The organism is Gemmiger formicilis (genome assembly GCF_024462815.1).
In the GTDB taxonomy this organism is placed as follows: Bacteria; Bacillota; Clostridia; order Oscillospirales; family Ruminococcaceae; genus Gemmiger.
Genome location: NZ_JANGCG010000001.1, coordinates 229402 through 286811 on the forward strand (window position 1 = coordinate 229402; position 57410 = coordinate 286811).

The window sequence follows — 57410 nt, forward strand, 5'->3', positions numbered from 1 at the left end:
CCATAATCAGGTTTGCGCTCTTGCGGCCTACGCCGGGCAGTGCCAGCAGCGCATTAAAATCATCGGGCACACGGCAGTCATATTGGTCACGCAGGGTGCGCATACAGGCAGAAATGTCCCGCGCCTTGCTGTGGCCCAACCCGCACGGCCTTACGATGGCCTCAATCTCCTCTGGCTCTGCCGCGGCCAGCTCCCTGACACCGGGGTATCTGGCAAACAAATCCTGCACCACCACGTTCACACGGGCATCGGTGCACTGGGCGGCCAGCCGTACCGAAACCAGCAGCTGCCATGCGTGGTCATAGTCCAGCGTGCAGTCCGAGGCCGGATATTCCGCCTTGAGCCGTTCTATGCAGATTTTTGCAAGTTCCTTTTTTGTCACCGCTTTGTCTCCGTTTCTAATCTTTTCACTTGATTCTACCACGTACGTGCTTTATAATCAAGAGTAGACAAGAGATGTTTTTTGTACATTACCACAAATCTATTTATAAAAGGAAACAAGACATGGAGCCATTGGCACAGCGTCTGCGCCCCCGCACTCTGGATGAGGTCTGCGGCCAGCAGCATTTACTCGGCAAGAATCAGGTTTTCCGCCGCACCGTCGAAAGCGGCAAAATTCCCAATATGATTTTCTATGGCCCCTCCGGCGTGGGCAAAACCACCGTGGCCAGCATCATTGCAGCGGGCAGCGGTATGCAGCTACACAAGCTTAACGGCACCACGGCCTCCACCAGTGATATCAAGTCGGTGCTGGCGGATATCGGCACACTTGGCGCGGCAGGCGGTATCCTTTTGTATCTGGACGAGATTCAATACTTTAACAAGCGCCAGCAGCAAAGCCTTCTGGAATGTGTGGAGCAGGGAACCGTCACCCTCATTGCTTCCACTACCGAGAACCCCTACTTTTATGTATATAACGCCCTGTTGTCGCGCTGCACGGTGTTTGAGTTCAAGTCCCTGACGGCGGAGGACATCCGCACCGGCATCCACAACGCCGCCGCACGGCTTGGGGCGGAGGACAAGACCCCCATTTTTATCCCCGATGACGCGCTGGATTATCTGGCGCAGAGCGCGGGCGGCGATATGCGCAAGGCGCTGGGCAATCTGGAATTTGCCGTCACCGCCGCGCCTGTGGAAAACGGCAGCCGCACCATCACGCTGGATATGGTGCAGCAGGTGGCAGCCCGCACCGCCATGCGGTATGACAAACTCGGGGATGACCACTATGATATTGTTTCTGCCTATCAGAAGTCGATGCGCGGCTCTGACCCCGATGCGGCACTCCACTATCTGGGCCGTCTGCTGGAAGCCGGTGACTTGCCCAGCGCCTGCCGCCGCCTGATGGTCTGCGCGTGTGAGGATGTGGGCCTTGCCTGGCCGCAGATTATCCCCATCGTTAAGGCGGCAGTGGACATTGCCAACGCGGTCGGCCTGCCGGAGGCCCGCCTGCCGCTGGCGGATGCGGTTGTTCTGGTGGCCACCGCGCCCAAGTCAAATTCGGCCCACAATGGCATCATTGCCGCGATGGAGGATATTCAGGCCGGGCGCACCGGCCCTATCCCGCGTCAGCTCCAGAACAAGCACTATGACGGCGCTGATGCAAAGGTGAAGGGTCAGCACTACCTCTACCCGCATGATTATCCCAACCATTGGACGCCCCAGCAGTATCTGCCTGATGCCATCAAGGACAAACAGTATTACATCCCCGGCGACAACAAAAACGAGCAGGCCTTTGCCCAATACTGGAAAAAAATCAAAGGAGAATAACCGAACACACAACTTATAAAGAAGGAGAACGCTTATGTCCAACCTCCACTGCGAAACGATTACCTTTCCCTCCTCCGATGGCAGCCACACCTCCTCCGCTATGTTGTACACCTGCCCGGATACGCCAATCCGGGCGGTCATTCAGCTCAGCCACGGTATGTGCGAGTATGTGCGCCGCTATCAGCCGATGGCAGAGTTTTACGCCGCCCACGGCATTGCGCTGGCCGGAAACGACCATCTGGGGCACGGTGACACCGCCCGGGAGGGCGAGCACGGCCACTATGGCGAGCCGGAAGGCCGGTTCCATCTGCTGAACGATTTGCACACAATGAACGGCATCCTGCACCAGCGCTTTCCCGATGTGCCCATCATCCTCTACGGGCACAGCATGGGCAGCTTTTACGCACGCTGGTATGCAGAAAAGTGGCCGGAAAGCATTACGGCGCTGGTGATTTCCGGCACGGCAGGCCCCAGCTTTATGAACGTCATTGGTCAAAATCTGGCCGGGCTGATTGCTAAGGTCAAGGGTCCGCGCTATGTCTCGCCGCTGATGGTCAAGCTGAATTTCGGCAGCTACTGCAAGAAGATTGAAAACGCCCAGTCCGCGAATGCGTGGCTTTCCCGCGACGAAAACGTTGTCAAAGCCTATGACGCGGATGGGCTGTGTACCTTCCAGTTCACCGCCGCAACCTACCGCGAAATGCTGGCCACGCTGAACCACGTCAGCACCAAGGCATGGGCAGAAGCGATAGACAAGAATCTGCCCATTCTGCTGATTGCCGGTGACGCCGACCCTGTGGGCGATTACGGCAACGGCGTGCGCAAAGTCTGGGCCATGCTGGGGGATGCCGGTGTGCGCGACCTGACCTGCCAGATTTATGAGGGCGGCCGTCACGAGCTGCACAACGAGACAAACCGGGATGAGGTGTTCGATTACGTCCTGACATGGATTGAGGACCATATTTAAACTCGCCCTGTTAGCGACCGGGCTGCCTTGTAGGGGCCGGGTGTGGCCGCCCCTCCGCCTTCCGGCCGTCAGCCTTTGCCGGGCAATACAAAATCCCATCATTTTCCTCTGCCATTGCGGCAGAGGAATTTTTTGTTTTCCCTATTGACAAACACCCTGCACGTGTGTATTATTGTATTAAGCTCTTAACACAATAACACAAGCAAGGAGCATAGCCCTATGAATTGGAATATCACAGCCGGACGCCCGGTGTATGTGCAGCTGATTGAACAGCTGGAGCTTGCACTGGTGGCCGGGGAGTTCCCACCCGGAAGCCGCATCCCGCCCGTGCGCGAGCTGGCGGCGGACGCGGGTGTCAACCCAAACACCATGCAACGCGCCCTGCAGGAGCTGGAAGGCCGCGGACTTTTGCAGGCCCAGCGCACGGCGGGACGCACCGTTACCGCAGACGATGCCGCCCTGCGTGCCCTGCGCCGCCGCCGCGCCAAGGCTCTGGCAGAGGAATTTCTGCATCAGATGCAGGCACTTGGCATGGAGGGATCCGAAATCGAAGCATTGCTGCGCGAAAGCGCACCCCCAACACAAGAAAAGGAGTAACCAATGGATGCAGTCTATGAGGTACACGGCCTCACCAAACGCTATGGCCGCAGCGCCGCGCTGAACGGCGTTGATTTTGCCGTTATGCCCGGCAGGCTGGTTGGTCTGCTGGGGCCAAACGGCAGCGGCAAGACCACCCTTTTAAAAATCTCCGCCGGGCTTTTACAGCCCACGGCGGGCAGTGTCCTGATTAACCAGACGCCGGTCGGCGTATACACCAAGGCAATCACAAGCTATCTGCCGGACCGTATGGCCCTGCCCACAGAATTCACAGCCGGTGACGCCGTAAGCCTGTACAATGATTTCTTTGCCGACTTTGACAAGGCCAAGGCGTTGGCTATGCTTTCGGATTTGGGCATCAACAGCCGGGACAAAATTGACGCCATGAGCAAGGGCACACAGGAAAAAATGCAGCTCTGCCTGACGATGAGCCGCGCCGCTAAGCTCTATCTGCTGGATGAGCCTCTGGGCGGCGTTGACCCCGCCGCGCGTGACTATATTTTAAGCACCATTCTGCACAACTACAGTGAAGATGCCGCGCTGGTTCTCTCCACCCACCTGATTGGCGATATTGAAAAGGTTCTGGACGAGGTCATTCTACTGCAGGAGGGTAAGGTTTTGCGCCAGGCCGCCGTTGACGAGCTGCGTGAGGAAACAGGGGAGAGCGTAGACGCTTATTTCCGGGAGGTTTACAAATGCTGACAAAGCTCTTACATTACGAATTCCGAGCAACAGGCCGCATTGTGCTGCCCATCGCAGCCGGCGTGCTGGTGCTGAACGTGCTTGCCGCCGTTCTGGGCTATTTTATTCAGAATACCGCTGACTCCATGCCGCTTGCCGGCGTTGCGATGGCACTGCTGACTTTTGCAGCCTATATCAGCCGGTTGGTGTTTTTTGTAATTTGCTATTTTGTGGAGGTTCGGCAGTTTTACCGTCTGCTGGGCGACAGTGGCTACCTGATGCTGGCCCTGCCGGTGCAGCCGTGGAAGCATATTGCTACCAAGGTTATCTGCGGCACAGTCTGGACGCTTTTCGGCGCGTTGTTCGTTTCGCTCTGCGCTGCTATCTCTGCATTGTCCTACAATGCAGCCGAGTTCAGCCCTGTCAATCCCGGAGATTTTTGGTTCTGTGCCTTGCTGCTTCTGATTCTTGTTGTCTGTATTGCGGGTGCATTGCTGCATATGTATCTGGCCTGTGCCTTTGCAGCGCAGTTCACCCAGCAGCGGCTGCTAATCAGCATAGCTGCCTACTTCGTCATCGGCTTTGCCGGGCAGATGGCGGCGCTTGTGGCGGTGGCAATTTTTGCATTCCGCGGGTACAAATACTTTAACAGTGTTGACTTGACCGCAACAGCCGCTTCCCTTGGCAGCGACAATATTGTTTTTCTCATCCTGCTGGCAGTGCTTGTTCTTGTCGTTCTGGTTGACGCCCTTCTGTGGGCACTTACCCAGTGGTTTATGACCAAGCGGCTGAATCTTGCCTAAGCTTTTTGCTTAGCAGCTTGTACTTCTCGCTCGCCGCATCGGCACTTAGAATTATGCGGCATTGCCCTAAATAAACAAAACCGGAGCAGAACACCGTACTCTTGCGGTGCTCTGCTCCGGCTCTTATTTTATAAAATCTGCGATTGCCTCTGCATCGTGCAGGCCCTTGCTGTACAGCTTATTCAGGGCCTCCGGGTCGCGGGTCAGTGTTTTGACGCCGCAGACATCGTCCGGCGCTATAATCAGCACCTTGCCCTCTGCAGCCAGCCTTTGTGCCAGAACAATGCCCTCATTATAATGCTGCGCCCGCAGGGCAAGCTGTTCCGCCGCCCTCGGGTACCGGCGTCGGATAACCCGCGCCAGCCTGCGGTCTGTGCCGTCGGCGCGGATGGAGCCCACAGGCTTTGTCAGCACCAGCACAACTTTGTCGCAGCCATCCGCAAAAGCCTTTTGCAGCGGTATCGTATCGCCCAGTGCGCCGTCATAGTAGGGCACACCGTCAATTTCTATCGGCTTACAGGCCACCGGAATGCAGCAGGACGCCATCAGTGCGCGGTAATCATCCGGGTGCATATCGCCGCGTGTAAAGTATTTTGGCTTGCCAGTTATGGCATCGGTGGCAATCATATACCATTCCATCGGGTTGGCGTTCATTTTTGCAAAATCCAGCGGATTTTCCCCGCCTGCGTTGCTCAAGGTACCGTAGATATAGTGCAGATTCAAAAAGGACCCGCCGTGCAGCATATTGCCTGCGCCCATATACTGGCTGCGCAGGGAGTATTCCGCATAAAACGTGTAGTTGCGCCCGCGCTGGCCACTCATATAGGACGCCAGATTGGCGCTGCCCGCCGAGATGCCGATACCGTAATCAAACCGCACATTATGTGCCATGCACCAGTCAAAAACGCCTGCCGCATAAATGCCGCGCAGTCCGCCGCCCACATCTACCACGCCGATTTTTGCCATACTGTTACCCCTCTCTTGCCAGACTATTATACCATCACCACAGCCGCGGCGCACTGTACAATCCCGGTAAAATGTCTTGACTTTCCGTGCGCAGGAATGATTCTTTGCAAGAATATTACCAAATTATTAAAAAGTTTATATTGACAAACATTCCCTTTGCCGTATAATGTATCTTGTGTGTGCATCTATAGGGTAAATCTTTTTCTATACCCTGACACATTGGCGTTGTATGTGCTGCTTGCAGCGGTGTCCCGGGGCAGGGGCTTACCGTGTAACAAACCTTTGCGGGGCGGCATAATTGGCGCTGACTCGTTAAGGACTCTGTGCCGACCTAAGGAAGAAACGGTGCGTAAAGAGGGTTCTGTAACGGGAAATTCCGCAAAGGGGGATGCAATAAAAATGAATGAAAATCTGATCGTATCTCTGAAAGACATTGTTGTCGATTTCGATGGGCAGAAGGTTCTGGACGGACTTTCGCTGGACATCCACGACAAGGAGTTTGTCACCTTCCTCGGCCCTTCCGGCTGCGGCAAGACGACCACCCTGCGTGTGATTGCCGGCTTCGTGACCCCGAAATCGGGCAATGTCTTTTTTGATGGCAAGGACATCGCCAATATGCCGCCCTATAAGCGGCCTGTCAACACGGTGTTTCAGAAGTACGCGCTGTTCCCGCACTTGAATGTGTTTGAGAACGTTGCCTTCGGCCTGCGCCTGAAAAAAATGACGGAGGACGAAATCCGCCCCAAGGTTCTGGAAATGCTGGAAACCGTTGGTCTGAAGGGCTTTGAGCGCCGCAGCATCTACCAGCTTTCCGGCGGCCAGCAGCAGCGTGTTGCCATTGCCCGCAGTCTGGTGAACCAGCCCCGCGTTCTGCTGCTGGACGAGCCTCTGGGCGCGCTTGACCTCAAGCTGCGCAAGGAAATGCAGCTGGAGCTGAAGCGCCTGCAGCGCGAGATGAACATCACCTTCGTCTACGTCACCCACGATCAGGAGGAAGCCCTGACGATGTCGGACACCGTTGTGGTTATGTCCGGCGGCAAAATCCAGCAGATTGGCTCCCCGCAGGATATTTATAACGAACCCAAGAACGCCTTTGTTGCCCGCTTCATCGGTGACTCCAACATCGTGGACGGCGTTATGCTGCGCGACTTCTTTGTCAACTTCGGCGGGCATGACTTCACCTGTGTGGACCGCGGCTTCAAGCCCAATGAGCCGGTGCAGGTGGTTATCCGCCCGGAGGATGTGCAGATTGTGCCGCCCTCTGTGGGTATGCTGACCGGCCTTGTGCGCGAGGTCATTTTCAAGGGCGTTCACTTTGAAATGCACGTCGATGTGGAGGGCTATGAGTGGATTATCCATTCCACGCAGGCCAGCCAGCCCGGCGAGCTCATCGGCATGAACATCGGCCCGGACGAAATTCATATCATGAAGCGTTCGGAGGTGTGAGAAATGCTCAAATCCAAAACCTCCCGCTGGCTGGCAGGGCCTTATCTGGTCTGGATGACCATTTTCACCGTTGTGCCGCTGCTCATCGTAATCTGGTACGCCATGACCAACTCCGACGGCCAGTTTACTTTTGATAACCTGACCCAGATTGGCCGCTATTCCAGCGTGTTTGCCCGCAGCCTGATTCTTGCGGCTATTTCCACGGTGGTATGCCTGATTATGGCGTTCCCGGTCGGCTATTTTCTCTCCCGCCTGCGCGCCAACAAGCAGCATATCATGCTGATGCTGATTATGCTGCCCATGTGGATGAACTTCCTGCTGCGCACCTACGCATGGATGACCCTGCTGGAGAAGAACGGCCTTATCAATAAATTTTTCGGCCTGTTCGGCCTTGGCCCCTTCAATATGATTAACACCTCCGGCGCGGTGGTGCTGGGCATGGTATATAACTATCTGCCGTTTATGATTCTGCCCATCTACACGGCCATGACCAAGATTGATGATTCCGTTGTGGAGGCCGCGCAGGACCTCGGTTGCAACGTATGGCAGATTCTGTTCCGGGTGCTGGTTCCGCTGAGTGGCCCCGGCATTGCCACCGGCATCACGCAGGTGTTTGTGCCGGCTGTCTCCACCTTTATTATCAGCCGTATGCTGGGCGGCGGCTCCAACCTGCTGATTGGTGATTTGATTGAGCTGCAGTTCCTGGGTAACTCCTACAACCTTAACCTCGGCTCCGCCATGAGCCTGGTGCTGATGATTATTGTCCTGCTCTGCATGAGCTTCACTTCGAGCTTTGACGAGTCCGAGATGGAAGGAGTGATGTGAGATGGCAAAGAGACATTCCGCGCTGCTCATGCGCACCTACGTCATTATGGTGTTCTGCTTCATGTATCTGCCCATCGCAGTCATGATTGCGTTCAGCTTCAACGAGAGCAAGTCCCGTTCCAACTTCACGGGCTTCACCCTTGGCTGGTACAAGAGCCTGTTCCACAATGAGATGATTCTGTCTGCGCTGGGGCTCAGCCTTGTGCTGGCACTGGTTTCCAGTATTATCGCCACGGTGCTGGGCACACTGGCCACCATCGGCATCAACTCCATGTCCCGCCGCAGCCAGCTTATCATCAACAACATCAGCTATGTGCCCGTTGTCAACCCCGAAATCATCACCGGCGTTTCGCTGATGCTGCTCTTTGTTATGGCGCAGAATTTCGGCATCGGCGGCGAGGGCGGCATCTTTGGCTGGACAACGCTGCTAGTGGCGCACATCACCTTCAACGTGCCGTACGTTATCTTTAATGTAGGCCCCAAACTGCGTCAGCTGGACCCCAGCCTGTACAATGCAGCGCTGGATTTAGGCTGCACGCCGCGGCAGGCCTTCTTCAAGGTCATTATGCCGCAGCTTTCCCCGGCCATTCTGTCGGCGTTCCTGATTTGCCTGACCTACTCGATTGACGATTTTATGATTTCGTATTTCAACTCCGGCACAATGCAGACGCTGCCCATCGCCATCTACTCGATGACCCGTAAGAAGGTCAGCCCGGAGATTAACGCTCTGTCGGCGGTTATCTTCTGCGTCATTCTGGCCATTATCCTGATTTCCAACGCTGCAGACTCCCGCGCTTACCGCCGCAATCAGAAGGCCATCCGCAAGGCCATGCTGGACGAAGGGGGGCATTGAGGATGAAATTCAAACAGCTTTCTGCCGCCGCGCTGGCGGTGCTGACCGTAACTATGCTGAGCGCCGCGCCGGTGTATGCCGCGGAGGATATTCAAATCAATGAAGATATCACCGTCTCCGGCGACTATGACTGGACGCGTTTTGCCAATGACCGCATCACGCTGAACGTCTACAACAACGGCCTGTACATTTCTGACGGTTCGGATGACAGCGTGAACGTGCTCACTGCCTTTGAGGAGCTGACCGGCATCAAGGTCAACTACACCACCTACGATTCCAATGAGAGCCTGTACGCCAAGCTGAAATCCGGCGGTGTTTCCTACGATGTGATTTTTCCCTCCGACTATATGGTCGGCAAGATGATTTCCGAGGGGATGCTGTCCGAGCTGGATATGGACAATATCCCGAACTTTGCCGGTATCGGCGAGGAATATCTGGGCCGCAGCTTTGACCCTGACAACGCCTACAGCGTGCCCTATATGTGGGGCACCACCGGCCTTATCTACAACACCACGATGGTGGACGAGCCGCCCACAAGCTGGGCTGATATGTGGGACGTGGAGTACACCAACAATGTGCTGATGTTCAACAACTCCCGCGATGCCTACGCTATTGCTGCAAAAACCATCGGCCTTTCGATGAATCCGCAGTCCGTGGATGAAATCACCGCCATCACAAACGCCCTGAAAGAGCAGAAGAACATCGTACAGGCTTACGTCATGGACGAAGTCTTTGACAAGATGGAGGGCGGTGAGGCCGCCATGGCGCCCTATTACGCGGGCGATGCCATCACGATGATTGACGAGAACCCGGATTTGGCCTTTGTCCACCCGGAGGAGGGCGTCAACTTCTTCATCGACAGTATGTGCATCCCGGCCAACGCCAAGCACAAGGAAGCCGCCGAGATGTTCATCAACTACCTGTGTGAGCCGGATGTGGGCCTTGCCAACTGCGACTTCATCGGCTATTCCACCCCTATCACCGCCGTGTGGGAGATGCTGGACGATGACCTGAAGTACAGCGATATTGCTTATCCAGGCGCAGACGTGCTGGACAAGGCCGAGGTCTTTGAGACCCTGCCGGAGGACATCAACGCCGCAATGGACGCCCAGTGGAGCGAAATGAAGAGCTACGAGGAGAGCGGCAGCGGCTGGATGGTACTTGTCTTACTGTTGTTGGCCATCGCCATTTCCGCCTTCAATATCTGGCGCAAGGTGCGCAAGAAAACGCGGGATAACTACTGATTTTTAAAAGCAGTGTGCCAGAGTGCGGGCACACTGCTTTTGCATTTTCGGCGACGGTATGCTATACTGTTCTTGATTCATCAAATATTGTTCTTAAGGAGGGCGCATTTATGCCCGAAAAACAAACCACCTATACAGAAAAATTCACCGTCTACCGCACGGACGGCGACCACCTCGGCAATGTCAAGCTGGGGGCGCTGCTGCGCTATGCCCAGCAGGTCGCTACCGCACACGCCGAGGCCGTCGGTCTGGATGACGCGCTATACCGTGAAACCCACACTGCCTATGTGCTGGCAAAGCTGGCCCTGCACGTTATCCGCCTGCCCCGCGTGGATGAGGAACTCACCCTTGTGACCCAGCCGGAGCGCTGCAAGCGCGCCGTAAATAAGCGCATCACTCATTTCTATGATGCCGCCGGGCAGGAGGTAGTTGTGATGGACAGCCGCTGGGTACTCATCGACACTGAGAAGCGCATCATCCTGCGCAAGCATCCGGAGCAGTTTGCCGACCAATGGGCCGAGGATGTGCCCACCGAGCTGCCCATAAAACTGCCCCGCGTTGCGCAGGAGGACTGCGAGCCTCTGGGTGAGCAGACCGCCAGCTATTCCCGCTGTGATATGAACGGTCATCTGAACAATACCCGCTATGCGGATATTGTCTGTGACGCCATTCCGTGGCAGGTCTGGGATACCGCAGAGCTGCAGGATTTCACCATCAGCTACCACAGAGAGGTTCCCCGCGGGGAGAGCTTCACCCTGCGCCGTGCACAGCTGGCAGACGGCAGCTTCTATTTTGACGGCGAACGCAGCGGAAAATCTGCCTTTGAAGCACAGATTACCTTCAAACCCTTATAATTTCTACACAAACCCCTGTTACACTGTTTACAGAAACAATGTAAAGGAGTTATTATTATGACAAAGCAAAAATTCGGCCTGACCGGCACGGCGCTCAAAACGATTGCGCTGGTACTGATGGTTATGGATCACATCCATTACTTTTTTGACTTTACCGGCATTGTGCCGGAATGGTTCAGTATGCTGGCACGGCTGTCCGCACCGCTGTTTTTGTTCTGCACTGTTGAGGGCTTCGCCCATACCCATGACCGCAGGCGCTACTTCCTGCGTATCTGGGCCATCGGCGCTGCGATGGGCACTGTGGAATTTTTTATGATCTATGCAGGGGCCTTCCGCCGCGGGGACGGCTTCTACCCGCTGAATGCCATTTTTCAGGATCTGATGCTGCTCTGCATAATCTGGCAGGGCATTGACTGGCTGCGCCAGCGCCGGTTTGTACGGGGCGCACTGGCTGTTGCCATGCCGATCCTCTGGCCGTTTTGCATCGCAGCGCTGCTGATGCTTTTTCCCAAAATTCAGGACGCACCGATCGGCTCTGCCGTGTTGGCGTGGGTCATCACCGCGCCGCTGCCTTTGTGGACATCCATCACCGACGGCGGCTGGGCTTTTCTGGCCGGGGGCGTTGTGTTGTATGCACTGTACGGCCACAAGCGCCTGCAGCTGACCGTCTGGGCGGCCATGACCTTCCTGTGCGATTTTGTGCTGGTCTATCTGCAGGTTCACAGTCTGCCGGATTTCGCCTTTTCCCAGATGTTCACAGTCAACTATGAGTGGCTCGGTGTTTTTGCCGTTATCGGCATGGCGCTGTACAACGGCCAGCGCGGCAGCGGCCACAAGCAGCTGTTTTACTGGTTCTACCCAGCACATATCTATCTGCTTTACGGCGCATCCTGTCTTGTTTACAGCTTACTGCAATAAAAGGGGCTATTATGGCAAACATTCTGGCAATCGATGATGACCGCGACCTTTGTACGCTGCTAAAAACAGCGCTGGAGCGTGACGGCCACACCGTAGAAACGCGCACCTCCGGCACACAGCTGACCGATACGCTCTGCCGGTGGGCGGACTGCATCCTGCTGGATGTGATGATGCCCGGCGAGGATGGCTTTGCCGTCTGCCGCCGCATCCGCGCCGAGACTGACGCGCCGATCTTATTTTTGACCGCGCGTACCGATGAACCGTCGGTGCTGATGGGCCTTGGCCTTGGCGCGGACGATTACCTGACCAAGCCGTTCCGCATAGCGGAGCTGCGTGCGCGGGTCGCAGCACACCTGCGGCGGCAGAACCGCACACCGACCCATAAGATTACCCGCGGCGGGGTGGCGCTGGATCTTTCCGCCAAGGAAGCCAGTGTTGGCGGCACGCCTTTGCACCTGACAAAATCCGAGTACGCCATCTGTGAGCTGCTGGCCCTCCATGCAGGGCAGACCTTTTCCAAAGAACAAATCTATGAAGCCGTGTTCGGTTATGATGGTACAGCGGATGACACGGCCATCACCCAGCACATCAAGAACATCCGCGCCAAGCTGCGCACGGCCGGGGCAGGGGAGGTGCTGCAAACAATATGGGGAGTGGGCTACCAATGGCAAAGCGAAAACTGACATCTCTGCGCAGTGTTTTGCTGCGGTATCTCCTTTTGTGCGGCGGCGGGTGCGCGCTGATTCTGGTACTCTGGTGGGGCGTTTTAATGCAGCTGATAGACATCGGTTTTCTGCTGCCTGCCGTGGCGTCCGCCCAGGCCTGCGCCGACGCGCGGGAGACTGTGGCCTCGATGACGGCTGACACATTCGATTCCCTGCAGATCAGCGACTTATGCCGCTGGGCTGTGGTACAGAAGGACGCAGTGCTGCAGACCAACATGACCGCCCGTCAGCTGAAAATTGCCCTCAACGCCTTTCACGGCGGCAGCGGCAATCTGGTGCTGATGCAGTACCAGTACGATGTTAAAATGGCGGACGGAAGCTTTTGCCTTTTGCAGTACGACTATGCCTTGCCCTACGCTGACCCGGCCCTGCGGGACACGCTGCCGGATTTCCAGACCTGCTATATTTTGCTGCTGGCGGCGCTCATCCTCGTTTGGCTGGGCTGGCAGACCCACTGCACCGTGCGCACTTTTGCCGCAGAGACTGCCCGGCTGAACGCGGCTGTAGATGCTATTGCCGCCCGGCAGCTGGAGCAAATTGACACGGATGGCGTGCGCATCCGGGAATTTTCCGCTACCTTGCAGGCCCTACAGACAATGGGCCGCGAGCTGACGGACAGCCTGCAAAGCCAGTGGCGGATGGAGCAGCAGCGCACCGAGCAGATTGCCGCACTGGCCCATGACCTGAAAACACCGCTGACCGTCATACAAGGCAACGCCGAACTTCTGGCGGAGAAGGGGGCATCTGCCGGGCAGCAGGCACAGCTGGACGCCATTCTGCGCGGTACCCAGCGCGCACAGCAGTATCTGGCGGCCTTGCGCACCGTGGGGGCACCGCCAGCGCCGCAGCGCTTGCTGGACAGCCACGTACTGACTGCCCAGCTGGCCGATGCAGCCAGCGCCCTGTGTGCCCCTGCCGGGGTAGACTTTCACTGTGAGGAGCACTGGCAGGGCCACATCAGGGCCGCAGAGGATGATTTACGCCGCGCCGTGGAGAATCTTCTGGAGAACGCCGTGAACCATACGCCCCGCGGCGGCACGGTAACACTGACCGTTGCCGCAGAAAATGACAGGTTCCTCCTGCGCGTGACCGATACCGGCCCCGGCTTCACGCCAGAAGCGCTGGCAAAAGCAGGGGAAATGCTCTATACCGACGCCGCCCGCAGCGACGCGGCCCATCAGGGATTAGGGCTGTATTTTGCGAAAAAAGTCGCACAGTTCCACGGCGGCACACTGGTTTTATCTAACCTTTCCGGCACGCATGGTGCCTGCGCTGAGCTGCGCCTGCCGATTGGCAGATAGTCCATGACGGCGATTTTGCCTTGTGCTAGAATTAGGAAAAATCTGTATGCAAGCGAAAGGAATGTACCCTGCATGGATACTCAAAAATCCTGGCAACTGGATCAGCCGCAAGGCACACCGCTTTATACGTTGGATGTACACAACACCCAAACCATGTACGTTAAGCGGATGCTTCTCATCAATCGTCTGCGCCTGTGGCAGCTTGCCGCAGACGTCGCCTTGCTGCTTTTGTATGTCAATTTTCTTTCGGTTTGGGGCTTTGTGTTGGGGATTCTTTCGATTCCCTTTGTCTTTATCATGGCACGTGCAGTGGCGGTTTCTGCGTATAAAACCACCCAAAGCGCCCGTGGCAAGCTCGTCCACTACACGTTTTACGAGGATTGCTTCACAGTGCAAAGCTCCTACTCCCAAAGCACGATTTGGTATGACGACCTTTACCGGGTCATTGTGCGGAAGCATTCCGTCTGCCTGATGGTCTCCAACCGTATCGGCTATGCCTTGTGTGAGAACGAATGTCCCGAAAGCGTGCTGGATTTTATGCGTGAGCGCTGTGCCGAAAAGCGAAAGCCGAAGGTGAAGGAAACGCTCTTTTCCGTTTTGTTTGCCCTTCTTTGTGTCCTGCTCCTCGGCTATGCCTGCATGGTCGTACTGGCCCGCTGCAGCACCTCTGCAGAAACCGTTCCCGCGCCCACGCCGCTCCCGACAGAATCGGCCATCGTCGAGGAAGAACCGACTCCGGTACCCACCGCTGCCCCCGACACAGAAGAAACCATCTCTAAAGACCCCATCAGCACCGGCTATGACGTGATCTACGAAACCTATCTGAAGGAAACCTCCACCACCTACGAGTTCGAGCTGACCGCAAAAGGGGAGGACTACATCATCCTGAACGATACCGACGACGCCGTAGAATTTTTGCAGTACGACCGTGACTCCGCAAACGGCAGCTGCGCCCTGTATGTGTATGAGCGCTGCCCCAAGGACGCAAACGGCGGTTGGTCCCGGCAGGAAGCGCAGATTTTGAACATCTACGCCTACCACTACTGGGATGGTGCCACCGCCGCCAGCGGCAAAACCAGCTGGGGCGACGCACCCACCAAGGAGTACAGCGAATTAACAGGGGAGTGAGCCGGACACAAATGTGAATAAATTGAGAAATTACAAAATAATTACATTTTGCTATTGACATTTGGTGACAAAACAGTTACAATTTAGTTGCAAGCTAAATGAACCCCAAGTCAAATAGCTTTACCCACATTTTTCATGTGTTCTTCTCCTCCTTTCTTTAAATCCCCGCCCATCCCTCAGGGCGGGGATTTATTTTTTTGTAACCGTCTGCCGCCTCAATTCGCTTTACAAGATTTTCTAATCGTGATAAAATAAAAGTCGTATGTCCTTATCAGTCTGTAACCTACAGGCTTTCCTTTTATATAATAAGCCAACTGAGAAACAAGAGAGGGAACACAGTAACATGGCACAATCTCGTTCCGGCAAAAAATCCACAAAAAGCTCCAGCAGTAAAAAGCGCTCCTCCTCCGGCAGCAGCCGCAGCAGCGGGCGTTCTTCCTCTGCGCGCAGCAGTGCATCCGCACGCAGCCGCCAGCCGTCCCGCCGCGCCCAGCGCCGTGCCGAGACTCCAAACCTTGCCCGCAGCGTCCTGCTGGTGGGCCTTGGTCTGCTCTGCGTTGCGCTTGTGCTCGTCCCCGGGCAGAACCTCTGGCGCACACTGCGCAGCTGGTACTTCGGCATTTTCGGCGTCACCACCTATCTGGTCGGCCCCTTCCTGCTGTACCTTGCCTATCTGCTGGCATCCGGCTACCGCGTTGCAATGTTTGCGGGCAAGGTGTCCCTGATGGGGGTGCTCTGCGCTAGCGTGCCGGTCATATTCTCTAATCTGAATGTGGAGGGGCTTAAGGTCGGGGAAATTATCAAGATGCTGTTCACCCGCGGCGGCACCTATTTCTGGGAGGGCGGCGTTCTGGGTGCGCCCATCGGTGCCACCCTGCTGGCGCTGTTCGGCCGCCCGGCCTCCAATATTCTCATGCTCCTTGTATTCCTGCTGGGCCTGATGTTCTTCTTTGCCATCACCCCGGCGGATGTGGTGCTGTTCGTCAATTCTCTGTACCAGAAATTCCAGCAGGCGCAGGCCAGCCGTGCCGAGGCGGAAACCGCCTATGACACCCGCCTTTTCAATGCCGAGCCGGAGGAGGAGACCGTTGAGAATCTGACTGGGGAGCTACCCGATACCGCAAACCGCCCGCACCACCCTGTGTACGATGTCATTGCGGACACCAGCCGCTTCCCGAAGCAGCAGGCCGCGCCCATCCAGCAACAGCCGGTGCAGCAGGCGGCCTATGTGCCCCCTGTGACGCCGGTTGTACCGCAGGCCCCCTTTGCGGCCCAGCCTGCCGCCCCGCAGCGCGCCGAGTTTGATGTCGACCTCGGCCCCTCTGCCTCGGACAGTGCACGCGCCAAGGCGGAGAATGATGACCCGCTGCAGCCGGTCAACATCGGCCCGGGCGGCACCTTCGGCATGGACCCGCTTTCCAACAAGAGCACCAGCCCGGTACACTACAGCACGCGTTCCTCGCAGCCTGCGCCCGCACCGGCCCCGCAGGAGAGCTTTGAGCTTGCATTGCAGCCTGCAGATGACACAGTGCCTTCCGTGGCTGCCGGGCAGTCTGCCCCGATTGACGAGCTGGATGCGCTCATCAATCGTGCCGTAAGCGGCCACGCACCCTACTACACGCCGCAGGAGGTCAGTGCGGAGACAACACTAGATTTGCCGCAGCCCTCCGAATTTGAAACGCCGCTTACCCCCGTTGCACAAAGCGCAGCACAGCCGCAGTTTGACACACCACTGGTGCCTGTCGAGCCCGAGGAGGAAATCATCCAGACTCCGGTAGAACTGCCCAAGCTCGATATGACCGGCCGCGTGCCGGGGGACACCACCGTTATTTCTCCGGAGGAACTGGCTGCCGGTATGGCCGCACAGTATCAGGGCAGTGACGTGCTGGGTGCACAGCCTGCTGTACCGTACGCAGCCGAGCCTGTGCAGCAGCCCCTGCGGCCCGCAGCCCCGGTTATCCCGACGCTGGGCGGCAGCTTCAGTGATACCGGCAGCGTGGTCAGCGCCGCATGGCAGTCCGGGCGTTCCGTCTCGGAAATGCTGGACGCCATGCAGGCAGAGCTCTCCACGCCTGCTTCGCCTGCAACACCGGCTACACCTGTTGCACCCGCAGCTTCCGTGCAGGCCGCCCCCGCCGTGGACGCCGAATTCACCCCGGCTCCCGCTGCACAGCCCGCCGCCGTACAGGGCAATTCTGCTCCGCAGGCTGCCGTACAGCCGTCCGATGCAGCCGCGCAGACCTACGCCACCATGACCAGACCCGCCGCAGAAACAACCCAGAGCAGCTTCACCGTGCCCCAGCAGGGCGAGGCCGCCCGCGTGCGGGTCAGCACCGCCGTGGGCAACTCGGCCGGTGCGCCCATCCATACGCCGCCCTGTGCGGCCAAGGCCGCGCCCGAGGCCATGCGTCTGCCCACAGCGGAGGAGCAGCCGCCGGAACCCTACTGCTATCCGTCTCTGAACCTCTTTAACGCCACGCGCCCTGACGATGAAGCCGGAGCCGCCCGCGAAATGAAGAAGAACGCCGACATTCTTGTCAACACACTGGACAGTTTCGGCGTCAAGACCACAATGCTGGACATCTGCCGCGGCCCGTCCGTCACCCGGTATGAGCTGCAGCCGCAGGCCGGTATCAAGGTCAGCCGCATCACAAGTCTGGCGGACGATATTGCGCTGAACCTTGCCACCGCCGGCGTGCGCATTGAAGCGCCCATTCCCGGCAAGCCCGCTGTCGGCATTGAGGTTCCCAACAAAATTCGTTCCACCGTCAATATCCGTGCGGTGTTCGAGTCCCAGAACTATATCAATATGCGCAGCCCGCTTACCATGGCGCTCGGCAAGGACATTGCCGGTACGGCACAGGTCGCGGACTTGTGCAAGATGCCGCACCTGTTGATTGCAGGTTCTACCGGCAGCGGTAAGTCTGTCTGCGTCAACTCCATCATCATCAGCTTTTTGTTCCGTTCCGGACCGGAGGATGTCAAGCTCATCCTCATCGACCCGAAGGTGGTTGAGCTGGCCGAGTACAATGGCATCCCTCATCTGCTGATGCCGGTTGTCACCGAGCCGCGCAAGGCCGCCGGTGCGCTGGGTGCCAGCGTGGCCGAGATGGAGCGCCGCTATAAGCTCTTTGCGGAGAACAACGTCCGCGAAATCAAGGCCTACAACAAGCTGGCTGCCCAGACCGGTTTGGAGCATCTGCCCTATATTGCCATCGTCATTGACGAGCTGGCCGACCTGATGATGGTGGCCGGTAAGGAGGTCGAGGACTACATCTGCCGCATCGCGCAGAAGGCCCGCGCCGCCGGTATTCACCTGATTGTTGCCACCCAGCGCCCCAGCGTGGACGTTATCACCGGCCTGATTAAGGCCAACATCCCCAGCCGTATTGCCTTTGCTGTTTCCAGCCAGATCGACAGCCGCACCATTCTGGACAGCGGCGGCGCTGAAAAGCTGCTGGGCAACGGTGATATGCTCTTCCTGCCGGTGGGTGCGTCCAAGCCTGTCCGTGTACAGGGCACATTCGTGACCGATGAGGAAATTGGTGCCGTGCTGAGCTTCATCAAGTCCACTTCCACCGCCCAGTATGACGAGGAAATGATTGCCGAGATGGAGCGCCGTGCTGTTGCCGAGAAGGGCAGCAAAAAGGGCAGTGACGATGACGGCGAGGCAGGCGGCGCACTGGATGCCATGTTTGAACAGGCAGTCGAGTGCGTGATTGACGCCGGGCAGGCCAGCACAAGCCTGCTGCAGCGCCGCTGTAAGCTGGGCTACGCCCGCGCCGCCCGCATTATGGACCAGATGGAGCAAGAAAAGATTATCGGCCCCTATGAGGGAGCCAAGCCCCGCACCGTGCTGGTAACCAAATCCGAGTGGGAGGAGCGAAAGCTCAACGGCCAGTATGACGGGTAAGTGTTTGCGCCGCCTTGCGGCTTGTGTTCTGGCCGGTATGCTGGTCATTGTTGCCTTTGTCATACAGTTTGCAGGCGGCAAGGGAATCGTTCCTTCCTGGCAAACATTGCGTGCCCGCCTTGGTGTGCCCCTGCAGACCGAGGAAAGCGCCCCACAGGCATCAGACGGTACCACCACCGTGTATGTACTGGATGTCGGGCAGGGGGATGCCGTGCTGCTCTGTCAGGATGGCTCCTGCTGCCTGATTGATACCGGCCCCGCCGAGGCAGAGGATGCGCTGCTCTATGATTTGCAGACCCTTAATGTGGAGACACTGGACTATCTTGTGCTGACCCATCCCCACGCGGACCACACCGGCAACGTCCGGGCGATTTTACAGAATTTCCCGGTTGCTGCCGTGCTGTTGCCGAGCTGGCAGCCCAGCGGCGAGGAAACCGCAGACTGGCCGCGCCATCTGGCAGACTACGCCGCAGACAGCGGTGCGGAGATCATCACCGCCGCCGCGGGGGACAGCTTCCCGCTGGGCAGCGGTACGCTGGACATTTTGCAGGGCGGCAGTGATGATGCTGACAACGTCAACGATGCTTCGCTCTGCACGCTGTTCACCGCCGGTGACTTCCGTTTTCTGGACACCGGCGACGCCGAAGAAGCCGCCGAACAGCGTCTTCTTGACACCTACGGAGCCACGCTGCACGCCACCCTTTTCAAGGCCGGGCATCACGGTTCCTACACCTCCAACAGCCTTGCCTTTTTGCAGGCCGTCCGGCCCGGGGCCGTGGCCGTCAGCTGCGGTCTTGATAACGATTACGGCCACCCGCACCGCGCCGCGCTGCAAAATTTTGCCGAGGTCGGTGCAGAGGTCTACCGCACCGACCTGCTGAGAAGTCTCACCTTTGTCTGGCAGAATAACGCCCTGCACGTGGAAACCACCGCAGACATCGCCGAACCCGCGGCGTAAAAATAAGGAGTACACTATGACGATTACCGAACAGTTCAAAGCCAAGCGCTGTGTCTTTTCTATTGAATGTTTTCCGCCGAAGCAGACCACCCAGATGGACAAGCTCAAGGACACCCTGCGCCAGATGCAGGCGCTGAACCCCGGCTTCATCAGCGTCACCTTCGGCGCTGGCGGCTCTGCGGGAGGCGTATCCACCGTGGAGGTGGCCGACTATCTGCAAAACGAGCTGTCCGTTCCCACGATGGCGCACCTGATTTGCATGGGTAACGATGAAACCCATGCCGCCGCCATTCTGGACCAGCTGGAGGCTGTCGGCGTGCGGGATGTGCTGGCCCTGCGCGGTGACCGCACCCCCACCCGCCCCGAAAGCCCGGATTTCAAGCACGCCAGTGACCTGACCTCCTTTATCAAGTGGAAGAAGCCGGGCTTCTCCGTGCATGGGGCCTGCTACCCGGAGGGCCACCCCGATGCAGACACGCTGCAGCACGATGTGGAAAATCTGCGCATCAAGCAGGCCGCCGGTGCCGAGCATCTTCTGACCCAGCTGTTCTTCGATAATATGCACTTTTATCGTTTTCTGAATCTGGCACGCCGCGCCGGTATCACGCTGCCGGTCTCCGCTGGCGTTATGCCCATCGTCAAGCGCAGCCAGATTGAGCGCACGGTTTCGCTGTCCTCCGCCAGCCTGCCTTCCGACTTCACCCGTATGATTTCCCGTTATCAGGATGACCCGGAGAGCCTCTACGCGGCGGGCATCGACTACGCTGTCCGCCAGCTGCGCGATTTGATTGAGGGCGGTGCGGACGGCATCCACCTGTACGCCATGAATGATGCCGCCGTAGCCGCCAAGGTCTATGACGGCATCAAGGATTTGCTGTAATGGAGCGCCGCAAGCCTGACGCAATCCGCCGCGCCACAGCCCTGCGCTATATGGGGGCCGCCGGATGGTCGCCGGATGCCGCCACCTCCGCACTGCTGGACAAGGCAGAGAAGCAGATTCTGGCCATTGCCGTGCCCCATGTGGTGTGGCGCGTGCTGCCGCTGACTGTGCTGCCTTTTGAAAACTGCGGCACAGACCTTGCCCGCCATCTGCAGGGCTGTGACAAGGCACTGCTGATGGCCGCAACGCTCGGTTCCGAAATTGACAGATTCCTGCGCCGTCTGGAGCTGACCGACATTGCTGCCGCCGCGGCCGCAGACGCGCTGGCTTCTGTGTTACTGGAACAGGTCTGCGATGAATGGGAGGCCGAGCAGCGCCCGCTGTTTGAAGAAAAGGGGCTCTACCTGACCGGGCGCTATGCCCCCGGCTATGGGGACTGCCCGCTTTCTCTCAATGATGAAATCTGCCTTGCGGTGGACAGCGTGCGGGGCTGCGGTCTGGCCGTGACACCCCAGCATCTGCTGACGCCGCGCAAGAGCACCACCGCCATTTTGGGTATGGCCGACCACCCTGTGACCGGCACCCGCGCAGGCTGTGCAACCTGCCACTTAAAGCTGACCTGTTCGTTCCGGAAGCGCGGCACAACCTGCTTTCAACAAGACTGATAGGGGAGAATCTTATGCAGATTCGTGAAGTTTTTGACCGCAAGCGGTTTGTTTTTCTGGACGGCGGCATGGGCACCCAGCTGCAGGCACGCGGCCTGCAGCCCGGGCAGAAGCCGGAGCTTGCCGCGCTGGAAATGCCCGAAACGCTGACCGCCATCCACACTGACTATATCAACGCGGGTGCGGATATTCTTCTTGCCAACACCTTTGGCGCCAACGCCAAAAAGCTGGTGGGCTGCGGCCATACTGTAGAGGAGGTTGTCACTGCCTCCATCGCCTGCGCCCGCAGGGCTGCCGACCGCACCGGTGCGCTTGTTGCGCTGGACATTGGCCCTCTGGGTGAGCTGCTGGTTCCCGCCGGCACACTGAGCTTTGAGGATGCCTACGCGGAATTTGCACAGGTCATCCGCGCCGGTGCAGCGGCCGGGGCCGACCTTGTCTTTCTCGAAACAATGACCGATTTGTATGAGCTGAAGGCCGCCATTCTGGCCACCAAGGAGAACTGCACCCTTCCGGTTTTCACCTCGATGAGCTTTGAAAGCCGCGGCCGCACCTTCACCGGTTGCACCGTTGAAAGCTATGCCGTGACCGCGGTCGGCCTCGGCGCGGACGCCGTGGGTATCAACTGCTCTCTCGGACCCAAGGAGATTCTGCCCTTTGCACAGCGGCTCTGCCGCAGTGTGCCTGCGGGCGTGCCGGTCTTTGTCAAGCCCAACGCAGGCCTGCCCAACCCGGACGGCAGCTATAATCTTGACCCGGATGGCTTTGCCGCCGAAATGAACGCCTACGCCGCCATCGGTGTTTCGATGGTGGGCGGCTGCTGCGGCACCACCCCCGCCTTTATCGCCAAGCTGCATGAGAGCTTTTGTGCTCTTACCCCGGCAGACAAAATTCCTGTCCGCCGCAGTTGCCTGTGCACGCCGGTGCGCTTTGTGGAAGTGAAGGGCATCACGGTTGTGGGTGAGCGCATCAACCCCACCGGCAAAAAACGGCTGCAGCAGGCTCTGCGGGATGGCGATATGGCCTATCCCTGCACGCAGGCCGTGGCACAGGCCGAGGCTGGTGCACAGGTGCTGGATGTCAATGCGGGCCTGCCCGGCATTGATGAAGCCGCCACGCTGGAACAGCTAGTCAAGGACATTCAGGCCGTTACCGACCTACCTCTGCAGCTGGACTCCTCCAACCCGGAGGCCTTGTCCCGCGCACTGCGCATTTATAACGGCAAACCCATCGTCAACTCGGTCAACGGTGAGCCGGAGACGCTGGAAAAGATACTGCCCTTGTGCAAAAAGTACGGCGCCGCTGTGGTGGGCCTTGCGCTGGACAAGGGCGGTATCCCGCCGACGGTGGAGGGCCGTGTTGCCATTGCCCGGCGCATCGTGGCTGCCGCCAACGCTGCGGGCATCCCGAATGAGGATATCTACATTGACTGTCTCTGCCTGACCGCCAGTGCCCAGCAGGAAGCCGCTGAGCAGACCCTGCAGGCACTGACCCGCTGCAAGCGGGAGCTGGGTGTGCGCACTGTGCTGGGTGTGTCCAACATCAGCTTCGGCCTGCCGTGCCGCGGCTACCTGAATACCACCTTCCTGACAATGGCCATGTCGGCAGGGCTGGATTTGGCCATTATGAACCCCAACACCCCGGAAATGATGGCCGCTGTGCGCGCTTACCGCGTGCTGACCTGCCAGGACCCGCAGAGCAGCGACTATGTTGCCGCCTATGCCGATGTGCAGATTCAGACCACCCAGACCAGCAAATCCGCCGTTGCCGAGATTAGCACTACCGCCCCGGGCGGTGACGCACTGTTTGAGGCGGTGCGCCGCGGCCTGAAGGCCGAAGCGCACGCCGCTGCACAAGCCGCATTGACGATGCGCGAGCCGCTGGACGTTGTCAACACCTCACTGATTCCGGCGCTGGACGCCGTGGGTGATGGCTTTGAAAAGGGAACTGTGTTCCTGCCGCAGCTGCTGCAGGCTGCCACCGCCGCGCAGGCCGCCTTTGAAGCCATCAAGGCCAAAATCGCCGCCTCGGGCCAGCAGCAGGGCAGCAAGGGCAAGATTGTGATTGCCACGGTCAAGGGTGACATTCACGACATTGGCAAGAACATTGTGCGCGTTATTCTGGAAAACTACGGCTATGATGTGCTGGATCTGGGCCGTGATGTGGACCCGGAGCGTGTTGTGGAGGCCGTGCGCCAGACCGGCGCAAAACTGGTGGGTCTGTCTGCCTTGATGACCACCACCGTGCCAAGTATGCAGGCCACCATTGAGGCCCTGCACGCTGCCGGGCTTGACTGTAAGGTTATGGTGGGCGGTGCCGTGCTTACCCCCGACTATGCCCGGGATATCGGTGCCGACTACTATTGTAAGGACGCCAAGGCCAGCGCCGATTTGGCCAAGCAGCTGCTGGGCTGATTTGCAAGCCATAAGCCGCTATTTTCCGCAGGATTGCACCCTTGCAGGAAGATTGACGGAAAACGCTTGCATTTATCCCGGACTTATTGTATAATACTAAAAGCGGACAGGGCTGAATTGCGCTGTTTCGCGTACAGATGCAGGTCCCGCGCGTGGACAGCCTGTGAACCATGTCAGGCGGGGAACCGAGCAGCATTAAGCAGCGCTTGCCCAGTGCCGCGGTCAAGCCTGCATCTGTACGCCAAGCAGCGCAGCCGCGTGCTCTGCCCGCTGTTTTTGTATATTCTCGGGAGGTGGGCAGATGTACCGCGCATTATACCGCAAATGGCGTCCCCAGCGCTTTGCTGACGTTGTGGGGCAGACCGCCATCGTCACGGCGCTGCAGAACCAGATTGCCGCCGGGCGCATTGGCCACGCCTACCTGTTTACCGGCACCCGCGGCACCGGCAAGACAACCTGTGCCAAAATCTTTGCCAAGGCGGTCAACTGTCTGGACACTTCCAGCCCCGACCCTTGCGGCGAGTGCGAAATCTGCAAGGGCATTGACTCCGGCGCAATTATGGATATCATTGAGATGGACGCCGCCTCCAATAACGGCGTTGACGATATCCGCGACCTGCGCGATGAGGTTGCCTATCTGCCCTCCGTCTGCAAATACAAGGTCTACATCATTGACGAGGTGCATATGCTCTCCACCGCGGCGTTCAATGCGCTGCTGAAAACGATGGAGGAGCCGCCCGAGCACGTCATCTTCATTCTGGCTACCACCGAGGTACAGAAGGTTCCCGTCACGATTTTAAGCCGTTGCCAGCGGTATGATTTTACCCGCATCACGGCGGACGATATTGCAAAACGTCTGCTGTATGTGGCCGAGCAGGAAAAAATCGAGCTCGATGAGAACGCCGCGCAGCTCATCGGCCGTCTGGCTGATGGTGCCATGCGTGATGCATTGTCCATTCTGGACACCTGCGCCGGTGTTGACAACAAGGTTGATGAAGCTCTTGTCCGCCGTATGGCAGGCGTCACAGACAGGGGATACCTGTTTGAAATCAGTGATGCCATTGCCGCCGGAGATTCTGTCACTGCGCTGGAAAAAATAGCCGAGCTGCGCCAGCAGAGCGTGGATATGCGCCGCCTGTGCATGGAGCTTGCCAGCCATTACCGCAACCTGATGCTTTGCACTCTGCCGGGCGGAACCGCTTTGCTGACCGGCATTTCCCCAGAGGAGGAGGCTGCCTACACCCAGCGCCGGGATTTTCCCCAGCGGGAGGCCATCCGCGCTATCAACGCCTTTGGTGCCGCGCTTGAAAAGATGAGCCGCGGCACAGACCAGCGCATCGAGCTGGAGCTGGCTGTCTTTTCGCTCACCCAGCCGGAGGCGGCCACCGCGCCGGTTGTGGTGCAGGCCGCACCGGCAGCCGCTGCCCCGCAGGCCTTTGCGTCTGCACCGGCTGCCTTTGTCTCTGCACCACCGGTGCAGACCACGCCGAGCGTTGTGCCTCCTACGGTTTCCGGCACGCAGCCTATCCCTGCGCCGCCGGTCTCTGATGCACCGGACGATTTGCCACCGCCCATTGATGATGACCCACCGTTCCTGCAGCCGGAGCTGAAGCCAGCACCGAAACCGGCCGTACAGCCTGCACCGCAGGCGGCGCCCCGCCCGGCTGTGCGCAAGGCCGAGCCGCCGCGGCCTGTCGGCCCGCTGGAGCCTTTTGGCTTCTGGCCCGCCGTGCTGGCCGATTTGGAAGAGAATGATGCCATGCTGATTTCCTTCCTGCGCGGTACCAAAGCCTATTGTGACGGCAGGCGCGTTCTGTTTGAGTGCAGCGATGCCTTCCGCGATTATATCCGCAACAACAACGAAGTCAAAAAGCAGTTGCGGGAAGCCATCTACCGCGTATCCAGAATCAAATACAACATCGGCCCCTATGAGGAGCCCAAGGATACATCCGCCAGCACGTCTGCTGTCAGCCTTGACGAAACCCTGCACACCATGCAGGAGCTGGGTGTGGATTTAAAAATTGTTGATAAATAATCTTTTTTTGGAGGAATACCCATGAAAGCAAGAATGCCCAAAGGCTACGGCCGTCCCGACCCCAACGCCATGATGCGTCAGGTTCAGAAAATGCAGGAGAGCATCCGCGCCAAGCAGGAGGAGCTTGAGGCCAAGGAGTACACCGGCACGGCCAGCGGCGAGATGGTCACCGTCACGATGAACGGCAAGCATGAGATTACCGCCGTCAAGCTCAAGCCCGAGGCTGTTGACCCGGAGGATATCGAAATGCTCGAGGACCTCATCGCTGCTGCCGTCAACAGCGCAGTTGCTGCCGTCGACAAGGACTCCGAGGAGGAAATGTCCAAGATGACCGGCGGTCTGAATATCCCCGGTCTGGGCTGAGAGGCACACTATGTTTCAAAAAGTTGAGCCGCTGGAAAATCTGGTGGATCAGTTTGCCCGCTTTCCCGGCATCGGCCGCAAAAGTGCCGTGCGCATGGCCTATCAGGTTATGTCCATGCCGCCGGAGCAGGCCATGGAGCTGGCGCAGGCTATTGAGCACGCCAAGAAGGATTTGCACCGTTGCCGTATCTGTCAGGACTACACCGCCAGTGAGGTCTGCAAAATCTGTGCTTCCCAGAAGCGCGACCGTAGCGTAATCTGCGTGGTGGAAAGCCCACGGGATATCAAATCCATTGAGCGCACTCATGAATACAACGGTCTCTACCACGTGCTGCACGGCGCCATTTCCCCGATGGACGGCATTGGCGCGGACCAGCTCTGCATCAAAGAGCTACTGGCCCGGCTGAATGACACCGTCAAGGAGGTCATTATGGCCACCAGCCCCACGGTGGAAGGTGAGGCTACCGCTATGTACGTTGCCAAGCTCATCAAGCCTCTGGGCATCAAGACGACCCGCCTTGCCTACGGCCTGCCGGTGGGCTCCAGCCTTGAATACGCTGATGAGACCACCCTGTACCGCGCCATGGCGGGCCGCGGCGAGATGTGACAGAAATTTCTTGACTTTTGCGCACAGGTGCGCTATAATCAATATCCTGCCAATGCAAAGGAGGTGCACCGATGGCGGAGGACAAAAGCGGAAAGAAAATGATTGCCGTCAACCGTGAGGTGCGCCATGAATACTTTGTGATTGAGGCGCTTGAAACCGGCATTGAGCTGGTGGGCACCGAGGTCAAAAGTCTGCGTGCTGGCGGGGTAAATCTGAAGGACTCCTGGGCCGATATTGACGATGGCGAGCTCATTGCCAAGGGGATTCACATCAGCCCCTATGAACAGGGCAACATTTTCAATAAAGACCCGCGCCGCCCGCGGCGGCTGCTGGCGCACAAGGCAGAGATACGCCGTCTGGGCCAGCAAATTAAGCTGCAAGGCTATACACTGGTTCCGCTGTCGCTCTACTTCAAAAAAGGGCGCGTCAAGCTGGAGCTAGGCCTGTGCAAGGGCAAAAAACTATATGACAAGCGTGCATCCGCTGCGGCACGCGATGCCAAGCGCGACATTGACCGCGCACTGAAAACGCAGCGATAAAAGTTGTTTTCACTTCACTTTCCCGGTGGGGGATTTCTCCACCGAATCTGCGGGGCTGTAATGGTTTCGACGGGGAGAGAGAGGCGTGAGCAGCGGGCCGTGGCGGTGACCCACGATAAAAGCGCCAACTTAAATTAACTGACAACAATTATCCTGTTGCCGTAGCTGCCTAATTAGGCGCTACCGTCCTGCCTGCGTTAGTACCGCGTGGGGTCAGGGCGTCGATTAGGTACTGAACGTGAACGGGCTTAAGCTTTGCGGCCCGGCATGAACTTATGAAGCTACCGCGGTGTAGTGCGCGTGTGTTCGCCCGCACCAAGGGAATTTCAATAAGCACACTGCGCCCGGAGATACTCTAACCGATTTCTTTTCGGACACGGGTTCGACTCCCGTCAGCTCCACCATTTCCCCCTTGCCAACCATCTGGCAGGGGGCTTTTTTGTAGCACTGAAAGGGGAAACGCCCATGCAATACCAAAAGACAATCACGCTGCGCGACGGCACGCCCTGCATCCTGCGGGGCACAAATAGCGCTGATGCCGCACAGGTACTGTCTATATTTAACCTTACGCACGCGCAGACAGACTTTCTTCTGACATATCCGGATGAGAGCAGAATGACCGTAGAAGAGGAGCAGCAGTACCTTGCCAAATCCGCCGACAGTGCTGACAGCATTGAGATATGTGCCATTCTTGATGGCAGGATTGTCGGCACGGCAGGCATAAGCGCGGTAGGTCACTTGGAAAAGCTGCGCCATCGTGCAGAATTCGGTATCTCCATTGATAAAGACTACTGGGGCCGGGGCATAGGGCGTGCCCTCACACTGGCCTGTATTGACTGTGCCCGCACCGCCGGGTATTCTCAGCTGGAGCTTGATGTTGTGGCCGAAAATACCGCCGCGCAGGCGCTTTACCAGAGTGTTGGCTTTGCCGAGTATGGCCGCAATCCCCGCGGCTTTCGCACCCGCAGCGGCCAGTGGCAGGAGCTTATCCTGATGAGAATGGAGCTTAACTGACTTTTTGTAAAAAAATGCCGCTTTTCTCCCGGAAAGGTATTGACATTTCTTTCCGGGTCAGCTATAATATACAAGCTGATTCGAGGCAGCTCGGTTCGACCGGGTGTAGCGCAGTTTGGTAGCGCGCTTGAATGGGGTTCAAGAGGCCGTGAGTTCGACTCTCGCCACTCGGACCAAACATTGGGCTGTCGGAATCAGCAAAACCGCCAAATCCAAAAGGGTTTGGCGGTTTTCTTTTTTCACTGGCTGTGCGCCGCTTACCTCCGCATCAGACCATAGTCCCGCAGGCAATGCACAAGGCCGGTCTGTGTATCCGAAAAGCCACAGCCAGCCGCTGTGCGCAGCTTTCGGCCGTCCATCAGCAGGCTGCGCGGCCAGTCCTGCCTTTCCAGCGCAGGGCTGATGCCCAGTATTTCGCAGGCGCGCAGCGCTGTTGTATACATATCACAGTCATTTTCGCTGCCGAAGTTATACACTCCACCGGGCAGCTCGATAGCTCGGGGCAGCAGCTCCACCGCCTCACGCACATAGGTGATACCCCGGTAATCGTTGACAGAGAAGCGCAGTGTCTGTCCATGCAGCGCTGCAGTATAAAGATTCAGCAGGAAGTTGCCGCGCACCGGCAGACCGTACCCGGGCAAATCGTACATCCATGTAGCGCGCAGCAGCACGGCATCGGGCAGAATATCCAGCACCCGCTGCTCGGCCTCCCACTTATGCCGGCCATAGACATTGGCAGAGGAAAGCGGCATTTTTTCATTAAACGGTCCGTGCTCCTTCAGGCCTGCATATACCTGGTCAGAGCTGAAGGCAACCAGTCCGGCACCGGTTTCTTTCGCAGCCTTGGCCATCCAGCACGGCAGTTCCACATTGGCGCGGTAGGATTCCTCCGGGTGCTGCTCACTGTAGGCGGTGTCGGAAATCGCCGCCGTGTGCAGAATGACATCCGGCTGTTCCCGGTGCACCAGCTCTTCCACAGCAGCTTTATCCGCTGCGGCCAGCATCCCTTTGGGAAAGGCGCACAGCGTGTATCTTCCGGCCAGCTGGCTCATAACGCGTGCACCGACAAAGCCGCCCGCGCCGGAGACAAGAATCTTTTTCATACAAGTACCTCACAGCACATAGATTGCCTTTATTGTACCGTTTTTGCGCAGTCTGCGCAAGCCGCTTGACAAAATCCGCATGGGTCTGTATAATGTAAGCACCTAAAACAAGGTGTGGATTTTTACAGTTCTGATACTACTTTTCGCCACACAGCGCTCCGAAAGCGGAGCGTTGTGTGGCTTTTTGCTGTGTCAAAAGGAGGAAACACGTGAACGATACCTTTATGAAAGAAAAGCCGATTTTTCCGCTGCTGACCAGTATGGCACTGCCTATGGTCATTTCCATGCTGGTCAGCTCGCTGTATAACATCGTAGACAGCCTGTTTGTGGCCCGCATCAGCGAGGAGGCCATGACCGCGCTCTCTCTGGTCTATCCGGTGCAGAATCTTATCAATGCCATTGCCATCGGCTTCAGCATCGGCATCAGCTCGATGATTTCCCTGCATCTGGGCGCAGGCAACCGCGACCGGGCCGACACTGCCGCCACCCTCGGTATGGCAATGTCCATTCTCCATGGCATCATTGCCTCGATTGTCAGCATTGCCATTATGCCGTCCTTTCTGGCGCGCTTCACAACGGATGAAACTGTCATTGCCATGGGCGTGACCTATTCCCGCGTGGCCTTTATGTTCGCCGTTATCATTATGGCGGCCATGTCCTTTGAGAAAATTTTTCAGGCCGTAGGCCGGATGAAAATCACCATGATTGGTCTTATGGCCGGTTCTGTCTGTAACATCATTCTGGACCCGCTGCTGATTTTCGGCATCGGCCCCTTCCCGGAGATGGGCATTGCAGGCGCTGCGCTGGCCACCGGCATCGGCCAGCTGGTCCCGGTCGTGTTCTATATCATCGTTTATTTTGTCAGCCCCATCCCGGTCAAGCTGCGCCGCAGCTGCCTGCGCCCCGACGGCAAAATGGCTTTGCAGCTGTACTCCATCGGTGTGCCTGCCGCTCTGAATCTGGCGCTGCCCTCGGTGCTGATTACCTTCCTGAATTCGCTGCTGGCTTCCTTCTCGCAGAGCTACGTGGTGGTGCTTGGCATCTACTACAAGCTGCAGACCTTCCTGTATCTGCCCGCCAATGGCATTGTGCAGGGCCTGCGCCCGGTCATTGGCTACAACTACGGCGCACGGGAGTATGACCGCGTCCGCAAAATCTACCGCACCGCTATGGGGATGTGCGCCGCCATCATGGTGGCGGGCACCGTGCTCTGTCTGGCACTTTCCGGCCAGCTTATCGGGCTGTTCAGCTCCAATGCCGAGACCATCGCTATCGGCACCACGGCCCTGCGTATCATCTGCATTGGCTTTATCGTGTCCACAATTTCGGTGGTTGTCTCCGGCTCTCTGGAGGGGCTGGGCATGGGTGTGCAATCCCTTATCATTTCACTGTGCCGCTATGTTGTCATCATTATGCCTCTGGCATGGCTGTTCTGCCATTTCATCGGCTCGGACGGCATCTGGAATGCCTTCTGGGTCACCGAGTTCATCACCGCCGGTATCTCTCTGGTGGTGTATCACAAGAGCGTAAAGATGGCGTAAACAAAAAACGCATAGACGCCCGATAGGGGAACGTCTATGCGTTTTTCTGTATCCGTTGTTTTACGCCTGCTCCTGCACGTAGTGGATGAATGCGTCACGCTCTGTGCTGGTGCGCACCACGGCGGTGTACATCCAGTCACCCATATCCAGACGCAGTGCCTGCGGGATGCGCTCATACATCCGCATACGGCTGCCATACTTTGCCATAATCTGTGCATGGGTGTGCTTGTACTGGTGGCAGTCGCGGCGTCCGGCGTAGACGCAGAAACACTTCTGCCCATTCAGGTCGGCGTTGCGCACCTCATCATAGCAGACCATATCGGCCCAGATCTGGTAGCAGTCCACCGAGTTTGCGTAGTTGATCATATCCGGCGTGTAGCCGCCGGCCGGGCGCATATTGACCTCCAGTGCCACATAGTCGCCCTTCTTGCCAAGGCCGGGCTTGTCCTCGTTCAGCTGGAAGAACTCGCAGTGAAAGAAGCGGCTTTTGGCCCCAAACGCCTTGATGGTGCGGAAACCCACGTTCTTCAGCGCGGCGGGCACTGACTTCTGGGTCCAGTAGCTCAAATCACCCTGCTGGCTGACAATATCCAGCATCGGGGTGGGGAACACATTGGAGGTATAGAACAGTGGCACACAGTGGCTGTCGGCCACACCGTCAAAGCTGACGATGGTACCGTTGATATACTCCTCCATGATATACGGTACCGAGTGCTCCTCGGCATAGAACTTTTTCAGCTCGGTAAAGTTGCGCAGCTTGTAGGTAGCCTCCGCACCGCAGCCGTTGTCCGGCTTGACGATGACAGGGTAGCCGACCTCCTTGATAAAGGCACGCGCCGCGGCCAGCGTGCTGACCATATGGTGGCGCGCCACAGGAACGCCCGCTGCGATGTAGCTTTCCTTCATCTTGCTCTTGTATTTGATGCGCTCGATGAAGTCATTTTTGGCGCCGGTGTTGATGTTGAAATCAGTGCGCAGCTGGGCATCCATTTCCAGCCAGTATTCGTTGTTGGACTCAATCCAGTCAATCTTGCCATAGTGGAAGGTGAAGTAAGCGACGGCACGCAGCATCTCGTCATAGTTGCCAAGATTGTCCACGCGGTAATACTCGGTCAGGCACTGCTTGAGCTCTGCCGGAATTTCATCAAACGGTGCATCGCCGATGCCCAGCACATTGACGCCGTTGCGGTGCAGTCGGTCGCAGAAATTCCAGTAGGTTTTGGGGAAATGCGGGCTGACAAAGATAAAATTCATCGAGTTCTTCAACTTCCTCTCTCAAAATTCACACAAAGCGGTTCTGTTCAGCGTTGTATTCGTAGCCAATCTCAGCCAGCGCCGCACAAATTGTCTGGCTGTCCGCACCCTCGCGGCCGCAGAAGGCCTCCAGAGAAGCATCGCGGTCACGCAGCTGGGTATTTACATAGCTCAACAGCATTACAGGGTCATGGGGGAGCATAGGCCCACCTCCTAAAAAAGCAAAATAAAAGAGAAAAAGCCGGTCACACGATGTGACCGGCATTTTTTCCTTCCAATCAGACCGCGCGGGTAACTTTACCAGAGCGCAGGCAGCGGGTGCAGGCGTAGATATACTTCGGGGAACCGTCCACGATCGCCTTCACGCGCTTGACATTGGGGTTCCAGGTACGGTTGCTCCGACGATGAGAGTGAGAAACCTTGATACCGAACGTGACACCCTTGCCACAGCAAGAACATTTGGCCATAATTGCTTGCACCTCCTTTTCAATAGCTTTAACAGTATAGCGTATACTGCGCGAAATTGCAAGAGTTTTTTGAGAAAAAATTTCGATTTTTTTCATAATTTTGCGCTTTTGTCTGATTTCAGCGCTAAATATTGTGTTTTGCGGCCCTGTAGGGCTTGTTTTGCCGCCGTTTCTACGATATAATAGACTAAGTTTAAATGGGGTGGTGTGTACTTTTGAATGGATTGTTGTCTCCGGCAATGATTGTGCAGTATCTGCTGCGCGCCGTTGTTGTGCTGATTGCCATTCCTTTTCATGAATCCGCCCATGCGCTGGCCAGCCATCTGCTGGGCGACGATACCGCTGTGCGGGCCGGGCGGCTCTCGATGAACCCGCTGCGCCACTTTGACCCGCTGGGTGCGCTGTGTATGCTGGTGGGCGGTGTCGGCTGGGCCAAGCCTGTCTCCATCAATCCGTACAACTACCGCAATCCCAAGGTCGGTATGGCGCTTTCCGCCGCAGCCGGGCCCGCCAGCAATCTGCTTCTGGCGTGGGTGTCGATGATTTTTTACAAGCTGTGCTGGTACAGTGGGGTGGGGCAGACCGTGCCCGCGCTGTCCATGTTCCTGTATTATATGGTGGCCATGAATCTGAGTCTGGCCGTATTCAATCTGCTGCCTGTACCGCCGTTTGACGGCAGCCGCATTGCCCTGCTGTTTCTGCCGCAGCGACTGTACTTCAAGGCAATGAAGTATGAACGGTACATTATGCTGGCTGTGCTGGCGCTGGTCTTTCTGGGGCTTTTGAACACGCCGCTTTCGTGGCTTGTCAACGCCATGTGGGGCGTTATGCTGCGCCTGACCGGCTTTGTGGAATTGTTGTGGGGGTATTGAGTTTTTGCCGGAAGTTCTGACATTTAAAATAGAAGATTTTGAGGGCCCGCTTGACTTGCTGCTCTATCTGGTGGGCAAGAATAAAATGAACCTCTATGACATCAACATCATGGAGCTGATTGAACAGTACACTGCCGCCATCCGTGAAATGCAGCAGAACCGCATGGAGGTTTCCAGCGAATTCATTGATATGGCCGCCCATCTGGTTCAGATGAAAAGCGCCCTGCTGCTGCCCCGCAGCCCAGAGGCGGAACGGATGAAGGCCGAGCTGACCGGACGCCTGATTGAGTACAGCGCCTGCAAGGAGGTTGCCGCCCAGCTGGGCAGCCGTGCCCGGGATTTGTACACGGTTGCGCGTGAGCCCATGCCCCTGATTGGCGCGGCCGAGTACACACGCCGCCATGACCCCAACTGGCTGGTGCAGGCGTGGTTCAACCTGATGGGTCGCAGTACCCGCAAGAAAAAGCCCACACAGGAAAAGTTCGAGCCTCTGGTCACCGCGCCCTTTGTCTCGGTGGCAAGCCGCGTTTCTCATATGCTGCGCGGTCTGCTCAAGGGCAGCCTGCAGAAAATGGGGGAGCTGTTCAGCCATGAGGAGAGCCGCAGTACGAACGTTGCAACCTTCCTCGCACTGCTTGAGTTGATACGCGCAGGCCGCGTGAAGGTTGATGACAGCGGCGCTCTGCAGCTTGACCGCACACACCGCAGAAGAAAGGACAAAACGCAATGACAGAACGACAGGAGCTGGGCTCGCTGGAAGCCATGCTGTTTGCCCACGCCGAGCCGGTGGAAGCCGCCCGTCTGGCGGATGCCCTGCGGCTTGACACCGAGGAGACCACCGAGCTTCTGCAAAAGCTGCAGAAGCTCTACGATGAACGCGAAAGCGGTATGGTTATCCTTTACTTTGAGCCCGACCGCTGGCAGATGACCACGCGCCCCTACTACGGCGAAATGGTCAAGCGGATTCTGGACACACGCCGCAATGCGCCGCTTTCGCCCGCTGCGCTGGAGGTGCTGGCGGTCATTGCATACAACCAGCCTGTTTCCCGCAGTTTCATTGAGCAGGTTCGCGGGGTGGATTCCTCGTCCACCGTCACAAAGCTGTTGGACAAGGGCCTTATTGAAGAAGCGGGCCGTCTGGATTTGCCCGGCAAACCTGTGGCCTTTCAGGTCACTGATACGTTTTTACGTGTATTTGGACTGGGCAGCCTCAATGACCTTCCGCCGCTTCACGGCGAGACACAGGACAACGCCGAGCCAGAGGAGGCCGAGGGCGATGACGGCCAGCTGGAATGGAAGTGATGCCCTATGGCAATTCTGCTGTTTATCCTGCGGCTGATTGGCTGGGTGCTGCTGGCGGTGCTGGTGCTGGTTCTTATCGCACTGTTTTTGCCGCTGGGGCTGCAGCTGTCCTATCAGCCCGACTCACTCCGGGTCGCAGCCCGCTATGGCCCGCTGCATTTCACCCTCTGGCCACACAGCGGCACGCGGGCCAAGCCTGCTGACAAGCCCGCAAAGCCTGCTGCACAGAGCCTGCCGCCCGCGGTCAGCAAAACTGTGGAGGGGGACAAAGCCTCTGTTACCGTGCGGGTGGAGCCAGAACAGCCCGCCGCAAGATGTGCACCGCAACCGACGACTGCCGGCACAAACGCAGCCCATTCAGCAGCGACTGCGCCAAAGCCAGAGCAAAAGGAAAAGGAAGAAAAGTCCACCGGCGGTTTGCCCCTTGGCATTTCGGCCCGCATTGACGCCGCCATGCAGTTGCTAACGGATGACCCGATGGCGTTTGCCCGCTGTATGCTGGGCCACACCGGCTGGCTGGGCAGGCAGCTGCTGCGCGCTGTCCGGATACGCCATCTGGACATATTCTGGACCGCGCACACGGAGGAGGCTTCCTCCACCGCCGAGCTGTACGGTGCGGAGCTGGCGCTTTTCAATAATCTGCTGGCCTTTGCCCAGCAGCGCATCTCGCTGCAAAGCGACCGTCTCTGGCTGGAGCCTGACTTTACCGGCCAGCGGGCGGGGGAGCGCACTGTCTCCTTTGAGCTGATTTCCTGCGCTGCGGTACTGCTCTGGCTGGTACTGCGGCTGCTGCATCGGCTGTGGGTTGACCCGCAGCTGAAGCCCGCTGCATCCCAATCGTAAACACATGGTTTTTATAAATAAGGAGGAAATTCCTATGGCTGAGCATCCTATTCAGGGCCTGATGGGCGTTACCATCGAAAAAATCCGTGATATGGTCAATGCCGAGACCATCATCGGCGACCCCATCCACATTGATGACACCACCATCATTCCCGTCTCCCGCGTAACCTTCGGGTTTGCGTCCGGCGGCTCTGACGTCGGGCCTAGCTCCAGCAAGCAGATGTTCGGCGGCGGCAGCGGCGCGGGCGTCTCTGTCACACCGGTGGCGTTCCTTGTTGTCTCCAACGGCAATGTGCGCACGGTTCAGCTGGTCGAGAAGGTCTCCGCGGTGGACAACGTCATTGCCTCTCTGCCCGAGTTGGTGGACAAGGTTGCCGCACTCATCAAAAAGGAAAAGCCGGACGCTAGCACGCCCGCTGAATAAGGAGTAACAATTCAATGGCAGAACAACGTATCCAGAAAGTCCTGGCCGACCAGGGCATTTGCTCCCGCCGTGAGGCAGAGCGTCTGATTGCCGCAGGCAAGGTCAAGGTCAACGGCCATCCTGTCACCTTGGGTGACAAGATGGACCCCGACTATGACAAGGTCATGATTGACGGCCAGACGCAGCGCATTGTCCGCAAGCGCCAGTACACCTATATTATGCTGCACAAGCCCCGCGGCTACCTGACAACACGTTCCGATGACCGCGGCCGCAAGACCGTCATGGATCTGGTCTCTGACGTGCCCGCCATGCTGCGCCCCGTCGGCCGGCTGGACAAGGACAGTGAGGGCCTTCTGCTCATGACCGATGACGGCGCGTTCATCAATATGCTGACCCATCCGTCCGGCGGTGTGGGCAAGCTGTACCGCGTCACCGTCAACCCCCGCGCCACCGAGCAGCAGATTATTGAAATGTCCTCCGGCGTTGTGCTGGACGATGGCGTCAAGACCAAGCCCTGTGTTATCCACGTTGTTGTGGACGAGCCCGGTCGCAGCGTTCTGGAAATCACCCTGCATGAGGGGCGCAACCGCCAGATTCGTCGTATGTGCTCTGCCGTAGGCTTGCAGGTTGTGCGCCTGCGCCGCAGTGCGGAGGGGCCGGTCAAGCTCGGTATGCTGCAGCCCGGTGAATACCGTGAGCTGAAGAAGAGCGAAATCAATGCCCTGCGCAACGCGGCCATGAAATCCTCCGGAAATGCGGAGAAGCGCCCCGCCGCCCCCGCACGGCGGCCCGGCCCGCTGAAAAAGCGCACAAATTCCGACTAAAATTGCAGAAAATTCTGAAAAACGTGCAAATTTCCACTTGTGAAACGGCAATCTTTGTAGTATACTTTACTTTAAATGGCGGATTTTTTGTAAAAATATTTTTATAAAAAACAGTCAGCTTTACCATAGGAGGAAACTGTATGGCAGCAAATAAGCCCGGCAAGGCAGAGATCCTTGCAGCATTTTTTGATGACGGCACCAGCACGCCGCTGTTTACCGACGGCGCTGTCAGTGCCGCTTACGGCTGTGCAAACGGCCAGAACACCTACGTTGTGTTTGAGGACGGCTCTCCCGTCAGCGTACAGGATATTGAAAAGAATATCCGTGTGCTGGAGATGGCCGCTGAGACCGGTGCACCGGTCGTTACGTTCTATGATTCCACCGGCGCCAAGCTGGAGGGCGGTCTGGCACTGCTCAACGCCAACGCCCGCCTGACCGCGGAGATTGCCCGCGTTTCCGGTGTTGTGCCTCAGGTTGCCGTTGTCATCGGCACCTGCGCAGGCAGCAACGCTATCAACGCCGCCGCCGCGGACGTCTGCGTCATGGCTGAGGACGCCGAGCTGTTCCTGAACGCTCCGTTCAACGCCGAGGACAAGGTTGCCAATGCCGGCTCTGCAGAGTTTGCAGCCAAGGCCGGTGTTGCCGCTGTCACCGCAAAGGACGCCGTGGAGGCTGCCAAGCAGGCCGCTTCCATTGTCGCCCTGCTGCCCGCCAACAATCTGGCCGGCCCCGCACTGTTCGACTTTGCCGCCCCTGCCAAGGCTCTGGATTTGGTGAAGTACACCGCCGCTGGTGCTGTGGAAGCTCTGGCTGACGAGGGCAGCGCCGTGGAGCTGTACGCTGGCTACGGCAAGAACATCGTCACCGCGCTGGCTACCATCAACGGCAGCGCCGTCGGCATTGTTGCCACCGAGAAGAAGGCTCTGTGCCACAAGTGCACCGCCAAGGCTGCCCGCTTTGTCCGCCTGTGCGACGCCTACAGCATCCCGGTTGTCACCGTTGTGAACACCGAGGGCTTCGGCCGGAGCGAGGGTGATGACGAGGCTGGCGGCATCCGTCAGGCTGCCCGTATGGCCGGTGTCTACGCCGAGGCTACCACCGTCAAGGTTGCCATTCTGGCTGGCGAGGCCGTCGGCCCTGCCTACACCGTCTTTGCTGCCTCTGCTGACTGGCGCGTGGCTGTCAAGGGCTGCACCGTGGCTCCGTTGGCCCCCGAGGCTGCCGTCACGGTTCTGTACAAGGACGAAATCTTTGCTTCTGACAACATCGTCAACGCTACCAAGGCCAAGGCTGCTGCCTACGCCAAGGAAGTCTGCAGTGCTGAAGCCGCTGTGGCAAACGGTGCCGCTGACGCAGTTGCCGATGCTGCCACCGCCCGCGCCGCTGCTGCTCAGGCTCTGGATATGCTGGCCAGCAAGCGCGCTGTTCGTCTGGCCAAGAAGCACGGCAATATCACGCTGTAATCATCAACCTTGAAATAGGGAGGATATTTCTATGAAAAACCTGATTGTTACCGTTAACGGCGTTGCCTATAATGTCACCGTTGAGGAGGGCACCGGTGCTCCTGTTGCCGCCGCTGCTCCCGTTGCTGCTGCCCCCGCAGCCGCCCCGGCTCCTGCCGCTGCTCCTGCACCCGCTGCAGCTCCCGCTGGTGCTGCCGGTGCCGTCTCTGTCACCGCTCCCATGCCCGGCAACATTCTGGATGTCAAGGTCAAGGCGGGTGACTCCGTCAAGGCCGGCGACACCCTGCTGATTCTGGAAGCCATGAAGATGGAGAATGAGATCAGCGCCCCGCAGGATGGCACCATTGCCAGCGTCAACGTGCGCAAGGGTGACGTTGTCAACTCCGGCGATCTGCTCATCACCATGAACTAATAGAAAGGCCGGGTGAATCACATTGGCTAAGAAACCCATTAAGATTACTGAGGTTGTCCTGCGTGACGCCCATCAGTCTCTGCTGGCCACCCGTATGACGATGGACGAAATGCGCCCCATCCTGCCCGAAATGGACAAGATTCCGTATTTCTCCGTTGAGTGCTGGGGCGGTGCTACGTTCGATTCCTGCATCCGTTTCCTGGATGAGGATCCGTGGGAGCGTCTGCGCATCCTGCGCAAGGAGCTGCCCCACCAGAAGCTGCAGATGCTGTTCCGCGGCCAGAATATGCTGGGCTACCGCCCCTACGCCGATGACGCTGTCGAGTATTTCGTACAGAAGTCCGTTGCAAACGGTATCGACGTCATCCGTATTTTTGATGCTCTGAACGACCCTCGCAATCTGCGGACTGCCATCAAGGCAGCCAACAAGGAGGGTGCTCATGTACAGGCCTGCATCAGCTACACCCTGAGTCCTGTGCATAACAACGAGTATTTTGCCAACTACGCCAAGACTCTGGAGGAGATGGGCGCTGACTCCATCTGCATCAAGGATATGGCCGGTCTGCTCAAGCCCTACACCTGCTATGATCTGGTGTCCGAGCTGAAAAAGACCGTTAAGATTCCTGTGGACATCCACAGCCACTATACCGCCGGTCTGGCTTCCATGTCCATCCTGAAGGGCATCGAGGCTGGCGCTGACATTGTGGATACCGCTATGAGCCCGCTGGCTCTGGGCACCTCTCATATGCCCACCGAGAGCTTGGTTGCTGCCCTGCAGGGCACTGACTATGACACCGGTCTGGATCTGAACCAGCTGAATGTTGTCCGCGCTTACTTCAACAAGCTGCGCGAGAAGTACATTGCCAACGGCCAGATTAACCAGAAGTCTCTGGGTGTTGACGCCAACACGCTGCTGTATCAGGTTCCGGGTGGTATGTTCTCCAACATGCTCAAGCAGCTGAAGGACGCCGGTAAGGAGGACAAGCTTCAGGAGGTTCTGGAGGAGATTCCTCGCGTCCGTGAGGATGCCGGTTACCCGCCGCTGGTCACCCCGACCAGCCAGATTGTTGGCACGCAGGCCGTCTTTAACGTCATCATGGGTGAGCGCTACAAGATGGTCACCAAAGAGTTCAAGGGTCTGGTTCACGGCGATTATGGCAAGACCCCTGCCCCCATCAAGAAGGAGTTCAGCGACTTCATTCTGAAGGGCGATGAGCCGATTACCTGCCGCTTTGCCGACACCCTCGAGCCTGAGATGGAGAAGCTGAAGGCTGAGGCCTCCAAGTACGCCATCCAGGAGGAGGACGTCCTGACCTACGCAATGTTCCCGCAGGTTGCGCCCAAGTTCTTTGAAAAGCGCAACGCCCGCCTGCAGGGTGTGGATGCTCTGCACGCCGACTACGAGAACAAGTCTCATCCCGTCTGATTGTACCTTCGCCGTTCCCGCTTTGCTGCGGGGACGGCTTTTTGTTTTCTATGTTTTTTGAGAAATTTTCCGCGTGAAATTTCTCAAATCGCCGTTGTCAGCCTTGCATCTAGCGCCCAAAAATAGTACAATATACAATATATGTTGTTTTACGAGGTGTAGGTTATGGTTTTGAGCATGACAGGATATGGCCGCGCCGGTGCGCTGCTGCATGGCCGTGACATCAAGGTCGAGCTGCGCAGCGTCAATGCGCGTTTTTTTGAGTATTCCTCGCGTCTGCCGCGCTCCTGCGGATTTCTGGAGGATAAGCTGAAAAAGCTCGTTGCCTCCAAAGTCAGCCGCGGCAAGGTCGAACTCAGCCTTTCCATCCAGACTGTCACAGCCGCAGACACCGTTGTCACCGTAAACTGGCAGCTGGCGGAAGGCTATCGCGCCGCGCTCCATGCAATGGCCGAGCGCATGGACCTGAAAAATGATATTTCTGTCGGGATGCTCTCCCGCTTTCCCGATGTCCTGACCCAGACCGCCGCCCCCACGAACGAGGACGAGCTGTGGGAGGATGTGAAGTCTGTGGCCGAGCAGGCGGTGGATGCCTTTGTTGCCATGCGTGCCGTTGAGGGCGAGAAGATGAAGGCCGATGTAGCAGGCCGCCTGACAACGATTGAAACGCTGGTCGGCCAGATTGAGGAGAACAGCGCCGGTCGCGTGCAGGCCTACAGTGACAAGCTCTACGCCCGCCTGCAGGAGCTGCTGGGCGACCGCAATATTGACGAAGGCCGCCTTGTGACGGAGGCCGCCATTTTTGCCGACAAGACCGCCATTGATGAGGAAACCGTCCGCCTGCACAGCCACGTTGCACAGTACCGCCAGATTCTGGAGCTGGATGAGCCCATCGGCCGCAAGCTGGATTTCCTGACGCAGGAGCTGAACCGCGAGTCCAACACCATCGGCTCCAAATGTCAGGACGTTGCCATCACCCGGCTGGTTGTGGAGCTGAAATCCGAAATCGAAAAGATTCGTGAGCAGATTCAGAACATCGAGTAACAGGGGAGGTGCGCTGTGAAGCTGCTGAACATTGGCTTTGGCAATATGGTCAACGCTGACCGCATCATCGGCATTGTCAGCCCGGACTCCGCCCCTATCAAGCGTCTGGTGCAGGACGCCCGCGAAAAGGGTGCCCTGATTGATGCCAGCTATGGGCGGCGTACGCAGGCCGTGCTTATTATGGACTCCGACCATGTGATTTTGTCCGGCATCCCCTTGGAAAGCATCACCGGGCGTGCCGCTGAAGAAAACGAAGAAAAGAGGAAGTAACGATGAAAGGCGAAAAATATCTGTTTGTTGTCTCCGGCCCTTCCGGCACCGGCAAGGACACCGTTGTGGCCGCACTGCTGAAAAAGCACCCGGAAATCCAGCACACTGTTTCCGCCACCACCCGCGCCCCGCGTGATGGTGAGAAGGACGGCATCAACTACCACTTTATGTCGGTGGCAGATTTTGAGAATCATCTGGCAAACGACCAGATTGTAGAGCACACAAAATACTGCGAGAACTACTACGGCACCCTGCGCAGCGAGATTGAGGGCCGCATGAAGCTGGGTATCCCGGTCATTCTGGTCATTGAGGTTGAGGGCGCGGGTAACATCAAAAAGATGTATCCCGGTGCCACCACCATCTTTGTGCTGCCCCCGGATATGCAGGAGCTGGAGCGCCGCCTGCGCTGCCGCGGTACCGAGGATGAAGCCACCATCCAGCGCCGCCTGAAGCGCGCCGAAACCGAGATTGCCAATTCCGTCAACTATGACGAGCACGTGGTCAATGTCGAGGTGGATTCCTGCGCTGAGAGTCTGTACTCCATCATCCAGTTCAAGCTGCAGCACGGCAGCGACGAATGAGTCTGCTGCTCGCGCAGGCCGCTGTCAACGATGCCAACATCCACTTTGACCGGCTCTACTCCTACCTGATACCGGCACCGCTGTGCGGCAGGGTATTTCCCGGCAGCATGGTGCTGGTGCCCTTCGGTCGCGGCAACAAGGCCCGCATGGCTGTTGTGCTCAGTGTGGACGAGGTGGCAGAGACAGACGCCCCGGCACAACTGAAGTCCCTCTACGATGCCGCGCCCGAGGATGCCCGCCTGACGCCCGATCTGCTGGAACTTGTGCGTTTTTTGAAAGAGCGCACCTTCTGCACATGGTTCGAGGCCGTCAAGGCGGTCATCCCATACGGTGCGCAGTACCGCCCCGCCGTGGTAAACGGAAGGCACGTAATGCAGGGCAGACTGAGCCGTTCGACCGAGCGCCTGTATACCCTGACCGGCCCCCTGCCGGAAAAGCTGAAGCCCGGCCCGCGCCAGCTGGCCGCTGTACAGGCCCTGCAGAAGGGTCCGCTGACAGCGCGGCAGCTGGACGAGGTGGGGATTTCCCGGGCAACGCTGGACAGCCTTGTCAAGCGTGGGGTGCTCACCGCGTCCGAGCAGGACAAGGCCATCGATTTGTTTGCAGCCATTCCGTTTGACCCGCAGCCGTTGGAGCTTTCTGCTGAACAGCAGCACGTTTTTGACGAGCTGCTGCCAAATCTGGAGGACAGCAGGCCCCACGCGGCCCTGCTGCACGGTGTGACCGGCAGCGGCAAAACCATCGTTTTTCTGCGCCTGATTCAGCGCACGCTGGAGCTGGGGCGTAAGGCGCTGGTGCTGGTGCCGGAAATCAGCCTGACACCCCAGATGATACAGCGGCTGAAATCCACCTTCGGCAGCCGTCTGGCGGTGCAGCACTCCGCGCTCAACAACACAGAGCGTCTGTTGCAATGGCGGATGATTCAGCAGGGGAATGCAGATATCGTTGTAGGCACGCGCAGCGCCGTCTTTGCGCCGCTGCAAAATCTTGGCCTTATCATTATGGATGAGGAGCAGGAGCACACCTACCAGAGTGAATCTGCGCCACGCTATGATGCCCACGATGTGGCAAAAAAGCGTGCAGTGATGGAAAACGCATTGCTGCTCTTTGCCTCCGCCACGCCGCTTACTGAAACCTACCATGCCGCCCAAAGCGGCAAGCTGCAGCTGGTTGAGCTGAAGCACCGGTACGGCGGGCGGCCGCTGCCCAGTGTGGATTTCATTGATATGCGCGCCGAGCTGGCTGCAGGCAATCCGCGGGAGGTCAGCGTGCGTCTGGCACGGGAGCTGCAGGAAAACCTGAACAACGGTGAGCAGAGTATTCTGCTTTTAAACCGCCGCGGCTACCGCACCATCGGTATGTGCGGTACCTGCGGGCACGTGCTCAAATGCCCGAACTGCAGCGTGCCGCTGGTCTACCACAAGCCCCAGCAGGCGCTTCTGTGCCACCATTGCGGGCACACAGTGCATCCGCTGCCCCAGCTTTGCCCGGAGTGCGGCGGCAAAATCATCTACAGTGGCTTCGGCACCCAGCGGGTGGAGGAGGAGCTGGCCGAGCTCCTGCCCGACGCACGCATTCTGCGTATGGATCAGGATTCCACCTCACGTAAGGACGCCCATGAGACAATGCTGGCCCAGTTTGCCCGGCATGACTATGACATTCTGCTCGGCACCCAGATGGTTGCCAAGGGCCTTGATTTTGAAAAGGTTTCCCTGGTTGGGGTTCTCGGCATTGACTCGCTGCTGTTCGGGCATGGATTCCGCGCCTATGAAAGCGTGTTCAGCCTGATTACACAGGTTGTGGGGCGCAGCGGCCGTGCAGAGCTGCCCGGCCGGGCGCTAATCCAGACCTCGGTGCCGAATCATCCTATTCTGCAGCTGGCCGCCGCGCAGGACTACGAGGGCTTCTACCGGGAGGAAATCACCTTCCGCAAATTCGGCCTGTACCCGCCGTTCTGCTCCTTTGTGGTGGTCGGTTTCGTCGGAAGTCAGGAGGGAGCCGTCTTTATCGCGGCACAGCGCTTCGGCGCACTGCTGGCACAGCACGCAGCGCAGAAGCCAAGCATCCCGCTGCGCATCCTTGGGCCTGCCCCCATGAACATCACAATGCTCAACAACAAATACCGCTACAAGCTGACGCTGAAATGCCGCAACGATGCAGCCTTCCGGGCGCTTTTGCAGGAGACGCTGCACGCCTACGATGCGGAAAAGCTGCCGCAGAAGGCGTCCGTCATACTCGATTTCAATTCTGATGGTGATTTATAACATTTGGAGGTTATTTTTATGGCACTGCGTACTATCGTTCAGGACGGCGATCCGATTCTGAAAAAGGTCTGCCGCCCCGTTACCAAGTTTGATGACCGTCTGGGCACGCTGCTCGACGATATGAAGGAGACCCTGCTGGACGCAAACGGTCTGGGGCTGGCCGGTCCGCAGGTGGGCATGATGCGCCGCCTGTTCATCTGCCTGGATGACCGTGACCTTCCCAAGGAGGTCCCCGAAAACTACGAATACAAGTTCATTGAGTTCATCAACCCGGAAATTCTTGAGCTGAGTGACGAACAGGTCGAGCTGTATGAGGGCTGCCTGTCCTTCCCGGGCCATAATGGTGCCATCAAGCGTTCCAAGCACGTCAAGGTCAAGGCACAGGACCGCCACGGTGAGTGGTTTGAGATGGAGGCCGATGATATGTTGGCCCGCTGCATCCAGCATGAAAACAACCATCTGGATGGCATTACCATTATGGATCTGGCCGAGCATTTCTATGAGGACGATTACCCCGAGGAAGAAGAGGACTAAAGTTTATGCGCATCCTGTTCATGGGCACCCCCGATATTGCCGCGGAAAGTCTGGCCGCCCTGCTGGCTGCCGGGCATGAGGTCTGCGGCGTATTCACCCGCCGTGACAAGCCGGTGGGCCGCAAGCAGATTCTGACGGCACCGCCGGTCAAGCAGCTGGCTGTGGAGCACGGTCTGCCGGTCTACCAGCCCCGCACCCTGCGGGACGGCTCCTCCGATGACCTCATCAAGGAGCTTGCCCCGGATATCATCGTTGTGGTGGCCTACGGCTGCATCATCCCGCCGCAGCTGCTGCACGTTGCCAAATACGGCTGCATCAATCTGCACGTATCCATGCTGCCGAAATACCGCGGCTCCGCGCCCATTCAGTGGGCCGTTCTCAACGGTGATGCCGGTACCGGCGTGACCATTATGCAGCTGGACGAGGGACTGGACACCGGCGACATCCTGATGGTGGAGCCGGTTGCCATTGACCCGGAGGAGACCAGTGGTTCCCTGTTTGACCGCGTCAGCGCCGTGGGTGCCAGGACACTGGTAACTGCATTGGAAAAAATCGAGGCAAGGGAGTTCGTTCCGCAGAAGCAGGACGATGCCGCCGCCACGCTGGCCCCGCCGCTGACGAAAGATATGGCCCGGTTTGATTTCACGCAGGATGCTGCCCACATCCACAACTGGGTGCGCGGTATGAACCCGTGGCCCATGGCGTGGTTTGAGCAGGACGGCAAGCGCATCAAGGTGCTGGAATGTCATCTTGCTCCCAACGAGCAGAACGCTGTGCCCGGCACGGTGCTTTCACTCAAGCCTCTGACGATTGCCGCCGCAGGCGGCGCGGTTTCGCTGCTGACCGTCACGCCGGAGGGCGGTAAGCCGATGGCAGGCACAGCATGGGCGGCAGGCCGCCGCCTGAAAGTGGGGGACAGCCTGTGACGCCGCGCCGTCTTGCCGTCAAGGCACTGATTCATCAGGAGCAGGCCGGCTACTCCAATCTGGTGCTGGATGCCGAGCTGAAAAAGTGTGCTCCGCCGCTGGACAGCCGCGATGCCGCCTTTGCCGCACGCATCTTTTATACCACGCTGGAGCGTCTGCCGCTGCTGGATTATCTCTTGAACCAATTCACAAAAAAGCCGGTTGCCAAATTGGACGCACCTGTCCGCGCCGTGCTGCGGGCAGGGCTTGCGCAGGCAAGATATATGAATGTGCCGCTGCCCGCCGCCGTGAATGAGTCGGTCAAGCTGACCCGTGCACTGGGCAAATCCAGCGCCGCAGGCATGGTCAATGCCGTGCTGCGCCGCGCCGCCGCGTCCAGCGTCTGTGAGGACGATTTTACCGACCCGCTGGAGCGTCTGGCAACCTATTACTGCCTTTCACGTCCGGTGGCCGAGCTCTTCTATGCGCAGTTCGGGGAGGAAGCCTTCTCTTTGGCGGCTTCGTTTTACAACAAGCCCAGAACCACCATTCGCGTGAACACACTGCGCACAAGTGACGCCGCCCTGACCGCCCTTCTGCAAAGCGAGGGGCATACGGTAACGCCCGCGCCCCTGCCGCACGCGCTGACGGTGGAATTTTCCGGTTCGCCCGCCGCAAGTGCCGCCTTTCAGGAAGGTTTTTTCCATGTACAGGGTCTGGCCAGCCAGTTTGCCGCGCTTTGTGTGGATGCACAGCCCGGCCAGCAGGTACTGGATTTGTGTGCAGCGCCGGGCGGCAAAAGCCTGACCCTTGCCGAAGCGATGCAGAACAAGGGCCAGCTTGTCAGCGGCGAATTTGTACCCGCCCGCGTGCCGCTGCTGCAGAAGGCGTTTGACCGTTGTGGCATCACCTGTGCCGTGGCCGTTGAAAATGACGCCGCCCTGCACAATACGGATTGGCCGAGATTCGACCGCGTCCTCTGCGACGTACCCTGTTCAGGCTTGGGCGTTATTGCCAAAAAGCCGGATATTCGTTACAAGGATTTGGACGGGATAGAGAATCTGCTCGCCACGCAGCAAAAAATTCTGCAAAACGGCGCGGATTCTCTTGCCGAAAACGGCCGTTTGGTGTATTCTACCTGTACAGTGAATGTGCAGGAAAATCAAGCACAGGTGCAAAAATTTCTTTCCGCGAACCCGGATTTTCGTGTTGTGACACCGGAAATAACCTTGTCTGGCGTAGATGTCACACCGCTGGGCACGGTATTTCTGCCCCACAAAACCGGAACAGATGGTTTTTTTGCCGCCATTCTGGAACGAAAGTAAAGTAAAACTCGTTATTATATAAGGGAGGTTCCCCCGCATGGGTGAAAGAATCTGTATCTCGGATATGACGCTGGACACCCTGACGGCGTACATCGTCGGGCTGGGCCAGCCGAAGTTCCGTGCCAAGCAGATTTTCAAGTGGCTGCATCAGAAGCTCGTGACGGAGTTTTCCCAGATGACCGACCAGCCCAAAACCCTGCTGGCGGCTCTTTCGGAGCAGTGTACGATTGCAGCGCCATCCATCCGCCGCCGCCAGCAGTCCAAGGATGGCACCGTCAAATATCTGTTGGAGCTTGCCGACGGAAACTGTATTGAAACCGTTCTGATGCGCTACAAATACGGCAATACTGTCTGTGTGTCTACGCAGGTGGGCTGTGCGATGGGCTGCCGTTTCTGTGCGTCCACGCAGGCCGGGCGGGTGCGCGACCTGACAGCGGGGGAGATTGCCTCGGAAATTTATACCGCCCAGAAAGACTCCGGGGAGCGCGTCTCGCACATTGTCCTGATGGGCATCGGGGAGCCGCTGCACAACTTCAACAATGTGATGGACTTTCTGGAAATCATCTCCTGCCCGGAGGGCGTCAACATCGGTATGCGCAACATCAGCCTGTCCACCTGCGGCCTTGTACCGAAAATAGACGAGCTGGCCAAGCGCCATCTGCAGCTGACGCTGTCGGTGTCTCTGCACGCACCGGACAACGCAACACGCTCCGGTATGATGCCGGTCAACGATGCGTTCCCGCTGGAGCAGCTGATTCCGGCCTGCCGCCGTTACCAGAAGGAGACCGGACGCCGCATCAGCTTTGAGTATTCGATGGTGCGCGGCGTCAATGACAGCAGCGAGATGGCGCACAAACTGGCCGACCTTATCAGGGGCATGGGTGCGCACGTGAATCTGATTCCTATCAACCCGGTGGATGGCAGCCCCTACTCCGCCACGGATGACGCGAATGTGCACCGCTTCCAGAAAGAGCTGGAGGCCCTTGGCGTCAACGCCACAGTGCGCCGCCGTCTGGGTACGGATATCAGCGCCGCCTGTGGCCAGCTGCGCCGCGAGGATGCACAGGGGAAATGAGTGTAACGGAAAGGAACCAACCTGAATGAAGATTGCCGCAATCACGGATATCGGCAGCTGCCGCCAGGAAAACCAGGATAACTACTGTGCGCAGCAGCTGGCAGGCGGCACCGCCTGGGGCATCGTCTGCGATGGCATGGGCGGTGTCAACGGCGGGCGCATTGCTGCCCGCATTGCCACGGACACCATGCAGCAGTATTTTGCCCGCCACCGCAAGGATTTGCAGCCGGGGCTGGAAAAGAGCTTCATCATGCGCGGCTTTGATATCACCAACCGCGCCGTGTATGAAAAGTCCACCTCCGACCCGGAAATGCAGGGCATGGGCACCACCGGCGTCTGCGCCTACGCAAGTAACGGACTTGCCCATGTAGTGCATGCCGGAGATTCCCGCGCTTATCTGTTCCACGCAGGGGAGCTGCGGCAGATTACCCGCGACCACTCGATGGTGCAGCAGCTGGTGGACAGCGGCCAGATTACCCGCGAGCAGGCCGCCGTCCACCCGCAGAAAAACCTCATCACCCGCGCACTGGGGGTATCGGCCAACATCGTGCCCGAATACAACCGCTGCGAGATTGAGGCCGGAGATACCCTGCTGCTGTGCACAGACGGCCTGACCAATATGGTCCCGGACGCCGATATTGCGCAGGTTCTGCGGGAGGTACCTTTCTTTGAGGCGACAAGTATTCTGGTGGACCGCGCCCTGCAGGCGGGCGGTCAGGATAACATTACGGTCCTGCTGATGGGCGTGGAAACTACGGAGGTCAACAATGGATAATCTGATTGGCAAACGGCTGGACGGCCGATATTCGATTGAAGGTCTGGTGGGCGTGGGCGGCATGGCCAACGTCTACCGCGGTACCGATTTAAAAACCGGCAACGCCATCGCCGTCAAGGTTTTAAAGGAAGAATTTCTGGATAATGAGGAGCTGGTTCGCCGCTTCAAAAACGAGTCCAAGGCCATCTCCATCCTCAACCACCCGAATATTGTCAGGGTCTATGACGTCTCTGTCACCGACAAGCTGCAGTACATCGTCATGGAGTACGTGGACGGCATCACGCTGAAGGAGTACCTCAAGCAGCGCGGCGGTGCGTTGACGTGGAAGGAGACCGTGCACTTTGCCACGCAGATTCTCAGTGCGCTGCAGCACGCCCATTCCAAGGGTATCATCCACCGCGATGTCAAGCCGCAGAACATTATGCTGCTGGCTGACGGCTCCATCAAGATGATGGATTTCGGCATTGCCCGCTTCTCCCGCGCACAGAGCCAGACCGTCAGCGATAAGGCCATCGGCTCGGTGCATTACATCAGCCCGGAGCAGGCCAAGGGCGAGCGCACCGATGCCCGCACCGATATTTACTCCGTGGGCGTTATGCTGTATGAGATGCTGTCCGGCCGCCTGCCCTTTGATGGTGACGGTGCGGTTTCCATCGCTATCATGCAAATTTCCGAAAAGCCGAAGCCGCTGGCTGAAATTGCCCCCAACACCCCGGAGGGGTTACGCCAGATTGCCGAGAAGGCCATGGAAAAGGATCCGGACAAGCGCTACCAGAGTGCGCAGGAAATGCTGGACGCCATCGAGGAGTTCAAGCGCAATCCCTCTATCCGCTTCGAGTACGAATACCGTGCCTCGGAGGACAACCCCGAAAGGAATATCAATCGCGTGGTAAACAGTTCTAAGCCGGGCGCAAAGTCCGCAAGCATCCGCACCGGGGATGCCCGCCGTGTGGGCACCTCCAACCCGGGCCGCAGCAACTCCGGCAAGAAGAAGAAAAAGAAGGCCGCCAAAGGCTTCTCTCTGCTGCCGATTTTCTTTGGTATGGCCGTGGCGTTTGTCATCGGCGCAGCCATCCTGATTTATCTGATTTTCACAAATTCCAGCAACCTTTTGTTCTCCAACCGCGCCGATGTGCAGATTATCAGCTTTGTGGGCATGACGAAGGACGAGTTCATTGCCTCCGACTACAACAACCTTCTGCGTGCAGAGTTTCCGGAGGAGTATTCCAGTGAGCCCGCGGGCACCATCATCCGCCAGACCCCCAAGGCCGGGCGTACCGTCAAGGAAAAGCAGCGCATTGTGCTGACCGTAAGCCTCGGCACCCAGTACGTAACAATTCCCGAAATGAAAAATATGGTGGCCGAGGACGCCGAGCAGACGCTGAAGGATATGGGGCTGCGTGTGACCAAGAAGCCGATGGTGGACAACTCCGTCGCAAACGGCGCGGTTATCTATTCTCAGCCCGCCGCCGGAGAGACTGTGGAGGGTGATACCACCGTCATCCTCTACGTCAGTCGTTCGGAAATCTCCAATCAGAGCTCGGTACCCAGCCTGACAGGCAAGACCATAGAGGAGGCCCGCAACGAGGTCAAGGGCCTGAACCTCTCCATCCGCACGGTGGAGCAGGCCAGTGAGCAGCCTGCCGGCACCGTTCTGGCGCAGTCGCCCGAGGCCGGCGCCAGCGTGCGCAAATCCAGCTCCATCACGCTGGTGGTCTCCACCGGTGTGCCGGAGGTTGTGGAGACGCCCACACCCAACCCGACTGCCATTATATATGAGGACGGTACCATCTACGTGCCGGAGAGTTCCTGGACGAGCCTGGACGGCAAACACGAAATCACCCAGCACACTGACGGCACAATGTGGAACGAGTTGGGTCAGCAGTGCGACTCTCAGGGCAACCCCCTCGGTTGATAGGTGAGGGACGCAATGGCCTATATTACAAAAGGCATCGGTGGCTTTTACTATGTAAAAACGCCGGACGGCATTGTGGAATGTAAAGCCCGCGGCATCTTCCGCAAGCGCGGCATCACGCCGGTGGCGGGGGATAACGTTGTCCTTTCCGCCGATGGTACGATGATTGACGAGATTCTGCCGCGCAAAAATGTCTTTATCCGCCCGCCGATTGCCAATCTGGATATTCTGTTTATCGTTACCAGCACAACCCAGCCTGTGCCCAGCACACTGGTGCTGGATCAGCTGGCCGCCGCCGCTATCTACAAGGATGTGCAGCCTGTGCTGGTTGTGACCAAGGCTGATCTGGCCGCTGCTGATATGCTGCGCACCGCCTACGCGGGCAGCGGGATACCGCTGGTGCAGCTGAACTATGAGACCGGCGAAGGACTGGACGAGGTGCGCCGCCATATTGCGGGTCATCTCTGCGCCTTCTGCGGCAACTCTGGCGTGGGCAAGTCCACGCTGCTCAATGCACTGGCCCCGGAGCTCAAGCGCGAGACCGGGCAAATCAGCCAGAAGCTGGGTCGCGGCCGCCATACCACCCGCGAGGTCGAGATTTTTGAAATCTGCGGCGGCCGTCTGGCCGACACCCCGGGCTTTGCCAGTCTGGAGGCGCAGAAGCTCTGCCGCATCCCGAAGGAGGATTTGCAGCACACTTTCCCGGAATTTGCCCCTTATTTCGGGCAATGCCGGTTTACCGGCTGCTCGCACCGCAGCGAAACCGGCTGCGCTGTGCGGGAGGCTGTGGAGGCCGGAACCATCAGCAAAACACGCTACGCCAGCTACCTTGCCATGTATGAGGAAGCCAGCGCCCGGAAGGAGTGGGAAAAATGAGCAAGCGTGCCGTCCTGCTTTCAGCCGTGCCTGTATCCACCGCTATGGTACGGTATGTTCAGCCGGAAGATTTTGTGGTGGCCTGTGACGCTGGCTACCGCAACGCCGAACGGCTGGATCTGACAGCAGATTTGATTGTGGGCGATTTTGACTCCGCCCCGCAGCCCCACACCGAGCGCGACACCATCGTGCTGCCCCATGTGAAGGACGATACCGATACCCAATACGCCGCCCGCTGGCTGCTGGAGCATGGCTATGACGAAATCACCATGCTGGGTGCTCTGGGCGGTGCACGACTGGAGCACACACTGGCCAATCTGGCCACCGGACTGTATCTGGCCAAAAACGGTGTGAATGTCCTGCTGGCCGATGAGCGCAGCGAAATCCGCTTCCTTGTGCCGGGGCGTGAGCTGGTTCTTCATCAGGGAAGCTGGAAGTATCTTTCCGTATTCCCGATGGAGGGCACGCTGACCGGTGTCTGCATCCGCGGCGCGTACTACCCGTTGGAGGGTGCCAACCTGACCGCGGATTATCCCTTAGGCGTCAGCAATGAGTTCACCTCCGAAGCCGCACAGCTTTCCTGCACAGGCGGCTGCGGTGTGGTGGTGCTGACATGCGATGATGTGTAACACACAGCCCCGCCGCCGCATAATATGGCCTACACAGAAAGTGAGGTGTACGCCATGCACATTGTTGTGGTTCGCTGTCCGCGCGTCTTTCGCTGGCTTCTTCGCACAGCCTTCAAGGTTTGAAATTTACCCCTGCCTTACCCGGGCAGGGGCTATTTTTTTGCTCTGGCGCATATACTGCCCCAAGAACGTAATCGGAAAGGGGCAAGCAATATGGAACTCAAGGTGTTCAAGGACACCATCGCATCGTATGGCGGCCGCTGGGAAACGCGGTTGGAGCTGCCGGTGGAGACCGAGATACTGATACCCGACTATCTGCCTGCAGTGTTCAAAATTGTCAAATGCCTGATAACGCCTGTTGTGCTGCAGAACCGCGTTTCGGGCGGGCGCTGGCAGAGCGAGGGCTATCTGCGCTGCACGGTCTACTACCAGAGCGAGGAGCCCGGCGCAAGGTTGCAGCGCACCGAGCAGAAATTTGCCTTTGAAAAATCTGTTGAGCTGCCCGCCGGGCAGTATGCCGAGGGCCCTGCGCAGGTCTGGGGTGAACCGGAATACTGCAACTGCCGTGCCGTCAGCGAGCACCGCATTGATTTGCGCGGCGCGTACATTCTCTGTGCCGCGGTAGCCGTGCGCAGAGAGCTCGAGCTGCTCACCTCGCTGGCTGACTGCGGCGTCGAGCAGTACACCCGCATTATGCAGGGCCTGCAGTGTGCCGTGACCGAGGAAAGAACTCTGACTGCCGAGACCTCCGCCACGCTGCCCGGCGCAGGGGAGACTGTGCTGGATATCACCGGCAGCTTTGTTCCGGGCGGGGGCACCGCCGCCACCGGTCAGGCCAGCGTGCAGGGCACCCTGCAGCTTCAGCTTTGCAGCCAGAACGCCGACAATGGTGAGCTGACGGTCCGCAGCCGGGAAATTCCGGTTCAGCAGACCTTTGAGCTGCCCGGCGCGGCCGAGGAGGACACCGCCCTTGTCCGTGGCGAGGTACTGGCCTGCACCCTGAGCGCTGCGGACGGCGCAGGGGAGGCGCAGCTTTCGGTGACATGGCGATTGCGCATTGAGCTCTGGCGTGAGGTTCAGTACAGCGTGGTGGCAGATGCCTACTCCACGCTCTGTAAGCTGCAAACCGTACAGACCGCCTGCCGTCTGCTGCAAAAGACCGCGTCGCTGGCAGGGCGTATCCCGGTGAGCATTGAGGACGATTTGCCGGATGCGGAGGGAACGGTCATGGGCTGCTTTGTGACGCTGGGTGCGCCTTGCGTTCTGCCCGCCGACGGCGACGCAGCCGAAACGCATCTGAAGCTGCAGGGCAAAGGCACCGCCCATGTGTTCCTGAGCGACGCACGCGGTGAGCTGACATGCTATGACAAGCCCTTCACGTGGCAGCCCGATGCCGTATGGCCCGGCACACCGGACAGCGCATGGCCCAGTGTTGGTGCCGCGGTGGTGCGGGTTGCCAGTAGCAAAAACGGTGCACGGCTGCGGGTGGATTTAGAAATCGAGCTGACCGGCGCACTTTTGCAGGCGCACAGTTGTGATGCCCTGTGCGGTGTGGAGCTTGGCGAGGAGTACGATGACAGTGATGAACCCGCACTGTACATTTATTATGCACAGCAGGGGGAGCGCATCTTTGACATTGCCAAGCGCTACCACGCCCGCGCCCGGGATCTGGCTGCGGCCAATCACCTCGATGCCAACGGCGCACCGCCGGAGACCACCGCCGAGACTGCCTGCCTGCTGATTCCCGCAGCGCTGTAAAGGAGGGGACATCCGTGACACAGGATCAAATCTACCAGAACATTGCCCAGCGCACCGGCGGGGACATTTATTTGGGGGTTGTCGGCCCGGTGCGCAGCGGCAAAAGCACCTTCATCAAGCGCTTTGCCGAGCTGATGTTACTGCCGCGCATCAAAAACGAGGCCCGCCGCGCCCGCGCCCGGGATGAGCTGCCCCAGTCTGCCGCCGGGCGCACCATTATGACCACAGAGCCGAAGTTTATCCCGGAAAAAGCTGTCAAAATTGAGCTTTCGGGCGGCGGCAGCTTCCGGGCACGGCTTATCGACTGCGTTGGCTATATGGTGGACGGCGCTCTCGGGCATGAGGAGAACGAGGCTCCGCGGCTGGTCAAAAGCCCCTGGTTCGCGCAGGAGGTTCCCTTTGACCTTGCCGCCGAAACCGGCACGCGTCAGGTTATCCGGGAGCACGCCACCGTCGGGCTGGTTGTGACAACCGACGGTTCCGTGGCCGATTTGCCGCGCTCCGCCTATGTGGATGCAGAGCAGCGCATTATTGCCGAGCTCAATGACATTGGCAAGCCCTACATCATCCTGTTGAACTGTGCCGACCCCGACAGCGAGGACGCCCGACGCCTTGCCGCCGAGCTTACCGAGCAGTACGGCCGCGCCGTTCTGCCGCTGAATTGCACAACCATGACAGTGGAAACGCTCGACAAGCTCCTGCAAACGCTTTTGTATGAGTTTCCCATCCGGGAGATTGCCGTGCGGATGCCCGGCTGGGTCACTATGCTGGAAAGCGGCCACTGGTTGCAAAGCGCCGTCTACACAGCCATGCTGGACTTTGCCGCTTCGGTGCGCCGCATGGCTGACCTTGCGGGCAGGCGGCCGCAGCTGGGGTGTGAATATATCACATCCGCCTCGCTTACCGGTATGGATTTGGCCAGCGGCAGTGTCGGTATCAGTGTAGTGGTAGCCCCGGATATCTTCTATAAAATTCTGGGTGAGCAGGCCGGGCTGGATATTGTGGATGAAGCCAGCCTGCTGCCCTGCGTTGTCAGCCTTGCCCGCGCCAAGCGCGCCTACGATAAAATCAAGTCGGCACTTGAGCAGGTGGAGGCTACCGGCTACGGCATTGTTATGCCGGGCATTGACGAACTGACGCTGGAGGAGCCGGAGATTGTGCGTCAGGGCGGGCAGTACGGCGTGCGGCTGTCTGCCAGCGCCCCCAGCCTGCACATTATGCGCGCCAACATCCACACCGAGCTCTCGCCCACAGTCGGCAGTGAGCAGCAGGGTGAGGAGCTCATCAAAAGTCTGCTTTCTGATTTTGAGACCGACCCCGGCAAGCTGTGGAGCACCAACATCTTCGGCAAGAGTCTCAATGAGCTGGTCAGCGAGGGCGTTCAGGCAAAGCTGCTGCATATGCCGCAGGAGGCCCGCAGCCGCCTGCAGCAGACGCTGGAGCGCATCATCAACGAGGGCTGCGATGGGCTGATTTGCATCCTGCTGTGACGGAGGGACCTTATGTTCAGACGCATTTCCACACAGGAGCGTGAGCGCCGCGCCGCCAAGGCGGAGCTGGAGGTCACGATGCGGGCGCTCCGCGCCAATGACAGTGCCTTCCGGGAGGCGCAGGACCCCTTTTATATTGAGCAGCTGACCTACCAGCACGCAGCGCTTATGTGCCGGTGCCGCGCCCTGCTGCGTCTGCTGCGGGCAGACAGGGAGGACGTATGACCGGGTATCTGCCGTATCTGCTCGCTCTCGGCTGTGCTCTGCTTGTGGTGCGCAGCGCGGCGGCACAGCGGCACGGTGTGCGCAGCCTGCTGGCAGGGGCAGTATGCGGGCTGGGACTGGTTGCACTGCTGGGTCTGCTGGCCCCGATGACCGGCATCACCCTGCCGCTGAACCGCTTTACCGGCTTCTGTGCCGGGGTTCTGGGCCTTCCCGGCGTGACCATGCTGCTGCTTTTGCGGCTGCTTTTATAAAATTTCTTGCCAAAGGCGCGGAAATATGCTATACTCTTTTAGAAAACGAGTGGAACATACGGCGGCGGGACAGCCCGCAAGGGCTGCCTGAGGAAAGTCCGGGCTTCACAGAGACAGAGTAACTGCTAACGGCAGCCGGGGGTGACCCCAGGGATAGTGCAACAGAAAGAAACCGCCGCGCAAGCGGTAAGGATGGAAAGGCGAGGTAAGAGCTCACCAGCGCACTGGCGACTTTGCGGCTATGTAAACCCTGCTCGAAGCAACATCCGTATGGGACATTATGCGGAGTCTCGCGCGTCCCGGTGATGGCGTGAGCCTTGCGGTGACGCAAGGACAAGATAGATCGTCGTTTGATACAGAACCCGGCTTACGGTCCAGTCGTTTTTCTTTGGATTTTCGCAAAAGCGCATCTGTTTTTGGGGCAGATGTGCTTTTTTATGTTTTTCTGCATAAAAAAACGCAAATTGAGCCAAAAAGCGCTTGTTTATTTCGGATAAATCGTATATAATGTAGTGTACGCCTGTGATTGTGCCAAGATAGAGGATGGCACAGCCACAGATGGTAGGGAAAAGTATACTATATTATGGGGGATCGTATTATGGCTGATTACTTTGCAATGAATCACGACGAACTCACCGCAGAAAAGGCCGCGCTGGAGGCCCAGTACAAAAAGTTTCAGGATATGAACCTGAAGCTGAACATGGCCCGCGGCAAACCCGGCCCGCACCAGATGGATCTGGCCATGGACCTGCTCAAGATGGACAACTACATCACTGACAACGGCTTTGACACCCGCAACTACGGCGAGCTGGAGGGCCTGCCGGAGGCACGCGCCCTGTTTGCCGATGTGTTTGGCGTCAAAGCGGACGAGGTTTTTGTGGGCGGTAACTCCAGCCTGCAGCTGATGTACAATCTGGTTGCCATCGGTATGATGTTCGGCTTTCAGGATTCCCCCAAGCCTTGGGGTCAGGTCGAGCACCGCAAATTTCTCTGCCCGGTTCCCGGTTATGACCGCCACTTTGCCATCACCGAGGAGATGGGCTTTGAACTGATTAGCATCCCCATGAGCCCCGACGGCCCCGATATGGACAAAATCGAG

General features: G+C 58.2%; 57 protein-coding genes, 1 tRNA gene and 3 other RNA genes (2 of these 61 only partly in view). 55 read left to right on the forward strand and 6 right to left on the reverse strand.

Annotation, left to right across the window (positions count from 1 at the left end; translation table 11 throughout):
• Positions 1–382 carry the 5' portion of an endonuclease III domain-containing protein gene (locus NE623_RS01075; RefSeq protein WP_256271046.1) on the reverse strand. 266 nt of this gene lie to the left of the window's left edge, so 382 of the gene's 648 nt are visible here — the first part of the coding sequence; the start codon lies at positions 380–382; its stop codon lies beyond the left edge, outside the window.
• 122 nt (positions 383–504) lie between these two features.
• On the opposite strand from NE623_RS01075, the gene NE623_RS01080 reads away from it, so the two are divergent.
• From NE623_RS01080 to NE623_RS01100, 5 genes are all read left to right on the forward strand, one after another.
• Complete coding sequence (locus NE623_RS01080; RefSeq protein WP_256271045.1) at positions 505–1767, forward strand: replication-associated recombination protein A; 1263 nt, start codon at positions 505–507, stop codon at positions 1765–1767.
• A gap of 34 nt (positions 1768–1801) precedes the next feature.
• Positions 1802–2734, forward strand: coding sequence for an alpha/beta fold hydrolase (locus NE623_RS01085; RefSeq protein ID WP_256271044.1), 933 nt, complete (start codon positions 1802–1804; stop codon positions 2732–2734).
• Positions 2735–2953: 219 nt separating this feature from the next.
• Positions 2954–3331 (forward strand): GntR family transcriptional regulator, encoded by a 378-nt coding sequence (locus NE623_RS01090; protein WP_256271043.1) that lies wholly within the window; start codon positions 2954–2956, stop codon positions 3329–3331.
• 3 nt (positions 3332–3334) lie between these two features.
• On the forward strand, positions 3335–4033 hold the full coding sequence (locus NE623_RS01095) for an ABC transporter ATP-binding protein (RefSeq protein WP_256271042.1): 699 nt from the start codon (positions 3335–3337) through the stop codon (positions 4031–4033).
• Positions 4027–4815 carry a hypothetical protein gene (locus tag NE623_RS01100; protein WP_256271041.1) on the forward strand — a complete coding sequence of 263 codons (789 nt, stop codon included), beginning with the start codon at positions 4027–4029 and terminating at the stop codon, positions 4813–4815. Before NE623_RS01095 ends, NE623_RS01100 begins: the two co-directional genes overlap by 7 nt.
• A 123-nt stretch (positions 4816–4938) precedes the next feature.
• On the opposite strand, the gene NE623_RS01105 is transcribed toward NE623_RS01100, so the two are convergent.
• Positions 4939–5781, reverse strand: a complete 843-nt coding sequence (locus NE623_RS01105; RefSeq protein WP_256271040.1) for a patatin-like phospholipase family protein — start codon at positions 5779–5781, stop codon at positions 4939–4941.
• Between the two features lie 399 nt (positions 5782–6180).
• Here NE623_RS01105 and potA point away from each other — a divergent pair, with 399 nt between their 5' ends.
• From potA to NE623_RS01215, 22 genes are all read left to right on the forward strand, one after another.
• Positions 6181–7227, forward strand: a complete 1047-nt coding sequence (gene potA / locus NE623_RS01110; protein WP_256271039.1) for a spermidine/putrescine ABC transporter ATP-binding protein — start codon at positions 6181–6183, stop codon at positions 7225–7227.
• A gap of 3 nt (positions 7228–7230) precedes the next feature.
• Positions 7231–8052, forward strand: a complete 822-nt coding sequence (locus NE623_RS01115; RefSeq protein ID WP_256271038.1) for an ABC transporter permease — start codon at positions 7231–7233, stop codon at positions 8050–8052.
• 1 nt (position 8053) lies between these two features.
• The gene (locus NE623_RS01120; RefSeq protein WP_256271037.1) at positions 8054–8905 is read left to right on the forward strand and encodes an ABC transporter permease; all 852 of its coding nucleotides are present in this window, start codon (positions 8054–8056) and stop codon (positions 8903–8905) included.
• Between the two features lie 2 nt (positions 8906–8907).
• The gene (locus tag NE623_RS01125) at positions 8908–10149 is read left to right on the forward strand and encodes an ABC transporter substrate-binding protein (protein ID WP_256271036.1); all 1242 of its coding nucleotides are present in this window, start codon (positions 8908–8910) and stop codon (positions 10147–10149) included.
• Between the two features lie 110 nt (positions 10150–10259).
• Positions 10260–11003, forward strand: a complete 744-nt coding sequence (locus NE623_RS01130) for an acyl-[acyl-carrier-protein] thioesterase (protein WP_256271035.1) — start codon at positions 10260–10262, stop codon at positions 11001–11003.
• A 57-nt stretch (positions 11004–11060) separates the two neighbouring features.
• On the forward strand, positions 11061–11921 hold the full coding sequence (locus NE623_RS01135) for a TraX family protein (protein WP_256271034.1): 861 nt from the start codon (positions 11061–11063) through the stop codon (positions 11919–11921).
• A gap of 11 nt (positions 11922–11932) precedes the next feature.
• A complete protein-coding gene (locus NE623_RS01140; protein ID WP_256271033.1) occupies positions 11933–12604 on the forward strand; it encodes a response regulator transcription factor in 672 nt (223 codons plus the stop codon).
• Positions 12586–13947: a sensor histidine kinase gene (locus tag NE623_RS01145; protein ID WP_256271032.1), complete on the forward strand. Its 1362-nt coding sequence runs from the start codon at positions 12586–12588 to the stop codon at positions 13945–13947. Before NE623_RS01140 ends, NE623_RS01145 begins: the two co-directional genes overlap by 19 nt.
• A 72-nt stretch (positions 13948–14019) precedes the next feature.
• Positions 14020–15075, forward strand: coding sequence for a YcxB family protein (locus NE623_RS01150; protein WP_256271031.1), 1056 nt, complete (start codon positions 14020–14022; stop codon positions 15073–15075).
• A gap of 343 nt (positions 15076–15418) precedes the next feature.
• Positions 15419–18988: a DNA translocase FtsK gene (locus tag NE623_RS14840; protein ID WP_370866660.1), complete on the forward strand. Its 3570-nt coding sequence runs from the start codon at positions 15419–15421 to the stop codon at positions 18986–18988.
• The gene (locus tag NE623_RS01160; RefSeq protein WP_256271030.1) at positions 18978–19946 is read left to right on the forward strand and encodes a ComEC/Rec2 family competence protein; all 969 of its coding nucleotides are present in this window, start codon (positions 18978–18980) and stop codon (positions 19944–19946) included. The genes NE623_RS14840 and NE623_RS01160 overlap by 11 nt, the downstream gene beginning before the upstream one ends.
• 16 nt (positions 19947–19962) lie before the next feature.
• Positions 19963–20826, forward strand: a complete 864-nt coding sequence (locus NE623_RS01165) for a methylenetetrahydrofolate reductase (RefSeq protein WP_256271029.1) — start codon at positions 19963–19965, stop codon at positions 20824–20826.
• Positions 20826–21491 carry a methionine synthase gene (locus NE623_RS01170; protein WP_256271028.1) on the forward strand — a complete coding sequence of 222 codons (666 nt, stop codon included), beginning with the start codon at positions 20826–20828 and terminating at the stop codon, positions 21489–21491. Before NE623_RS01165 ends, NE623_RS01170 begins: the two co-directional genes overlap by 1 nt.
• Positions 21492–21505: 14 nt before the next feature.
• Positions 21506–23905, forward strand: coding sequence for a homocysteine S-methyltransferase family protein (locus NE623_RS01175; protein WP_256271027.1), 2400 nt, complete (start codon positions 21506–21508; stop codon positions 23903–23905).
• Between the two features lie 137 nt (positions 23906–24042).
• Positions 24043–24142: signal recognition particle sRNA small type (ffs, locus tag NE623_RS01180), an RNA gene on the forward strand.
• A gap of 64 nt (positions 24143–24206) precedes the next feature.
• A complete protein-coding gene (gene dnaX / locus NE623_RS01185; protein WP_256271026.1) occupies positions 24207–25940 on the forward strand; it encodes a DNA polymerase III subunit gamma/tau in 1734 nt (577 codons plus the stop codon).
• Positions 25941–25961: 21 nt separating this feature from the next.
• Complete coding sequence (locus NE623_RS01190; RefSeq protein WP_256271025.1) at positions 25962–26303, forward strand: YbaB/EbfC family nucleoid-associated protein; 342 nt, start codon at positions 25962–25964, stop codon at positions 26301–26303.
• Between the two features lie 10 nt (positions 26304–26313).
• The gene (recR, locus tag NE623_RS01195) at positions 26314–26910 is read left to right on the forward strand and encodes a recombination mediator RecR (protein WP_256271024.1); all 597 of its coding nucleotides are present in this window, start codon (positions 26314–26316) and stop codon (positions 26908–26910) included.
• 71 nt (positions 26911–26981) lie between these two features.
• Positions 26982–27449 carry an SsrA-binding protein SmpB gene (gene smpB / locus NE623_RS01200; protein WP_256271023.1) on the forward strand — a complete coding sequence of 156 codons (468 nt, stop codon included), beginning with the start codon at positions 26982–26984 and terminating at the stop codon, positions 27447–27449.
• 51 nt (positions 27450–27500) lie between these two features.
• Positions 27501–27853: a transfer-messenger RNA gene (gene ssrA / locus NE623_RS01205) on the forward strand.
• Between the two features lie 61 nt (positions 27854–27914).
• Positions 27915–28463 carry a GNAT family N-acetyltransferase gene (locus NE623_RS01210; RefSeq protein ID WP_256271022.1) on the forward strand — a complete coding sequence of 183 codons (549 nt, stop codon included), beginning with the start codon at positions 27915–27917 and terminating at the stop codon, positions 28461–28463.
• Between the two features lie 99 nt (positions 28464–28562).
• Positions 28563–28639: transfer RNA gene (locus NE623_RS01215), tRNA-Pro, on the forward strand.
• Between the two features lie 81 nt (positions 28640–28720).
• On the opposite strand, the gene NE623_RS01220 is transcribed toward NE623_RS01215, so the two are convergent.
• Positions 28721–29566 (reverse strand): SDR family oxidoreductase, encoded by an 846-nt coding sequence (locus tag NE623_RS01220; RefSeq protein WP_256271021.1) that lies wholly within the window; start codon positions 29564–29566, stop codon positions 28721–28723.
• A gap of 209 nt (positions 29567–29775) precedes the next feature.
• Here NE623_RS01220 and NE623_RS01225 point away from each other — a divergent pair, with 209 nt between their 5' ends.
• A complete protein-coding gene (locus tag NE623_RS01225; RefSeq protein WP_256271020.1) occupies positions 29776–31107 on the forward strand; it encodes an MATE family efflux transporter in 1332 nt (443 codons plus the stop codon).
• A gap of 60 nt (positions 31108–31167) precedes the next feature.
• On the opposite strand, the gene NE623_RS01230 is transcribed toward NE623_RS01225, so the two are convergent.
• The 3 genes from NE623_RS01230 to rpmB all read right to left on the reverse strand — a co-directional run bounded on the left by NE623_RS01230 (position 31168) and on the right by rpmB (position 32828).
• On the reverse strand, positions 31168–32361 hold the full coding sequence (locus NE623_RS01230) for an ATP-grasp domain-containing protein (RefSeq protein WP_256271019.1): 1194 nt from the start codon (positions 32359–32361) through the stop codon (positions 31168–31170).
• Positions 32362–32389: 28 nt separating this feature from the next.
• Positions 32390–32563 carry a DUF4250 domain-containing protein gene (locus tag NE623_RS01235; protein ID WP_256271018.1) on the reverse strand — a complete coding sequence of 58 codons (174 nt, stop codon included), beginning with the start codon at positions 32561–32563 and terminating at the stop codon, positions 32390–32392.
• A gap of 76 nt (positions 32564–32639) precedes the next feature.
• Positions 32640–32828, reverse strand: coding sequence for a 50S ribosomal protein L28 (rpmB, locus tag NE623_RS01240; RefSeq protein ID WP_040917667.1), 189 nt, complete (start codon positions 32826–32828; stop codon positions 32640–32642).
• Between the two features lie 215 nt (positions 32829–33043).
• Between rpmB and NE623_RS01245 the strand changes: the two genes are divergently transcribed.
• The 27 genes from NE623_RS01245 to NE623_RS01375 form a co-directional block, all read left to right on the forward strand.
• Positions 33044–33700, forward strand: coding sequence for a site-2 protease family protein (locus NE623_RS01245; RefSeq protein ID WP_256271017.1), 657 nt, complete (start codon positions 33044–33046; stop codon positions 33698–33700).
• Between the two features lie 4 nt (positions 33701–33704).
• On the forward strand, positions 33705–34430 hold the full coding sequence (locus NE623_RS01250; RefSeq protein WP_256271016.1) for a segregation and condensation protein A: 726 nt from the start codon (positions 33705–33707) through the stop codon (positions 34428–34430).
• Positions 34427–35002 carry an SMC-Scp complex subunit ScpB gene (gene scpB, locus NE623_RS01255; RefSeq protein WP_256271015.1) on the forward strand — a complete coding sequence of 192 codons (576 nt, stop codon included), beginning with the start codon at positions 34427–34429 and terminating at the stop codon, positions 35000–35002. The genes NE623_RS01250 and scpB overlap by 4 nt, the downstream gene beginning before the upstream one ends.
• 6 nt (positions 35003–35008) lie before the next feature.
• The gene (locus NE623_RS01260; protein ID WP_256271014.1) at positions 35009–35845 is read left to right on the forward strand and encodes a hypothetical protein; all 837 of its coding nucleotides are present in this window, start codon (positions 35009–35011) and stop codon (positions 35843–35845) included.
• Between the two features lie 34 nt (positions 35846–35879).
• Positions 35880–36269, forward strand: coding sequence for a GerW family sporulation protein (gene ytfJ, locus NE623_RS01265; RefSeq protein ID WP_256271013.1), 390 nt, complete (start codon positions 35880–35882; stop codon positions 36267–36269).
• A gap of 14 nt (positions 36270–36283) precedes the next feature.
• The gene (locus tag NE623_RS01270) at positions 36284–37093 is read left to right on the forward strand and encodes a pseudouridine synthase (protein WP_256271012.1); all 810 of its coding nucleotides are present in this window, start codon (positions 36284–36286) and stop codon (positions 37091–37093) included.
• A gap of 140 nt (positions 37094–37233) precedes the next feature.
• Entirely contained in the window at positions 37234–38556 is a 1323-nt protein-coding gene (locus tag NE623_RS01275; protein ID WP_256271011.1) for a carboxyl transferase domain-containing protein, read from the forward strand.
• Positions 38557–38587: 31 nt separating this feature from the next.
• Positions 38588–38968, forward strand: coding sequence for a biotin/lipoyl-containing protein (locus NE623_RS01280; protein ID WP_256271010.1), 381 nt, complete (start codon positions 38588–38590; stop codon positions 38966–38968).
• A 22-nt stretch (positions 38969–38990) separates the two neighbouring features.
• Positions 38991–40394, forward strand: coding sequence for an oxaloacetate decarboxylase subunit alpha (locus tag NE623_RS01285; RefSeq protein ID WP_256271009.1), 1404 nt, complete (start codon positions 38991–38993; stop codon positions 40392–40394).
• Positions 40395–40559: 165 nt separating this feature from the next.
• Positions 40560–41438, forward strand: a complete 879-nt coding sequence (locus tag NE623_RS01290; RefSeq protein ID WP_256271008.1) for a YicC/YloC family endoribonuclease — start codon at positions 40560–40562, stop codon at positions 41436–41438.
• Between the two features lie 15 nt (positions 41439–41453).
• On the forward strand, positions 41454–41708 hold the full coding sequence (locus NE623_RS01295) for a DUF370 domain-containing protein (protein ID WP_256271007.1): 255 nt from the start codon (positions 41454–41456) through the stop codon (positions 41706–41708).
• A gap of 2 nt (positions 41709–41710) precedes the next feature.
• The gene (gene gmk, locus NE623_RS01300; protein WP_256271006.1) at positions 41711–42289 is read left to right on the forward strand and encodes a guanylate kinase; all 579 of its coding nucleotides are present in this window, start codon (positions 41711–41713) and stop codon (positions 42287–42289) included.
• Entirely contained in the window at positions 42286–44553 is a 2268-nt protein-coding gene (priA, locus tag NE623_RS01305; RefSeq protein WP_256271005.1) for a replication restart helicase PriA, read from the forward strand. The genes gmk and priA overlap by 4 nt, the downstream gene beginning before the upstream one ends.
• A gap of 18 nt (positions 44554–44571) precedes the next feature.
• Positions 44572–45087: a peptide deformylase gene (gene def, locus NE623_RS01310; RefSeq protein ID WP_256271004.1), complete on the forward strand. Its 516-nt coding sequence runs from the start codon at positions 44572–44574 to the stop codon at positions 45085–45087.
• A 5-nt stretch (positions 45088–45092) separates the two neighbouring features.
• Positions 45093–46013: a methionyl-tRNA formyltransferase gene (gene fmt, locus NE623_RS01315; RefSeq protein ID WP_256271003.1), complete on the forward strand. Its 921-nt coding sequence runs from the start codon at positions 45093–45095 to the stop codon at positions 46011–46013.
• Positions 46010–47317 carry a 16S rRNA (cytosine(967)-C(5))-methyltransferase RsmB gene (gene rsmB / locus NE623_RS01320; RefSeq protein ID WP_256271002.1) on the forward strand — a complete coding sequence of 436 codons (1308 nt, stop codon included), beginning with the start codon at positions 46010–46012 and terminating at the stop codon, positions 47315–47317. The genes fmt and rsmB overlap by 4 nt, the downstream gene beginning before the upstream one ends.
• Positions 47318–47354: 37 nt before the next feature.
• Positions 47355–48392, forward strand: a complete 1038-nt coding sequence (gene rlmN, locus NE623_RS01325) for a 23S rRNA (adenine(2503)-C(2))-methyltransferase RlmN (RefSeq protein WP_256271001.1) — start codon at positions 47355–47357, stop codon at positions 48390–48392.
• Between the two features lie 25 nt (positions 48393–48417).
• Positions 48418–49167, forward strand: coding sequence for a Stp1/IreP family PP2C-type Ser/Thr phosphatase (locus NE623_RS01330; RefSeq protein WP_256271000.1), 750 nt, complete (start codon positions 48418–48420; stop codon positions 49165–49167).
• Entirely contained in the window at positions 49160–51082 is a 1923-nt protein-coding gene (gene pknB / locus NE623_RS01335) for a Stk1 family PASTA domain-containing Ser/Thr kinase (protein ID WP_256270999.1), read from the forward strand. The genes NE623_RS01330 and pknB overlap by 8 nt, the downstream gene beginning before the upstream one ends.
• Positions 51083–51097: 15 nt before the next feature.
• Positions 51098–51958, forward strand: a complete 861-nt coding sequence (gene rsgA / locus NE623_RS01340) for a ribosome small subunit-dependent GTPase A (RefSeq protein WP_256270998.1) — start codon at positions 51098–51100, stop codon at positions 51956–51958.
• On the forward strand, positions 51955–52587 hold the full coding sequence (locus NE623_RS01345) for a thiamine diphosphokinase (RefSeq protein ID WP_256270997.1): 633 nt from the start codon (positions 51955–51957) through the stop codon (positions 52585–52587). Before rsgA ends, NE623_RS01345 begins: the two co-directional genes overlap by 4 nt.
• Before the next feature lie 213 nt (positions 52588–52800).
• Positions 52801–54345 carry an SPOCS domain-containing protein gene (locus NE623_RS01350; RefSeq protein WP_256270996.1) on the forward strand — a complete coding sequence of 515 codons (1545 nt, stop codon included), beginning with the start codon at positions 52801–52803 and terminating at the stop codon, positions 54343–54345.
• A 14-nt stretch (positions 54346–54359) separates the two neighbouring features.
• On the forward strand, positions 54360–55835 hold the full coding sequence (gene spoIVA / locus NE623_RS01355; protein ID WP_256270995.1) for a stage IV sporulation protein A: 1476 nt from the start codon (positions 54360–54362) through the stop codon (positions 55833–55835).
• Positions 55836–55847: 12 nt separating this feature from the next.
• Positions 55848–56060, forward strand: coding sequence for a hypothetical protein (locus NE623_RS01360; RefSeq protein ID WP_256270994.1), 213 nt, complete (start codon positions 55848–55850; stop codon positions 56058–56060).
• On the forward strand, positions 56057–56311 hold the full coding sequence (locus tag NE623_RS01365) for a pro-sigmaK processing inhibitor BofA family protein (RefSeq protein WP_256270993.1): 255 nt from the start codon (positions 56057–56059) through the stop codon (positions 56309–56311). The genes NE623_RS01360 and NE623_RS01365 overlap by 4 nt, the downstream gene beginning before the upstream one ends.
• Positions 56312–56357: 46 nt before the next feature.
• An RNA gene (gene rnpB / locus NE623_RS01370) (RNase P RNA component class A) lies at positions 56358–56696 on the forward strand.
• A 213-nt stretch (positions 56697–56909) separates the two neighbouring features.
• Positions 56910–57410, forward strand: the 5' portion of a protein-coding gene (locus NE623_RS01375; RefSeq protein WP_256270992.1) for an aminotransferase. 780 nt of this gene lie beyond the right edge of the window; the window shows 501 of its 1281 coding nt (coding positions 1–501); its start codon is at positions 56910–56912; the stop codon falls past the right edge of the window.

Coding starts and splice junctions, on each gene's coding strand:
- recR (WP_256271024.1), top strand. CDS start 26,314: ATGTTTCAAAAAGTTGAGCCGCTGGAAAATCTGGTGGATCAGTTTGCC.
- NE623_RS01080 (WP_256271045.1), top strand. CDS start 505: ATGGAGCCATTGGCACAGCGTCTGCGCCCCCGCACTCTGGATGAGGTC.
- NE623_RS01130 (WP_256271035.1), top strand. CDS start 10,260: ATGCCCGAAAAACAAACCACCTATACAGAAAAATTCACCGTCTACCGC.
- NE623_RS01290 (WP_256271008.1), top strand. CDS start 40,560: ATGGTTTTGAGCATGACAGGATATGGCCGCGCCGGTGCGCTGCTGCAT.
- ytfJ (WP_256271013.1), top strand. CDS start 35,880: ATGGCTGAGCATCCTATTCAGGGCCTGATGGGCGTTACCATCGAAAAA.
- dnaX (WP_256271026.1), top strand. CDS start 24,207: ATGTACCGCGCATTATACCGCAAATGGCGTCCCCAGCGCTTTGCTGAC.
- NE623_RS01085 (WP_256271044.1), top strand. CDS start 1,802: ATGTCCAACCTCCACTGCGAAACGATTACCTTTCCCTCCTCCGATGGC.
- NE623_RS01090 (WP_256271043.1), top strand. CDS start 2,954: ATGAATTGGAATATCACAGCCGGACGCCCGGTGTATGTGCAGCTGATT.
- NE623_RS01165 (WP_256271029.1), top strand. CDS start 19,963: ATGACGATTACCGAACAGTTCAAAGCCAAGCGCTGTGTCTTTTCTATT.
- NE623_RS01125 (WP_256271036.1), top strand. CDS start 8,908: ATGAAATTCAAACAGCTTTCTGCCGCCGCGCTGGCGGTGCTGACCGTA.
- NE623_RS01100 (WP_256271041.1), top strand. CDS start 4,027: ATGCTGACAAAGCTCTTACATTACGAATTCCGAGCAACAGGCCGCATT.
- NE623_RS01160 (WP_256271030.1), top strand. CDS start 18,978: ATGACGGGTAAGTGTTTGCGCCGCCTTGCGGCTTGTGTTCTGGCCGGT.
- NE623_RS01365 (WP_256270993.1), top strand. CDS start 56,057: ATGACCGGGTATCTGCCGTATCTGCTCGCTCTCGGCTGTGCTCTGCTT.
- NE623_RS01220 (WP_256271021.1), bottom strand. CDS start 29,566: ATGAAAAAGATTCTTGTCTCCGGCGCGGGCGGCTTTGTCGGTGCACGC.
- NE623_RS01095 (WP_256271042.1), top strand. CDS start 3,335: ATGGATGCAGTCTATGAGGTACACGGCCTCACCAAACGCTATGGCCGC.
- rpmB (WP_040917667.1), bottom strand. CDS start 32,828: ATGGCCAAATGTTCTTGCTGTGGCAAGGGTGTCACGTTCGGTATCAAG.
- NE623_RS01150 (WP_256271031.1), top strand. CDS start 14,020: ATGGATACTCAAAAATCCTGGCAACTGGATCAGCCGCAAGGCACACCG.
- rsgA (WP_256270998.1), top strand. CDS start 51,098: ATGGCCTATATTACAAAAGGCATCGGTGGCTTTTACTATGTAAAAACG.
- NE623_RS01230 (WP_256271019.1), bottom strand. CDS start 32,361: ATGAATTTTATCTTTGTCAGCCCGCATTTCCCCAAAACCTACTGGAAT.
- NE623_RS01115 (WP_256271038.1), top strand. CDS start 7,231: ATGCTCAAATCCAAAACCTCCCGCTGGCTGGCAGGGCCTTATCTGGTC.
- NE623_RS01345 (WP_256270997.1), top strand. CDS start 51,955: ATGAGCAAGCGTGCCGTCCTGCTTTCAGCCGTGCCTGTATCCACCGCT.
- NE623_RS01275 (WP_256271011.1), top strand. CDS start 37,234: ATGGCAGCAAATAAGCCCGGCAAGGCAGAGATCCTTGCAGCATTTTTT.
- NE623_RS01270 (WP_256271012.1), top strand. CDS start 36,284: ATGGCAGAACAACGTATCCAGAAAGTCCTGGCCGACCAGGGCATTTGC.
- NE623_RS01190 (WP_256271025.1), top strand. CDS start 25,962: ATGAAAGCAAGAATGCCCAAAGGCTACGGCCGTCCCGACCCCAACGCC.
- NE623_RS01140 (WP_256271033.1), top strand. CDS start 11,933: ATGGCAAACATTCTGGCAATCGATGATGACCGCGACCTTTGTACGCTG.
- NE623_RS01360 (WP_256270994.1), top strand. CDS start 55,848: ATGTTCAGACGCATTTCCACACAGGAGCGTGAGCGCCGCGCCGCCAAG.
- fmt (WP_256271003.1), top strand. CDS start 45,093: ATGCGCATCCTGTTCATGGGCACCCCCGATATTGCCGCGGAAAGTCTG.
- NE623_RS01330 (WP_256271000.1), top strand. CDS start 48,418: ATGAAGATTGCCGCAATCACGGATATCGGCAGCTGCCGCCAGGAAAAC.
- def (WP_256271004.1), top strand. CDS start 44,572: ATGGCACTGCGTACTATCGTTCAGGACGGCGATCCGATTCTGAAAAAG.
- priA (WP_256271005.1), top strand. CDS start 42,286: ATGAGTCTGCTGCTCGCGCAGGCCGCTGTCAACGATGCCAACATCCAC.
- NE623_RS01260 (WP_256271014.1), top strand. CDS start 35,009: ATGGCAATTCTGCTGTTTATCCTGCGGCTGATTGGCTGGGTGCTGCTG.
- NE623_RS01170 (WP_256271028.1), top strand. CDS start 20,826: ATGGAGCGCCGCAAGCCTGACGCAATCCGCCGCGCCACAGCCCTGCGC.
- NE623_RS01350 (WP_256270996.1), top strand. CDS start 52,801: ATGGAACTCAAGGTGTTCAAGGACACCATCGCATCGTATGGCGGCCGC.
- gmk (WP_256271006.1), top strand. CDS start 41,711: ATGAAAGGCGAAAAATATCTGTTTGTTGTCTCCGGCCCTTCCGGCACC.
- rlmN (WP_256271001.1), top strand. CDS start 47,355: ATGGGTGAAAGAATCTGTATCTCGGATATGACGCTGGACACCCTGACG.
- NE623_RS01280 (WP_256271010.1), top strand. CDS start 38,588: ATGAAAAACCTGATTGTTACCGTTAACGGCGTTGCCTATAATGTCACC.
- scpB (WP_256271015.1), top strand. CDS start 34,427: ATGACAGAACGACAGGAGCTGGGCTCGCTGGAAGCCATGCTGTTTGCC.
- NE623_RS01210 (WP_256271022.1), top strand. CDS start 27,915: ATGCAATACCAAAAGACAATCACGCTGCGCGACGGCACGCCCTGCATC.
- NE623_RS01175 (WP_256271027.1), top strand. CDS start 21,506: ATGCAGATTCGTGAAGTTTTTGACCGCAAGCGGTTTGTTTTTCTGGAC.
- smpB (WP_256271023.1), top strand. CDS start 26,982: ATGGCGGAGGACAAAAGCGGAAAGAAAATGATTGCCGTCAACCGTGAG.
- NE623_RS01135 (WP_256271034.1), top strand. CDS start 11,061: ATGACAAAGCAAAAATTCGGCCTGACCGGCACGGCGCTCAAAACGATT.
- NE623_RS14840 (WP_370866660.1), top strand. CDS start 15,419: ATGGCACAATCTCGTTCCGGCAAAAAATCCACAAAAAGCTCCAGCAGT.
- NE623_RS01145 (WP_256271032.1), top strand. CDS start 12,586: ATGGCAAAGCGAAAACTGACATCTCTGCGCAGTGTTTTGCTGCGGTAT.
- NE623_RS01235 (WP_256271018.1), bottom strand. CDS start 32,563: ATGCTCCCCCATGACCCTGTAATGCTGTTGAGCTATGTAAATACCCAG.
- NE623_RS01105 (WP_256271040.1), bottom strand. CDS start 5,781: ATGGCAAAAATCGGCGTGGTAGATGTGGGCGGCGGACTGCGCGGCATT.
- NE623_RS01120 (WP_256271037.1), top strand. CDS start 8,054: ATGGCAAAGAGACATTCCGCGCTGCTCATGCGCACCTACGTCATTATG.
- potA (WP_256271039.1), top strand. CDS start 6,181: ATGAATGAAAATCTGATCGTATCTCTGAAAGACATTGTTGTCGATTTC.
- pknB (WP_256270999.1), top strand. CDS start 49,160: ATGGATAATCTGATTGGCAAACGGCTGGACGGCCGATATTCGATTGAA.